The following is a 57,487-nucleotide window of genomic DNA, read 5'->3' on the forward strand; positions in this document are numbered from 1 at the left end:
GTGCCGCTGCCAATTTCCTTCACCTCCAGCTTGGTCTCTTCGAGCGCTTTTGTTAAAAATATGGCGCGTTTATATAACGCCTCTCCAGCGTCAGTAAGCTCCAGCCATTTCCCGCTTCTTACAAAAAGCTGTACCCCGAGCTCTTCCTCCAGCCCTTTCAGCTGTTGGCCAAGCGGAGGCTGTGTCATATGCAGCCTTTCAGCGGCCGCTGTAATTTGTTTCTCTTCTGCGATCGCGATGAAATAACGAAGCTGGCGAATATCCATTCGGTTAATCCTTCCCATTCCAAACGAAAAAAGTATGGAAAACGAATTTTTTAAATATTTTTAGTATAGTGAATGCTATGTTACCATAGTTTTAATTGGATAGGAAAGCGGGGCTGACATGGTGAATACATCTTATTGGTTAACCAATGCAAGGCTGGAGCAAGGGTATGAGTTTGAGGCTGGCCAGATAGCAGGCACTAAGACACGCAGCTGCCATTTGCGGATAGAAGACGGAACCATTGCTGAAATTTTGGAGGATGGAGTGGAGCTAATCAGCCCTCTGCCGAAATATGATGCAAAAGGATTATTGCTGCTGCCCTCGTTTGAAGAAGGTCATATTCATTTAGACAAAACCTATTTTGGCGGCCCATGGAAAGCGGTTAAGCCTGTAGCGAGTATTTTCGAACGGATAGAGGAAGAAAAGGTTTTATTGCCCAAGCTGCTGCCGACGGCTAAGCTGCAAGCGGAGCGTATTTTGTCACTGATTCAACGATTTGGCGCCACGCATGTGCGCAGCCATTGCAATATTGAACCCGTCAGTGGACTCAAGCGATTAGAAGCTACGAAGCAAGCTTTGGAGACGTTTTCTGGTAAAATTTCGGCCGAAATTGTAGCTTTTCCCCAGCATGGCCTGCTTCGCTCTGATTCGGTTGCGCTCGTGAAACAATCGCTGGCTGAAGGCGCTACCCATGTAGGTGGGGTAGATCCGTATACAGTAGATGGCGATATCGAAAAATCGCTGCAAACGATCATTGAATTGGCTGTTTATCATGGTGCGGGCATCGATATTCATTTGCATGATGGACACGAAGCTGGTCGGCAAACTTTGAACCGCCTAGCGGAGCTGGCTGAAGAAGCGGATCTGCACGGAAAAGTAACCGTAAGTCATGCCTTTTGGTTTGCAGGCGCTGAGCCGCAGGAGACAAAAGAAATGGCTGGGCGGATGGCTCAGCTTGGCATGTCCATCGCTTCCACGGTACCGATTGGGAAAATGAATATGCCGCTACCAATGCTGAGCCGTCAAGGCGTAAAGGTGAAGCTGGTAACCGATAGTCTCACGGATCACTGGTCGCCATTTGGGAGCGGGGATTTGCTGGATAAGGCAGGACGATTCGCAGAATTGTATGGTTGCCAAGAGGAAGCCTCCTTGTCCCAGACTCTTGCCTTAATTACAGGCGGAATTACACCGCTCAATGCTCAAGGCGAGCAGGTTTGGCCTAAGGTTGGCGATGCCGCCAGTTTTGTATTGCTTCACGCAAGCTGCTCGGCGGAGGCTATTGCCCGAAAAGCGCAGCGGCAGGCCGTGTGGTATAAAGGAAATTTGGTGAGCGGAGCTATATTATAATTCTCGCAAAACGAGCTAAATAAACTTAACAAGCTAGGAAAAATGCCCGAAGGCTTCTTTATAGGAGCGCATCGGGCATTTTTGGATTACCGATTATGAAACAAAAGGGAGTTAGCAACGCTTAATAATAAAGGCAAGTCGTTACATAAAATTAATCCAGCTCGGCGCGAGTAAATAGATCGCTGATTAAATCATGATCCTCGCAAGCTGCTTTGAAGGCCAATGCAAAACTCACCATGGCTTCCCGATTGCTGGCGTACACGCAGAACATATCTGCCTCTGAGTCGAAGTGGATATGCTCGGCAAGCTCAGGCATTTTTTCCTCCAAAAATACAGCGGCGAGCGAGCTCCAGTCATAGCCGCTGCCTTCAAAACCTTCATCCGCCCTCGTATCAAACAGTTCCTGTTTGTAGGTACCGGCATTTAGAATAACAGACCATGATTTATTATCGTGGTCAATAAAGATAAAAGGCTGCAATTGTGCTGTAATCCCGTCAGACTCTGTATGAAGCACTGCTTTATTGTTAGGAACTGCATAGTCGTTTAACTGCTCAAGCACCTGCTCGATAGCTTCATCCGTCATGGCGAGTGTACGATCCATTACGATGATTTTTCCCAGCTTGATGCGATCATCGAGCCAGTCCGTAATAAAGGCTGGCGCATAGCCGCCTGTGCTAAACTCGCCTTCGCCGAATGCGATCAACTTATCATAGTCGTCAATATATTTTTTCCGTGCAGGATTCGGATAAGTTTTCGTATAGAGCCAAAATTGCAAATCATACATCAAGGTAGACAGCTCGTCAGCCTGAAAGACGAAATACCCTTTCTCCTCGGTAATCTGGGTGCAAATCGACCGGATTTTTCCTTCCAGATTATCCGTTTCCGTCACAGCAGCACAAAGCTCAGTCAATAAAGGGGAAAATGCGCCTTCAGCCACCTTCTTCAGATCCGCTTCCTTCTCCTCAGCAGATCTATCGAACACGTCATCGTGAACGAGCCCTATAATAAATTGTTCAAAGCTGCATGCCAAATAAGTAATGTTAAATTCGTCCTCTTGATCAACGTGAACGACGGCAGGTTCGCCTTCTGGCCCGCAGAAGCGGTAATCCAGCATAATGACGTCATGGCCTGCGGATGGACAGTCGCAAATGACGATCCCAAGGTCTGGATAGCCCCATTCTTCGATCATGAACCGGCTCCCTAAATCTCCGCCAAGCGTGTAGGATTTATTGCGTCCAATGCCCATAATGCCCGTAATCGCGACATGATCCTCTGACCAGGAGGTCGGCTCCTCCGATCGGAAACGGCAATTGACGGGAACCCCGCCGTTTTGGCTGTTCATGAGAGCAATGTAGGAGGCTGGCAGTTTGTAGCCAAGCTCCTGCTCAATGGATGAGATCAGCTCAGTGGTTGGAGGGGGCAGCACATAAGACTTGCGGGCGTAATCGCTGTCCTCCCAAAAGCTTTGTAAATCGAACGAGGCAAAGGGCGCGTCATTCCCGGTGCCGCGATTTTGCCCGACCGCTGTGCTTTCCTCTACATAGCGCTTATGCTGGAGCACCATTTTTTCAGCGAGCGGCTTGGTCCACTCCAAAAACTCCAAGGTTGGTTCCGATTGGGGGTCCAAGCGGCTGGACAGGTCAAAAGCTTGTAAGGCATCCACATAACGCGCTAGAAAATAATAAGCATAGCCTTGGCGAAAATGCCATAAAGGGTCGTTTTTGCCTGGCTCGGCGATTAAGGAAAGCTGCTGTAGTGCCTCACGGTAATGATCTGTATTGTTAAGGGCGCGGGCAAGCTGGATGATGACCTCATAATCTCTGTCGGTTTCAGGGATTTGCTGCAATCGATCAACGATGCTCTCGAATGCTTCTTCGTCATGCCAAAGGTTGATTTGTGCCAGAAGCTGCTGGTCCATAAGTATGCTTCACTCCTCATTATGAAATGCTCATATCTTTTATGATATATTGTTAATTATATCCTAAGACGAAGGCGGCTGGCTAATTCATAAGCGGCTAAGCGGGAATGCAGGATGTAGTTTCAAGATGTAGTATAATGAAGAAGCATGCAAATTGATGAAAAAGTAGGCGATCGAATATGAGCGAGAAGCAAGCCAATATATATATCGGATGGAACTTTGACAACAGCTATGCAAGGTTGCCAGACGGATTGTTTACAGCAACAAACCCAACCCCAGTGCGCTCACCGGAGCTGATTGTATGCAATGAAGCGTTAGCTGCATCACTAGGGTTAAATGCTGAGGGGCTGCAAAATGATGAAGGTGTCGCCATGCTTGCAGGCAACCAAATTCCCGAAGGTGCTTTGCCGCTTGCTGAGGCTTATGCAGGGCATCAATTTGGACATTTTAACCGCTTGGGTGACGGACGGGCTTTGCTGCTGGGCGAACAAATATCACCATCAGGCGAGCGAGTCGACATTCAGTTAAAAGGCGCAGGCCGCACGCCCTATTCTCGCGGTGGAGATGGCCGTGCGGGGGTTGGGCCGATGCTGCGTGAATACATCATTAGCGAAGCCATGCATGGGCTGGGTATTCCCACTACCCGCAGCTTGGCGGTCGTGAAAACGGGCGAGCCTGTTTACCGAGAGGATACGCAGCAGGGTGCTATTTTAACCCGCGTAGCGGCGAGCCATATCCGTGTCGGAACGTTTCAATTTGCTGCGCAATGGGGAACAGCAGAGGAGCTGCGAGCACTGGCGGATTACACCGTGCAAAGACATTTTCCGCATATTGCTGGGGATGACAATTGCTATCTCTCCTTGCTGCAGGAAGTAATTAAGCGTCAGGCATCGCTGATTGCCAAATGGCAGCTCGTCGGTTTTATTCATGGCGTCATGAATACGGACAACATGGCGCTTAGTGGCGAAACGATTGATTATGGCCCATGTGCTTTTATGGATGCTTTTAATCTGGCGACAGTGTTCAGCTCCATCGATAGTCAGGGGCGTTATGCCTATGGAAATCAGCCTTACATCGCGGTCTGGAATTTGGCAAGATTAGCTGAATCGCTATTGTCGCTGCTGCATGATGATGAGGAGCAGGCGCTAAAGCTTGCCGAGCAAGCTTTAGCTGATTTTACAGACCAATACCATCGTCATTGGCTTGCAGGCATGCGTGGAAAGCTGGGTATTTTCAATGAGGAGGAGCAGGACGACGAGCTGATGAAAGACCTGCTCACTTTGATGGAGAAGCATGGCGCGGATTATACGAATACATTTGTGGCGTTAACGTTTAACAAGCCGGATGACTCGGCTCTGTTTAGCAGCCCCGAATATACAGAGTGGCATGAGCGCTGGCAGAATAGGCTGGGCAGGCAGGAGCAGTCGAGCGAAGAAGTGGGGCAGCTGATGCGCAGCAGCAATCCTGCCGTAATTCCCCGCAATCATCGGGTAGAAGAGGCGCTGGAAGCAGCCGTCAAGGGAGACTATACCGTTATGAAGCTGCTTCTTGAGGCGCTTGCCGATCCATATGCACATTCTCCAAAGCAGGCTGAATATGCGACATTGCCTGAGCCTTCAGGCCGTGCTTACCGCACTTATTGCGGAACGTAAATACATGAATATGGACATCCCTCCCATAATCCTGCATAATACACTCAGGGAACGACAGCAGGAAAAAACAAGCTTGTGAATCATTGTCCAAATTCATCTGATAGGCGAGAGGTGGAAACGTTTTGTCGAAAACAGAAGAAATTACTGCTTTTATAGAAGCGCTGGATGTGCCTTGGCAGGTGGAAATATCCAATCAGCTGCGCAGCCTCGTACACGGGGTCATTCCTGACGTTCAGGAGCGGCTGCAATATAAGAAACCTCACTTTTTGAAAAATGGCAAGTATGCGGCGGTCATTTCGCCTTCCAAAAAAGCGGTTTCCTTCACGATTTTCAACACGGCGAGTCTGGATTTGCCAGCGGAGCTGTTTGAAGGGCCTGAGGAACGAAAAACGATAAAAATTCAGGAAAAGGATACCCCTGATTATTCGCAATTAACGAAATATTTGGAGCAGGCGTCGAAAGAGCTTTAAGCCTCTTCCTTTTGCCCGAAACCTATAAAGCTGTCCAAGCACAAGAATGGAACTGAGGGGCTATTGCAGCTCACAGCACAACTTTCTGATTGGTGCGGGGACAGCTTTTTTTATAAAAACAATTCTATTTCAGCGCGAAGCTTGAGAGTAAAGGAGAGGTCGATGAATAGGGAAGACGCTTTACTCTTATTAAAATGCCATGCCTTTGCGTTTGACGATATCGAGCAGGAGAAAATGACGAAAGGGTTTCTCGGCATGCTCCGCCCCTTTAGCGGTCAGCTCGTAGAGGATAATTTTCATGAGGTAATGACAATCCTTGATGTGCTGTCGCCCGAATTAGCGAGTAAATCGGTCAGCAGTGAAATCATGGCCTGTTTATGGAGCATTTGCCATTTGGGCAGAGCCTGGGCGGTAGAGCCGGATGGCATGCTGCGGAGTAACGGCATCATTACGGCAGAGCAAACGAAGGAGATGGAGGAATGGCTGAGCATCATCTCTTATGCGGTAATGATCCTGCTGGAGGACGGCGGAACAGAGGAAGCCTTTTGGGGATATGAAGAATATAAGAGAGAAAGGGGAATGAATGATGGAATGGACGCTTGAAGATGTAGAGCAGACAAGCAAGCTGTATCCAGACAGCTTCTTTATCCCGCCTGCGAAGGAGCGACGGTCGCAAGAAGTAGGTAGGCGGGTCCGATTGCATTTTACACTGGCAAACCCGGGTGAAAATGAGCCGAGAGCCGAACGGATGTGGGTGGAGGTTACAGGCTTTAACCAAGCGACTGAGCAATACACCGGGGTGCTGACGAACCAGCCAGTCTATTTGAAAACCTTGAAGCTAGGAGACAGCCTAATGTTCGAGCCGCAGCATATTGCCAGAACGATCCTGCGGGAAGGCGATGAAAGATGGCTTGCGGATGGCGAAAAAATGGCGCTCGTTTCTAGGAGATGCTTGGAGCAGGGCGATGCCGTGTGCTGGATGTACCGTGAAGCTGGCGACAATGAGCAGGACAGCGGCTGGCGTTTGTTCGCAGGCGATGAGGAAGACAGCTATATTAACGCCGATAATATTTTCAGGGTGCAGGTTTATGAAATGGTAGACCGGGATGCTAGTTTATTAGTGCCTTTTAAGGGGGAGCTTGGCTCGGCGTTTGAAAGGCAGGGGCAGGATGCTGCATGGGAAGAGGTAGTGGAGGAAGAGTAGAATGGCCCACTTCCCTTGCAAACGACAATATATTTCATTATTCTGGATAAATAGCGTAAATTCAGCATGCTAGATTAGTAGAGGAGAGAGCCTAATGTCTGATTTTGATGATCTCGCAGCGCAAAGGCGCAAAAATCTAAAGCTTATTCAATTCAATCAAGAGGATCAATCGCTTGTCGAGTCGGATAAGCCAGCGGAAACGTTCGATGATGTAGGCGGACTAGAGGATGTTAAGAAGAAAATTCGCATGAACTTCATTTTGCCGCTAAAGCAGCCGGAATTGTTTGCCGCCTATGGCAAATCAGCTGGAGGAAGCTTGCTGCTGTTTGGACCTCCAGGCTGTGGCAAAACGTTTCTGGCACGAGCAGTGGCGGGCGAAATTGAAGCAAATTTTATCCATATTGAGCTGCAGGCGATTCTTTCAATGTACACAGGCCAGAGCGAGCATAATTTGCATGACTTTTTTGAAAAAGCGCGCCAGTGCAGGCCTTGTGTCATTTTCATAGATGAGCTTGATGCAATGGGCGGCAGCCGGAACCAAATGCGCCAGCATCACGACCGCATGCTGGTCAACCAACTGCTGCTAGAGCTGGACGGTCTGCAAGCGGAGAACGAGAACGTATTTGTAATTGGCGCAACCAATACGCCATGGTATTTGGATTCCGCTCTCAGACGTCCCGGACGCTTTAATCACCTTGTCTTTGTACCGCCGCCAGAGGAAGCGGAGCGCCAAACGATTTTGGGGCTGAAGCTGAAAGGCAAGCCGATGGATTCGCTGAATTTGGAGCGGATTGCTGCCGAGACGAAATATTTTTCCGGAGCTGATTTGGAGCAGGTCGTTAGCGATGCGGTGGAATCGGCGATGGAGCGCATGCTGGAGACGGGTGAAGTGCAGCCTATTTCTCAAAATGATGTGAAAGCTGCAGTAAAATCCCGCAAAGCGACAACACTGGAATGGTTCTCCACCGCGAAAAACTATGCGACCTTCAGTGATGTAAACCGTGATTACCAGGTTGTGCTAGATTATATGAAGAAGCACGGCATTAAATAGCAGGAAGGAGCAAGGAAAAGCTTTGGCGGAAGACAGAGATTTTGAGCAAAATACTTATGCTGCTGTATATCAGCTGATCGAGTGGAAACGGTATAAGGAAGCTCTGGAGCAAACGGAGCAGCTTTTGCGCCATAACCCGGAAGATACAGATGCATTAGCCCTTATAGCACAGATTTATTTATTAATGGAAGATTACGGGAAAAGCTTGTATTGGTCCGGTGAAGTGTTGAAGCGAGATCCGGACCATACGGATGCTTGGTATGTGCGGGTTGTCACCTATTACGATATGGATGATGTGAATGCCTTTCTTGAGGCTGCTTATGAAGCTTTGCGAATTGAACCATACAGAGCCCATTACTACTATTTGCTTGCTAGTCAAATGAACAAAATGGGAAAATTAAAGCAAGCGAAGGAGTATCTGCTGCAAGCGCTCCAGCTGAATGCGGATTCGCCGCTTTATTTGGCTGTGCTGAGCTATACGGAAGCGCTGCTGGGTCATTTTGAGGAATCGGAGCAGCTGGACAAGCAGGCTATTCAGATCGAGGCGGAAGATCCAGGTGTGCTGCTGCATCTCGCTTGGGCGGCAGGCCACCGCGGCGATTATACGCTGCAGGAAAAGTATATGCAAAGTGCCGTCAGGCTCAATCCAGAGGATAAGCAATATCAGGATGAATATTTGAATGCTTTGCAAAACAGCCATAAGCTGTACCGTATTTTTTTAGCACCAATGAAGGTTATCCGGCGCATGAAACGCTGGCAGATTCTCGTCAGCTGGCTAGTGGCGGTGTTCTTTTTTAAACCGCTCCTAATTCTATTTATTGTGCTGTATATTTTAGCCCATTGGGTGACGAAGGGCATTGTGCATGTACGCGTTTTTGGTTGGCGGCGTCGCGGCTCATGAATGATCTAGCAAATTTGTTAAAGAGACTGATTTTTACTTCGGTTCACTGCTATTCTTTTCGGGGTCAAGCGGACGATCCATTAACCCCTAAAATTATCCATACCTATGCCATAGTCTATGTAACTGCTGGCAAGGGCTTAATGAAAATGAACGGTCATGCTGCTCAAGTCAAGCCAGGCGATTTATTTTTTCTACAGCCTGAAATGATGGTCGAAGGATATTCGGACTCCACCGATCCGATTCAGTATTCATTGATCGTGTTCTCCTGTATGCAGTTGAGCAGGCAGCGAGAAGGCTGGTCAGTGAAGCGGCCTATATTTCCATTGAAGGGGAAGATGGAGGGAGTTGACGATCTTGCTGCGGTTGAAGGGCTAATTCAGCAATTGTTTGAATTAAATCGGCAAGCCAGAGTACAAGAGAGTCATACGATCCACTACAATCTTTCTAAGCTGCTGTTGCTGATGATGGGCACAAGCAAACCAGCGGAGCAGCAGACTGTAGGCATGGAGCAGGTGCTGGCCTATATGAATGAAAATTACACGAAGGATTTGCAGGTCAGCCAATTGGCGGAAATGGCAGGCTTCAGTCCGAATCATTTTACGAAAATTTTTAAACACCAAATGGGCACCACACCTACCGAATATCTTATGAAGCAACGGATTACTAAAGCAAAGCAATTATTAGTTTCCTCGATGAAAGCTAAGCGTGTAGCTGAGCAGGTCGGTTACAAGGATGAGCATTATTTCAGCAGAGTTTTCAAAAAAGCCGAAGGCGTTGCTCCTACCTTATATATTAAAAATAAATGCCATCGCATTGCGGCTTTATATTATGGACTGGATGACCATCTAATCACGCTTGGCTATAAGCCAGTTGCTGCGCTGTCCTATACGGACCGGGTTTCCTCCACCTACACCATTCCGAGGCTGAATGCGTACAGCCAGCAAAGCTCTATGCTCCAAGGCGGTCACACGAATTACGATAAGCTGCTCCGAACAAAGCCGGATCTGATGCTGACAAGTGATCGTCTGGAGCGAGATGAGCTGCTAAATCAGATTGCGCCAACTGCCGTACTAAAGCATTCGAACAAGTATGGACAGACGCTGGAGCAGCTTGCTGGCCTATTAGGCAGAGAGCAGCAGGCCGCAGCATGGATAAGCAGCTATGGCGAGAGAACGGAAAAGCTGAAGGAACGAATGAAGGCCTGCTTGGGAGAACAGAGCGTTTATTTTATAAGGGTGAGCCAGAACTTTTATCGGGTATATGGGCGAAAAAATCAAACGGGCAGCCTTTTTTATGATGATCTGGGTTTAACGCTTCCGGATCGGTTCCCTGCTCACGAATGGGCACTCGATATCCAGCTGAATGAACTGCCATTATTTAATTCACAGCATATTTTTCTGATGGCTGATCCAACTAAAGGCTCGAAGAAGCGCTTGCAGCAGTTGCTTCAATCGGAAGAGTGGCAATCCCTTGATGCGGTACGTCGCCATCATGTATATGATGCTAGTGATTTATTTTTCAAAGCGCTGGGCCCTTCCGGGAGAATGTGGGCGATGAACTATGCAGCATTAAAGCTGGGAATAATAGAATGAAATGATCCAACCTAATCGCATGGAATAATCCATGGTTATTGGAAGGGCCTTTCTTTATGATTAGTGATAATGATTATTATTACTATAAAGAGAGGGTTAACAACAAATGAATAAGCACCGAATGATGTACCTCGTATTATGGGCTATGCTGCTGCTTGCAGTGACGGCTTGCGGTAAAGCAGAAGGTCAAGCGAGCGAGTCTGAACAAACGAATCAATCTGCAAATCAACCTGTGGAAAAAGCGACTCGAACCGTTACCCACCTGAAAGGGGAGGCCATCGTTCCAGCTAAGATCGACAAAATAGTCGTGCTTTCCGCTGCTTATATCGATCATCTGCTGACTATCGGCGAAAAACCAGTTGGCGTAAATGTAGAGACCCGTTATGGTGGAGATTACCTGCCTTATTTGGCAAGCGAGCTGGAAGGTGTACAATTAGTAGGCTCTGCGGATAGTCCCAATTTGGAAGCAATTGTTCAACTTGAGCCGGATGTCATTCTCATAGAGAGCCGGACTGCGGAAAATACGTATGATCAGCTGGCAAAGATCGCGCCAACGCTTGTGCTTGGTACGGAGTGGCTGGAGTATGGCGATGATACGGCCTACTGGACTGCGGATTTATTGAAGGTGGCCGAATTGTACGACAAAGTGGATTTGGCTAAAGAGAAAATTGCCGAGCTTGATGCAAAGACTAAACAAGCCAGTGAGAAAATTAAGGCTATCGACAACCATAACCTTGCTTATTTAAGAGTCAGAGAGAAAAACCTGCAAATTTATGCGGAAAAAGGGCATCCAACAAATACGTTGTTGTACCACGATCTCGGCTTTACGAAAACGTCATTGACGCCTGAGGAGCAGCGCGGCGAGCTATCTTTAGAAGTGATTTCGGGCTTAGACGCCGATTATATCGTGCTTGAGGTTGATCCTAATGGACAGGATAATCTCAAGAGCATCAACGATAGCTCTTTTTGGAATAAGGTTTCTGCGGTGCAAAACAATAAGGTGTATGAAACAGACTCGTTTTGGCTCTTTAAAGGCTGGGGCGTCATTGGACGCGGACAAATCATAGATGAAGTATTGAAGATGATTGAGTAAGAAGATGGAGGATTGTTCTCAGCGGGAACAGGCGGCTAACTTTTTACAAGACCATTTTCGGATATCCATAGGGGAATTGGCGGAAGAAGCTTATCCATTCTCTGCTGCAGAGCTTCTAGACCCTGCTAAATGCTCTCACATTATGAAGCTCCAGTCCAGACAATTGGGAGATCCGGGTGGTATTGTAGTAGGAACCTTGTTTGCCAAACGTTACGCTGTATTTTTTATGGGCATGCTGTCTGCTGTTAGTTTATTTGACTGTCTACTGGAAACATCGGCTGCAAATGTGCGATTTCGAATAATGAATCTAGCAGCGATGGAGTATCAGGCAACGTTGGCCGTGCGTCCATGGCCGCCCGTTTTTGAGCTGGAACAACGCAAAGTAGAGGTTGAAAATTGGACAGATCGTTTGCTTCAGCATACGGAAAAGATTTTGACGGCGGTATCCTCGCATACTGGAGCAAAGGTTAGCGTCATGTGGTCGCTGATTTCGCATTATGTTCAAAAATGTTATGCCCAACTCGAGCACAATACGAGTATTTGGCAAACGGAACAGCGATTGCAGCTTATAAAGGCTGACCGGCATGTTTTGTTCCAAAAAAGGCATGGTAATCCGCTGGATGTTTCATTTAAAGAATTTCAGCATCGCCAATATGGAGGGGCTTCGGTTCTTTTACGGCGATATTGCTGCTTAGCTTACCGGCTGCGGCGGGAGGGACAGCAGGTGCATGGGTATTGCAGTACTTGCCCAAAGATCAGCGCTGAGGAGAGGCTCGATCTATTGAAGGATGGAGCAAATACTTAGCTGATAACGAATAGATTAGGTGTGCTTTTACAGAGGCTCCTGCGGCTTAAGCTGCTGGGAGCGTCTTTTTTTATAGGAACAGTAAGTCTAGAGGCTTTTTATATTGAAAGATGGCTAAGCCAAAGAGACCTGCTCTTGAGGGAGTCGGTTTCTTTGTGCTTTACACTATTCTTTTAAAGAAAAGGCATAAGTACAAACCGTATGATTGAAAAATCCATTAACTAGCATCAGAGGAGCAATTTCGAGGGATTAAAAAATAAAGCATGTTAGCACATTGGCACATTGGCAGAATGATTACTTTATATAGCTTTCGTTAGTAGGTAGCATGACGAGAATATGTAGCTTTCTATTTTATCGTTAGCTATATTTTTATAAGTTCAACCGTCTACGGAAATTAGGGCACGTCATAAAATGATCGATAGCTACTAAAACAGTCAATGAGTCTAAAAAATAAACCAGCTGTTTCCATTAATGCATCGAAAACAGCTGGTTATCTTGGCCTTATTATTCATATTGTCATCGTATAATAAAGTTTTATTTAGAATTACTTGAAGCAGTAGCTCCGATCATCGTGCCTGTATCACCAGGATCTATGGTTTATAAAAAATCTGTTAAAGTTATCCACTTGCTTTTTTTAAAAAAATAAATCTAATTATTTCATTGTAAAGTATTGGTAGCCGTATTTTATTTAGACTGAGCTTGGGCGAATATTGTTGCATGATCGCCAGAGAAATTATCGTTTGAATGGCATTCGCTGTGGCCTGATTAGTCAGTTGCACATCCTCAACACAAAACGCTACAATGAGGAGAAAGGCAGAAGGGAAAGATTGGTATGAAATATCCAGGACATTACGTATCGTATTTAGTTGAGTTTCATGCAACGCGAGATTTTTTCGAATGCCATGAGCTGTTGGAGGAGTATTGGAAGGAACATCCAGAAGATGAGCGGGCGTTAATCTGGGTAGGGCTGATCCAGCTGGCTGTTGGCCAATATCATGAGCGGCGGGGCAATCTCGCAGGCGCAGCAAAAATGTACGAGCAAGCGCTCGGCAAGCTGACCGCCGTAGCTCTGGACAGTCTCGGACTAAATGGCGCTAAGGCAGTTGTGGAACTGGAAGCTGTGCTCGCGAGGGCCAAGCCTCAGGAAGATGTCATTTCGCCTGTCTATCAAGATATGACTCTCGAGATTGTCGATGCTGAACTGCAAGTGTTATGTGAGCAGGAATGCACGGAAAGAGGAATAACCCAGAAGCAGTGGGGGTTGCCAAGCGATATGACAGACGAAGCGCTTATCCATCGTCATACGTTGCGGGATCGCAGCGATGTCATTGCCGCAAGAGCAGAAGCGATTGCCGCGAGAACAAAGAAGCCGTCCACGCACAATCGTTGAATGATTGTGCGCAGGCAGCTATCGGTTCAACTTCCCTTTTGTGCGGGAACGGCTACTTTTTCAAATCAATAGGTTTATTTAGGAAAGGCTTGCGTTTATGGCTGCTTCAGCTTGTCATAGCCGTTGACAATGAGATCAAGTTGGCCTGTTTCCGGCTCTATCGTCATGCCATGAACGGGAACGTTTGGCGGAAGCAGAGGGTGGTTGCGGATAATGCCTACGCTTTTCTCCACGCTTTCTTTCACATTGTCGAATCCAGTCAGCCAGCGCATAAAATTGAGCCCGGAATGCCTCAGCGTTTCAACCGTCTGCTCAGGTACGCCGCGATCCGTCATATGCTGGACGATGACCTCGGGATTAAGCCCGGTCATGCCGCAGCCATGATGCCCGATAACAAACACTTCATCGGCTTGCAGCTCGTAGATGGCGATTAAGACGCTCCTCATAATATTGCCGAACGGTTGGGTGACGATGCCGCCAGCGTTTTTAATAATTTTGGCGTCTCCGTTGCGCAGGTTCATCGCTTTAGGCAGCATTTCGGTGAGTCGCGTATCCATGCAGGTGACGATAACCATTTTTCGATCGGGAAAACGGCTCGTTATGTATTGCTCATAATCTTTGCGCTCAACAAAAGCTGTATTATCGTTCATGATTTGATCAACGTTGTTCATAGGCTCCTCCTATATCTGGTGTTGCAGATTAATCTTAGTTGAATCCTCATAAAACACAGTGTGCATAGGCTGGAGCCGTCAGGCCGTCAGAAATCGCAAATTAAGGGAATAGATTTGTCCGTCGCTTTTCAAACTGAATGTTCCACGATCTGTATCGTAACCGATACGCAGTTGAGGCTCAAAAAAAACTTCATGGCGGGGCTCATACAAAAAGGAGAAGGGCTGACCTTGTGTTAATCGGTCGTCTGAACTAGGTTCCTTTACAAGCTGGAGGGCAGGGACGCCGCTGACAACGCAGCCGCAGCCTTCTGTATCATGCAGCAGCTTAAGCTGATGAACGCCGTCCTCTAAATAAGGAGAAAGCTGCTCAACTGCCGATGGCGAAAAAGTTATAAACATAGGTGATGCCTCTCTTCCATTTCAAATCGCACTTTAATGATGTTTAGATTAAAGTTGATTATACGTACAGTAATCGTTAAGATCAAGTTAAGATCAGATGAAAGATGAAGGAATGTCGTTATTCTTTTGCTGAAATCGCTCATTTTATGGTGAAACAGGCTGATCTTTTATTTATTTGGAAAGGGTGATGAGAAATGACCGTACATAATTCGAAGGCACTTGCTCCGTTTCTGGAAACGGTGAAAAAATTGAAAGCTTACGGTGAGGCGCTAGGCGTGCTGTATTGGGACCTGCGCACCGGCGCTCCGCGCAAAGGCATGGATATGCGTTCGGAGGTCATCGGATCTTTGTCCGGCGACATGTTCAAGCTTTCCACATCGCCTGAATTAGGTGAATGGCTGAGTGAGCTGGAACAGCCGGAAACGTTTGGCAAACTAAGCGAAATAGAGCGCAAGCTTGTAACCGATACGAGGGAAGAATACGACCGCAGCGTCAAAATTCCGCCGAAGCTTTATGAGGAGCATGTCGTTATTTGCTCCCAGGCAGAATCCAAATGGGAAGAAGCGAAGGCAGCTAACGATTATGAGGGCTTCCAGCCTTATTTGGAAAAAGTCATCGATTATACGCAGCAGTTTATCGACTTATGGGGGCCGAAAGAAACCCGCTATGACACGCTGCTTGACCAATATGAGTCGGGCATGACCGTGAAGGAGCTGGATAAAGTGTTCGGCGGCTTGCGCGAGCAGCTGGTTCCACTAGCAGCAGCAATTGCGGCTTCCAAGCATCAACCGGATACGTCCTTCCTGCGTCAAAACTATGATAAGCAAGCTCAAAAAGCGTTCAGCCTGCGGATTTTGAAGCAGATGGGCTACGATTTTGAAGCGGGCAGACTTGATGAAAGCACGCATCCATTCGCAACAGGACTCAACACAGGCGACGTGCGAATTACGACACGTTATTTGGAAGATGATGTGACGAGCGCCTTGTTCGGCACCATTCACGAGGGTGGCCATGCGCTGTATGAGCAAAATATTATGGCTGAGCTGGATGGAACGACGCTAAGCACAGGCACATCGATGGGCATCCATGAGTCGCAATCGCGTTTCTGGGAAAATGTCATTGGCCGCAGCAAGCCGTTCTGGCAGCATAATTTTGCCGCTTTGCAGCAGCAGTTCCCGGGTCAGCTTGATGTGACGCTGGATCAGTTTTATCGGGGAAATAACGTCGTTCAGCCGTCACTCATTCGCATTGAAGCCGATGAACTGACGTATAATCTTCATATTATTATCCGCTATGAAATTGAGAAAATGATATTTAACGAAGGCGCGAAGGCCACGGATCTTCCCGCTATTTGGAATGAAAAATATAAAGAATATCTGGGTATTGAACCACCGACGAATGCAGAAGGCGTCCTGCAGGATGTACACTGGTCCGGCGGCGCATTCGGCTACTTCCCGTCCTATTCTCTGGGCAACATGTATGCAGCGCAATTCGCCGATACACTGGAGCGCGAGCTGCCGAACTTCTGGGAGCTTGTAAGCACAGGGAATCTGCTGCCGATCAAAGAATGGCTCAGCGAGCGCATTTACAAATACGGCAAGCTCAGAACACCTTCCGAGTTGATCCAAAATGTAACCGGCAAGCCGCTGGACCCGCAATATTTGGTGAAATATTTGGAGAAGAAGTATAGCGAGATTTATAAGCTGTAGTAAGGGAATAGTTGTAGCTGGTAAGGAAGGTTTGGTTAGTGGGGGAAGGTAGCTGCGCTATTGTTAGGAAGCGACTTACCTCCACGCGAACCGGAAGCTCCCATGAAAACCCCGGCACGTTCGCACTCCGCTCCCCGTAAGGGGTAATGCGGATTTTGGATTAGCTAAACGGGTGGATAAGGGAGAGGAAAATGAGGTTCGCGAAAATGGGCCTTTTTTTCCTTGCTAGGTAAGGAGTTTTTGAGGGTGCTGTCGCTCCCCGTGCGGGAGCGTGGATTGAAACTTAGATACGCCAAGTATTTTCCACCAAGATTCCTCGTCGCTCCCCGTGCGGGAGCGTGGATTGAAACCTAAAGTCATCGGCCCACTTTTGCATTTTTGCATGTCGCTCCCCGTGCGGGAGCGTGGATTGAAACTTTTATAAGGCGCAAGAGTCCGCCAGCTCGTGGGGTCGCTCCCCGTGCGGGAGCGTGGATTGAAACTTAGCAATCTGTTTAGTAAAGTCGGGAACCACCCGTCGCTCCCCGTGCGGGAGCGTGGATTGAAACGCTACGCAAGTCGTTGAGCAATCGGATGATGCACGTGTCGCTCCCCGTGCGGGAGCGTGGATTGAAACCTGAAGATCGTAATGAGCAGCTGCCAGCTGTCGGCGTCGCTCCCCGTGCGGGAGCGTGGATTGAAACTTGTTTACGAATCAACAGCAGGTCGCCGTCATGGTCGCTCCCCGTGCGGGAGCGTGGATTGAAACAGGTCTTGGAAGCGATCTTCGATGAACTACTGCACGTCGCTCCCCGTGCGGGAGCGTGGATTGAAACCAGATATTGATTGTCGCCATCAGGATCGATAGAGAGTCGCTCCCCGTGCGGGAGCGTGGATTGAAACAAGCGTATCTGGACAGTTATAGGAGAATGCGAAGATGTCGCTCCCCGTGCGGGAGCGTGGATTGAAATGTTTATTAATTTATATAAAATGCAAATTTATTTTATTGCTTCCGATGATGTGTATGCAAACGGAAGCTCTTCCTGCTGCACCTTGCTAAGTACGTATTCGAGACCAATCTCCTCTGACTGTTCAAGGCTTAAGGAAGCACAGCATGCGATTGTTACTTAGAGTACAGTCACAGAGACCACTGTGGCTTAGGATATATATATTTGGAAACTTATTCCTTTTTTGAAGGACTGAGTTTCCGTTATTCTGGATTTCACTCCCATTTTGGGCCTTAAGCGGACAGGAGAGCCGCTATTACCTTCATAATCCTCTCAAAATGACGATGGGCAGCGCATTAGCGGCTCCTGAGTCCGCAGCCTGTGCCAAAACCAGTGATTCGGTACAAATAGCGGCTGCTGCGTCCTCCAAGTCTATTTTTGTCTGTTTGTGCAGGGAGCAAAGCTCCAAAAAGAGCAGCATGAAGCTGCCTTTTGGTAAGTAGGTTCACATTTATGAGTTGTGCCATTCTCGGTAGTAGAGGGAAGACGTTTGAACGCTGGCTTCTTTCGAGATATAGCTCGCTTGCGTTCACATACATGCCCTAGTAGAGCCGTTATTCCGGAGCAGGTGGAATAACGGCTTTTTCATGCCCAAAAAGCCGTTAGCGGCAATCACCGCCGACGATATGCACGCATAGGCTGGAGTACAACACGCAAGCTGTAAATAGCGGGAGGAGAAAGAAAGATGAGGAGAAGATGGACAACGTTGCTGCTAGTTGTCACGCTGGCTGCAACCGCTGCGCTGGCAGGCTGCGGCGGCAAAAGCGAGAAAACAACGCTGAAAGTCGGCGAGGTCACGCGCTCTCTCTTTTATGCGCCACAATATGTAGCACTGGAGAAGGGCTTTTTTGAAGAGGAAGGGCTGAACATTGAACTGACAACAACGGCTGGCGGTGACAAGACGATGACGGCCCTTCTGTCGGGCGTAATCGATGTGGCGCTTGTCGGCTCGGAAACTTCGATTTATGTGTACCAGCAGGGAGCGGAGGACCCGGTCATCAATTTTGCTCAATTGACGCAGACCGATGGGACGTTTCTAGTTGCTCGCGAGCCGGAGCCCACCTTTGATTGGCAGTCATTGAAAGGAAAAACTTTCCTTGGACAGCGGAAGGGTGGAATGCCGCAGATGGCTGGAGAATTTACGCTGAAAAAATTCGGAATTGACCCGCAGAAGGATTTGGAGCTGATCCAAAATGTCGATTTTGCCAATATTTCGGCAGCTTATGCTTCAGGGACAGGCGATTTCGTGCAGCTTTTTGAGCCGACGGCTTCTATTTTTGAGAAAGAGGGCCGTGGCAAGGTTGTGGCTTCCTTTGGTGCGGAGAGCGGGCATTTGCCGTACACCGTTTATATGGCGAAGCAAAGCTTTACAAACAAAAACAAGTCGGCGCTGCAATCTTTCACCAATGCGATTCATCGGGCACAATTATGGGTGGCTGAAAATAGTGCCGAAACCATTGCGGACGTTGTCCTGCCTTATTTTGAAAATGTAGATCGCGGCATTTTGATTAGCTCGATCGATCGTTATAAGCAGCAAGGCTCTTTCGCGACCGACCCGATTATTGACCAGGAGGAATGGAACAATTTGCTGGACGTCATGACCTCGGCCGGCGAACTGAAGGCGCGAACCGAGCATGATGCCATCGTAAACACGGCCTTTGCGGAAGCTGCGATTGAAGCCGTGAAGTAGCGATGGCTGCGAGGAGGAAAAAAAGATGGCGAATAGTGACCCCGCGCTTACGCTGCGGCAAGTGACTCATGTATATGTGAATGACAAGGGCGCCTCGCTTGCTGTGGAGGATATGAACTTGACCGTTCAGCGCGGCGAGTTCGTCAGTCTGGTTGGCCCAAGCGGATGCGGAAAAACGACGGTGCTCAGCATGCTGGCGGGCTTGTTTTTACCGACACGCGGCGAAGTGCTCCTGAACAATCGACAGGTTAAACAACCGTCAACCCTTGTCGGTTATATGCTCCAGCAGGATTATTTGTTTCCATGGCGGACGATTTTGGATAATGCGGCGCTGGGGCTGGAATTGACGGGGAATAAGACGCAGGCTGCGCTTGAAACCGTAGCTGAATTGCTGGCTGAGCTCGGCCTGCCCGGAGCGGGAGCCCGTTATCCGCATGAGCTGTCGGGCGGTATGAGGCAGCGGGTCGCCTTGGCGCGGACGCTGGCAACTGAGCCGGAAGTATTGCTGCTGGATGAGCCTTTTTCTGCGCTGGATTTGCACATTAAGCTTCAATTGGAGGATTTGGTGCAGGTAACGCTGCGAAAGCTTGGGAAAACGGCGCTGCTCGTCACGCATGATCTATCTGAAGCGGTGGCGATGAGTGATCGCGTCATAGTACTGGCAGCAAATCCAGGTCGAATTCGCTACGAGCTGACGATACCCGATTCAATCCGGCAGGCATCACCGATGAAAGCTCGACAGCTGCCGGAATTTCAGCCGCTGTTCGATCAATTATGGGCAGAGCTGGACGCTGCCGAGAAGACCCTCTGGGAAGGGAGCGAGAGCAATGAAGGATGACGGGGGTTCAAATCAGCAAAGGGAGCAACACACAGATAGTAAGCCGGAGCGAGTAGGGCAGGAACAGATACAATTGCCTTCTGATGTAAAAGAGGGTAGAGCAGTATGGCTAGACTGGCTGCACCAGGCTTATATGCGGCGGGCAAAAAGGACGACGGCGTTAGTCGGAGTGACGCAGTTCATTATTTTAGTACTCTTTATTGGGCTGTGGGAGGCCGCGGGACGTAATCGGTGGGTTGATCCGCTGCTGTTCAGCTATCCAACGAAGATGTTCCATCAATTGTGGGGGACGATGTCGGACGGCTCAATCTGGCCGCATATCGGGGTGACCGTATCAGAAACGATTGTCGGATTTGCACTGGGCACACTGCTGGGCACGCTCCTTGCGGCGCTGCTGTGGTGGTTCCCTTTTGTATCGCGGGTTGCGGACCCTTATTTGGTCGTGCTGAACAGCATGCCGAAGGTAGCGCTAGGGCCAATCTTTATCGTTTGTCTTGGTCCTGGCTTTCTCTCCATTGTAGCGGTCACTTTGTCGGTAACGGTTATTATTACAACCTTGAACATCTATAACCAGTTTCGTGAGGTGGATGCGGGCTATATTAAAGTCGTCCGGCTGTTCGGAGCGGGGCGGTCACAGCTTTTTCGCAGCGTGATTTTGCCAGCTTCGTTCCCGGTTATTATTTCGACGCTGAAAGTGAATGTGGGCTTGGCATGGATCGGCGTTATTGTAGGCGAGTTTCTCGTGGCGAAGCTTGGGCTGGGCTACCTAATTATTTATGGCTTCCAAGTGTTCAACTTTACGCTCGTTCTCTCCAGCCTCCTTGTAATTGCTGCGGTTGCGACGGTTATGTACAAAGCCGTTTCGGCGCTGGAGCGCAGGCTGATGGCGGGATGGCGTGAGCAGTAGAGCATATGGCAAAACGTTTTTTATGTCATTTTTTGAGCTAGTTCGTAGATAACAATAGGTACAAATACAGGCTTTGGCATAAAGGCTAGGGCACCTTCATAACTATGAGTATAGTTCGATTTTAGCTGGCGCTTTCGTAATAGGAGCGGGAGCTGCAAGGGTGAAAAAAGATTTTGCGGCGAGCCTCCCGCAAGCTGCTCGTATATAGCGGCCAACTAAAGGCGGGGAAATGGGGAGCGAAGGTCTTGGGGAAACGTGGATTTACGTTTTGCAGCGGGTTTTGTGGGTGTTTTTTAAAACAATCTCTCTTTGTCTGCATTCGTTTTATCAACATTCGCCCACGTCCTGCATACACTTTAAGTGAATGATTGCATGGAGGAGGTTAAATCAATGGCTAATGCAGATAAACAGCTACAGTACAGAGAAATTATTACCAAAGCTGTCTGCGGCAAAGGTCGTAAGTTTTCCACTGTAACCCATACCGTTACGCCGCCTCAACATCCGACTAGTATTTTGGGCGCATGGATTATCAACCATCAATATGAAGCGGTTCGTTCGGGCGATGGGATTGAGGTCATCGGTACTTACGACATTAACATCTGGTACTCGTACAGCAAAAACTCGCAAACCGAGGTTGCGAAGGAATCCGTTCATTATGTAGAAAATGTTCCGCTTTCGTTTGTTGATCCGAAGCATCGCGCTACAACCGTGGAAGTTTCAGCAGACGCGCTTCAGGAGCCGAATTGTATCGAAGCGAATGTTTCATCGAGCGGCTCCGGCGTTGTCATCCGGGTTGAACGCGAATTTTCGGTAGAGCTGGTTGCCGAGACAAAAGTGACGGTTGCTTGTATCCCTGGAGGTTTGGACGGCCTTGATGCCAAGGAATACGAGTTCGGTCTCGGCGATGACGACTACGAAGATCTTGATCCGGATTTGCTCGACGACGAGCTTTAATCTGGCAGCCTGACGGCCATGTGGCTTATGTGGATTGAAACTTCCCGGCACGGAAGCTTACATCTTCTCCACGGTAGCTTAACTCCATTGTGCCTCGGCTTCTGTACGGTATGATATGCGGCGATGTCCGCAAACTTGAGGGCGAAAGCCCTCTTTTTGTTGGAATTAAACATAATCGGGCGTATGCCCTATAAGCCAGGTTTGAGTAGGGTGAGTGGGTTTTAGTAGAAAGGAGCAATGAGATGGCGGCAGTATGGCTGTGGAACAGCAGTACCGGGCGATTGGAGTTGGCGGGCAAAGAGAATGCCGCTGCCGCTGAATCAGCTCCAACTGCAAGCCTGCTTGCAGAGGTCAAGGCTGGGGACGCGGTTATCGTGAGCGGCTGTGTTGCTGAGAAAAAGAAGGGTAGTGAATCTAGGCAGGGAGAGACAGGTCAGCAAGGCGAGAGCGGGCAAGGGCAGAGTAGGTGGGAACAGCAGGGCGTTAAAGAAAAGCGGGGCTTGAGGGAACAGAAGGGAATTACGGAAAAACAGCATATGAGTGAAAAACGTGAAGGCTATGAAAAGCAGGTGCTGCCTGCTTTGCCAAGCGGCATCTGGCTGCTGAATGAGGGGGAGATCGGCTTTGCGGCGATGTCTGCCGCCGAGCAGCAGCAAAGGCTGCGCCGGGCAGGCTTGCTCCGGCGGCAGGAGCTGGGAGATAGCGACCGATTGTATAAGGTCGCTATTGCGCATTTGGAGCCGATCGAGCTGCAGCGCCTCGATCGGTGGGGCAGGCCCGCAGCGGGGCAGCCGCTGCTGCGGGCGGAGCCAGGCGGCCATGCGGCAGCGCCATGGCCGCGGGATGGGGCTCTGCGGCGGGTCATCCGCGCCGCAGTCGCCGCTTTGTATGCACTCGGCCTCGATATGGGCGAGGCCGAGGTTGTGCTGGGCGAAGGCGGGCGTGCCGCCGTCCGCGCAGCGGGGGCTGTGCGCGATGCGAAGCTGCGCGCAGTGGGCTTGGCGCGGATGGCCGCCTGGTATGAGGCGGCAGCAGCGCCTATGCCGGGAACGGCGCCCAAGCTGATGCTGGGCGCCGACCCGGAGTTTGCGCTGGTGCGGCCGGATGGGCGGATCGTGCCGGCTTCGCGCTTTTTTGGCGATGGCGCCCAAGGGGCCGCGGGCAGCGACGCCATGCTCATTGGGCGACGGATCGTCTATCCCGTCGCCGAGCTGCGGCCCGAGCCGGCTGAAAGCCCGGCCGCGCTGACCGCGCATCTCCGTCGGCTGCTGCTGCGCGCCGCCGAACGCATAAGCGACCCCAGCCTCTGCTGGGTCGCCGGAGCCATGCCCGTGCCGGGGCTGCCGCTCGGCGGGCACATCCATCTCAGCGGCACGCCGCTATCCAGCCGACTGCTGCGGCTGCTCGACAGCTACGCGGCGTTTCCGCTCGCTCTCGTCGAAGACCCGGCCGGCCGGGGCAGACGCCCCCGTTACGGCGCCCTTGGCGAATACCGCCAGCAGCCGCATGGCGGCTTCGAATACCGCACGCTGCCGAGCTGGCTCATCTCGCCAGCAGCGGCAAAAGCAGCGCTCGCGCTCGCGCTGCTATGCGCGCGTGAGACTAGAGTCCTCACCGACATACCGGCTCTTGACGAGCGGTATGTCGAAGCCTTCTACTCCGGCGACCGAGCAGAGCTGGCCGGGTGTCTGGACCCGCTTGCCTCAGCGCTGGCGGCGACGCCAAGCTATGCGGCCCTTGCGGCCGATATCGAGCCTTTGCTCGATGCAGCGCGGCGCGGCATAACCTGGGATGAGCGGGCTGACATCCGCCACAAATGGCGCATCCCTATGCCAGCTCCAGCTTCTAACAAGCCGCGAAACAAATAGACGACATAATTTTTATTATTTAATCTTTAATGTTCATTACATGCTTCACCTCAGCTCTATAATGGAAGCAAACGAAGCTGACATGAAATCCAGCCTGTACGGTGCCCACATAACGTAGCGACAAAGCGCTGCCAGCTTATTAGCTCCACAAAATTTCCCCAAACCAACGAAGCGAATTCACTATTTTCAAATTGCCTTCTATTTCCCAAGCTTATCCGACAAAAGAGCTATCCTGCACTTTCACCCCGGCTTGTTTCCCAAGCAAACAGGCCCTTTCCCCCTTGCCTCACTGTTTATTTCTCTTCTTATTTCTCGCTTCATTTCACTCTTTTTTTGCTAATTTCCCCGGTTTATCTCCCTATATGAACATCAGGAAAAATAGACAAGTTGGCGCGGAAAGCCAACGCTTGATATAATAGTAGAAAGTTGCTTCATTAGAATTTCGGAGATTTGGCGAAATTTGCGGCTCTGATGATACGATAAACATAGATTGCGAACGCCCGCGTTCGCTTACCACAATAAAGGAGGGGCAACAGTGGCAAGCTATACCCCGATGATTATGCAATACCTTGCGATTAAAGAAGAAGCGAAGGATGCGTTTCTTTTTTTTCGTCTGGGCGATTTCTATGAAATGTTTTTTGAAGATGCGATTGCGGCCTCGCGAGAGCTTGAAATTACACTAACCGGAAGAGAAGGAGGCGGCACGGAAAAAATTCCAATGTGCGGCGTACCCTATCATTCTGCGCAAAACTATATCGCAAGACTCGTTGAAAAAGGCTTCAAGGTTGCCATTTGCGAGCAGGTCGAGGACCCAGCGGCTGCCAAAGGCGTCGTACGACGTGAAATTGTTCAGGTCATTACCCCGGGAACGGTCATGGAGTCGAAAGCGCTCGCGGATAAAACGAATAACTTTATTTCAGCGATTGCTCTTTTAAACGGGAAAGTATCGATTTCCTCATGCGATTTGTCTACAGGCGAGCTGTACGTCACTTCGTTCCCGCTTCAGATGGAAGCGCTGATCGATGAAATTAACGTTTATCAGCCTGCGGAAATTGTTGGCGACGAGGAATTGCTGGACAAGCTGCAAGCATCAGACGCTTGGAATCGCCCGATATTGCTGACAAAGCGCGAGCCTGTGCCGGAGCAAAAGCTGCTCGACCAGTTCGGAAAGCAGGAGCTTGTACAGCTGAATGAAGCATGCATGCGCGCAGTGAGCCTGCTAATTGGCTATTTGGATGATACGCAAAAGCGCTCGCTCGGTCATGTTCGCGCAATTCGCAGCTATGAGCCGGGTCAATATATGATCCTTGATCATTATACCCGCCGAAACCTGGAGCTGACTGAAACTGTGCGCGACCGCTCAAAGAAGGGCTCGCTGCTTTGGCTGCTGGACCGAAGTCAAACCTCAATGGGTGCAAGGCTGATGCGCCGCTGGATCGACAAGCCGTTGCTGTCGCGCAACGCGATTGAAGCAAGGCTGGATGCGGTGGATACGTTGTACCGCAACTTGATTTTGCGCGATGATATTCGCTCTGAGCTGAATGATATTTATGATTTGGAGCGTCTGGTCGGAAGAGTGGCGTTTGGCAGTGCCAACGGTCGCGATATGAATGCCCTCAAAACGTCGATTCAGCGCGTTCCTCAACTAGTACAGCTATGCAAAGCCTCGGGATCGCAGCGGCTAGAGCAGTTGGTAGACGGATTGGACGATTGCGCCGATTTGGCAGATATGATTGCGACAGTAGTCGTAGACGAGCCGCCAGTCTCGATTCGCGAAGGCGGAATTATTCGTGCAGGCTACGATGATTATTTGGACCAGCTTAAAGAAGCCAGTACCAATGGAAAAAAATGGCTCGCTGAGCTGGAGCGCGCAGAGCGCGAAGCAACTGGCATCCGCTCGCTCAAAATCGGCTACAATAAAATATTCGGTTATTATCTCGAAGTTTCCAAAGCCAATCTCGCGATGCTGCCGGAGGGCCGCTACGAAAGAAAACAGACGCTTTCCAATGCCGAGCGGTTCGTAACGCCGGAGCTGAAGGAAAAGGAACGCCTAATTCTTGAGGCCGAGGAAAAGATGGTCGATATCGAATATGAACGTTTTCTGGAGCTTCGCGAGCATTTAGCAGGGCAGCTTCACCGTCTGCAGCGGCTTGCTGAAGCCATAGCAGAGCTTGATGTGTATCAGGCATTTGCGACGGTCAGCGCAGAGCGCAGATTTACCCGCCCCTCGATTACCGATTCGTTCGATATGGTCATCGAAGAAGGCAGGCATCCCGTTGTGGAGGCCGTTATGGAAAATGGGGCAGCGTTCATTGCAAATGCGACGCAGCTACATAAAGAGCATAACTCGATGCTGCTCATTACCGGACCGAATATGGCGGGCAAAAGCACCTACATGCGCCAAGTGGCCTTGATAGGCATTATGGCGCAAATCGGCTGCTTTGTTCCGGCAAAATCGGCACAAATTCCACTGACCGACCGGATTTTCACGCGGATTGGCGCGGCGGATGATCTGATTGGCGGACAAAGTACGTTCATGGTGGAGATGAAGGATATTCAAATTATGACCGAGAAGGCAACGGAGAACAGCCTTGTCATTATTGACGAGCTTGGGCGCGGTACTTCTACGGGCGAAGGCATGGCCATAGCCCAAGCGGTTATTGAATATGTGCATCATCAGATTCGCTGCAAGGCGCTCGTATCGACCCATTTTCACGAGCTGTCGCATTTGGAGGATTCCTTGCCTCAGCTGACCAATGCATGTATGGCGGTACAGGAAAGCGGCGATCATGTTACCTTTTTGCGCAAGCTGATACCCGGCGCAGCAGGGACGAGCTACGGCATTTATTGCGCAAAGCTTGCTGGCTTGCCGGAGTCCATTATTTCCCGATCCTATGAGCTATTGGAAGTTTCGGATGCATTGGTTGAAAAAAATGCGAGTATCAAGATGAGCACAGCTGCTGTTGTTGAAACAGATAGTCGCACTGCTGAGGAGAAATCCGCTTCTAATAAAAATAAACCAGAGTATTCGTATGCAGCCTTGCAGTCTGGTGATACTTTGTCAAATGCTTCCGACCATGAAAATAGCAGCATTCCATCTGCATTCGATCCTTCGGCCAGCCAAGCATCGAATGCTGGTGTTCGCGAAACTGCGGCGGCCATTCAGCTGTCCATTTGGGATGAGCCAGCTGCCGCGCAGGCTGATTCGGGCCGCCGTAAAGGCAGCCCCAAATCCGAGCAGCTTGCTGATCAGCTGCGCAAGCTCGACCTGTTCAATATGACGCCAATGCAGGCGATGCAGTGGCTAAATGACATGAAACGCAAAATGAACGACTAGAAGCGGCGTGTCCGTGTGGGAAGGAGGAAAACAGATATGGGTAAAATTCTCGTACTGGACGAGCAGCTCGCGAACCAGATTGCCGCAGGCGAAGTGGTAGAAAGACCTGCTTCTGTCATTAAGGAGCTAGTCGAAAATGCTGTCGATGCCGGCAGCTCCACAATCGACATCACAGTGGAAGAGGGCGGCTTGAACCTTATCCGTGTGACAGACAATGGCTCGGGCATTCCCGCTGAAGAAATCGAAACGGCATTCCAGCGCCACGCTACGAGCAAAATTGCAACGAGCAGCGACTTGTTCCGCATCGCAAGCCTAGGCTTCCGCGGCGAGGCGCTGCCAAGTATCGCGGCCGTATCACGGCTGGAATGCTTGTCCTCTACCGGACAGACTGGCTTAGGGCATAAGCTGAGCATTGAAGGCGGGACGATTACGGCCAGTATTCCGGCTGCTACGCCGCAAGGTACGGATATGACGGTGCGCGACTTGTTTTACAATACGCCAGCCCGGTTGAAATATATGAAGGCGGTGCAAACCGAGCTTGGACATATTTCAGATTATATTTACCGCATTGCGCTTGCGCATCCCGGTATTGCTTTTACACTAAAGCACAATGGCAATACGCTGCTGCGAACGCTCGGTACAGGCGACCGTCTGCAGGTTATTGCTGCTATTTACGGCTCGAATACGGCCAAAGCAATGATGGCGATACAAGGCGAAAGCCCGGATTATGAGCTGTTAGGCTATATTTCCAAGCCTGAGCTGACACGTTCGAATCGCAATGGCATAACCGTCATTGTAAATGGGCGGTATATTCGCAGCCATGCCGTTAATCAGGCGATGCTTCAGGCTTACCATACGCTGCTGCCTATCAATCGTTTTCCACTTGCGATTATTGAAATTGGCATGCATCCGAGCTTGCTTGATGTAAACGTACACCCTTCCAAAATGGAGGTTCGCTTCAGCAAGGAGGCAGAGCTGCGGACGCTCGTTGAGTCGGCTATTCAGGCTGCACTTGGCAAAGAACGTCACATTCCTGGTCCGGATTCTATACATAATCAGAAAAGGTCAGGTCCTGTATTCGTTCAGGGCGCCATGTCCTTTCATCGTCCGGAGCCCAAAACACCGCCTGTACCAGAGAAGGAAAACAAAGGGGAGCGGTCGATAGCACAAGCGCCTTATTCCCCATTTGTCCAAGGTGCTTCCAGAGAATTTGTGCCGAAGGATGCGGCTGAACGTTTGTACAAGCCTGCCCAAACTGGAAATAGCTTGGCGCGTGAAGCAAGTGCATCATGGGGGAACCTTGTCTCTGAGGCTGTGCAGCCCCTTGCACGTGCAGCGGCGAATAGTTCTCCTTCGCAAAGCGAAGACGCTCCGCTTCCATCCGAGCCTTCATGGATACGCCAAGACGCAGCTAGCACGGCTAGCTCGCAAACTGTGGCTATCGGAAGCGAGCCCGGCAACGGATTGGAAAGCTCAGGGGCTGCAACTGCTGATTTAAGCAGTGGAGTTGCTGCTACTGTTCATACGGCAGCCTTGCCCGACATTCATTTCGGACAAGGAGGCCAAGTGCCAGCCGCTCCGGAGCAGCCTTCAGCAGCCAATGAAGCGGGTTTTCCCGAGCTGCATTGGATTGGTCAACTGCATGGCACATATATTGTGGCGCAATCCGAGGAAGGACTGTATTTAATTGACCAGCATGCGGCGCATGAACGGATCAATTATGAATATTATTACGCCAAGTTTGGCATGCCCGAGGCTGCTAGCCAGCAGCTGCTAGTGCCGCTTACGCTGGAGTTTACGCCGGGTGAGGCAGAGCAGCTGCGCGGCCTGCTGCCCCTATTTAACGAAGCGGGCGTCGAGCTTGAGCCATTTGGCTCCCAAACGTTTCTTGTGCGCGCGTATCCGCAGTGGCTGCCGGATGGCGAGGAGAAGGATATTATTGAAGAGATGGCCGATTTGCTGCTGGCCGAGCGCAAATCAATCAATATTGCCAAGCTGCGCGAGAAGGCGGCCATTATGTGCTCTTGCAAGGCATCTATTAAAGCGAATGACAGGCTGACAAGGGAAGAGGGAGAAGCGCTGCTTTCCCGGCTTGGTGCATGCCATCAACCGTATACTTGCCCGCATGGACGCCCGATAGTCGTGCATATGTCCACCTATCAGCTCGAAAAAATGTTTAAGCGGGTGATGTCATGATCGTGACAACCGCCGATCGTCCGTCTGAGGCGACGGTCGCCAAGGCGAGAAGAATTGCAGGCGAGCTGTCCGTCCCTTATCGGGCGAGGGGCCGAATGACGCTGCGGCAAATCGGCGCCGAAATGGCCGAGATTCGCCTGTTTGTTGTGACGGATCGCGAAGTCAGGTATTATGAAGGACAGACGGATACGCCGTTATTTTTTCACCCCAGCATGGCATTTGTAAGAGTCAAGAGGCTTCGAAGGGGAGAAACAGATCCGCTGATTACGCTCTCCGGCTGCGAGGAAGGCGATACGATTGTAGATTGTACAGCTGGACTTGCCTCTGATTCGCTCGTATTCGCTTATGCGGCCGGTACGTCTGGACAAGTAACTGCCATTGAAAGCGAGCGGGTGCTATGCGCCCTGGTGCGCGAAGGGCTTGCTATCTACGTATCGGGGCTTGCTGATGTGGATGCGGCGATGCGCAGAATCCGAATGATCAGCATGAACCATCTGGACTACTTGCGGCAACTGCCGGATCGAAGCGTCGACGTCGTGTATTTTGACCCGATGTTCCGGCAGCCGATTCATGAGTCGAGCTCGATTCAGCCGCTGCGCCAATTGGTCAATGACAACGCCTTGTCTATCGAGGCAGTGACCGAAGCACTGCGAGTGGCGCGCAAAACCGTCGTGCTTAAGGAGCACCGCCATAGCGAGGAGTTTGCAAGACTCGGCTTTGAGCGGCGGCATTTACATTCTTCAAAAATTGCTTATGGAGTGATAGAGGTTGCCAGAACAAGAGAATAAGCGGGTAACCGCGCTGGGCAAAAAGCAGCCTTTGCTCGTATTAATTGGCCCTACGGCAGTTGGCAAAACCAATTTAAGCCTGGAGCTGGCCAAAGCTTGGCAGGCGGAAATCATTTCGGGCGATTCGATGCAGGTATATCGCGGCATGGACATTGGAACAGCGAAACTTCCACTGGAAGAGCGAGAGGGTATCCCGCATCATTTAATTGATATTCGCGATCCGGATGACCCCTATTCGGTGGCAGACTTTCAAGCAGGCTGCGGAAGCAGCATTGAAGAGATAGCTGCTAGGGGAAAGCTGCCCTTCATCGTTGGCGGCACGGGACTATATGTGGAAGCCGTTTGCTACGGCTTTGAATTTTCAGAGAGCGGCTCAGATGAGGCCTTTCGCCAGGAGCAGGAGCAGTTCGCTCTTGCGCACGGTGCTGAGGCGCTGCATGCGAAGCTTGCGCTTATTGACCCGAAGTCCGCGGAACGCCTGCATCCGAATGACCAAAGGCGCGTCATCCGCGCGCTTGAAGTATTTCATTTAACAGGAATCAAGCAATCAGAGCAGCTCGAGGGTCAGAAAAAAGAATCCCCCTACGAATTGTGTATCATCGGGCTGACGATGGATCGGGCGGAGCTGTACCGCCGGATTGAACTGAGAATTGACCAGATGCTGGAACAGGGACTGGTCGAGGAAGTGAAGGCGCTGCTGTCGCGTGGCGTTCCTCCTCATGCTGTAGCTATGCAAGGACTCGGCTATAAGGAAATAGCGTCATTTTTACGGGGAGAATGTACGCTTGAGGCTGCGGTAACTTTGCTGAAACGGGACACGAGACGCTTTGCCAAGCGCCAATTGTCATGGTTTCGTCACATGAAAGATATCGAATGGATCGATATGGGGGAAAATTTTCACAACAATTTGCATCGGATTCATGGTATAATAGCAGGAAAGTTTCAAGTCCATCTTGAATATACTTCTAATCAATCTTTTGTAGACGGAGGTAACGTCCAATGAACAAATCCATCAACATTCAAGATACGTTCTTGAACCAATTGCGTAAAGATAACATTCCCGTTACAGTCTTCCTGATGAACGGGTTCCAAATCCGGGGCGTTATTAAAGCGTTTGACAACTTCACCATTATTATTGACAGCGAAGGCCGTCAACAAATGGTGTACAAGCATGCCATTTCGACGTTTACTCCGCAGCGAAATGTATCTCTCATGCAGGACAACAGCAGCTCTGACTCGTAAGGCGCACGTTATTAGTGAAACTTTCTAATAGCGATCTGCGTTTAACTAGATAGCGGAAGGAAAGGGCAGCCCGCTTTAACAGGGGTTGTCCTTTTCATTCCAGGGGTATAAATAAGAAGACAGACAGCTTCTAAGAAGAAGCGCAGGAGGGGAGTCACAATGGCTGATCGCAGGCAAAGAACACAACCTGAGAAGAAAACGGGTCCTAAGAAGAAAAGAAGAATGTCGGGGAAAACCTGGTTTTTCCTGTTATTTTTCACTGTAGTTATAGCTATCGTGTGCGGGATCATCGGGTATTCGCTTATTATTTTGAATGGTGAGCGGCTGCTGAAGGAAAGAGCCGATATGATGGTTATGGGCGAAGCATCTATTGTTTATGATGCGAATGGAGATGAAATTTCTCGATTGTCCACACCGGAAGAAAATCGTGAAATTGCCGAATATGATGAAATTCCGAAAGAAATGATGAACGCCGTAGTGGCGACGGAGGATCAGCGTTTTTACGAGCATGCCGGCATCGACTTTTTTGCAATTGGCCGGGCACTCGTCAAGGACGTTATCGCTCGCAGCGCGGTCGAGGGCGGAAGTACGATTACCCAGCAGCTAGCTAAAAATATGTTTTTATCCTCGGATAAAACGTTGTTCCGGAAAGCGACGGAAGCTTCGATTGCTGTCGCATTGGAAAACAACAATACGAAGGAAGAAATATTGACGCTTTATTTAAACCGGATTTACTTCGGCAAAGGCATTTACGGCGTCAAGGGAGCTGCAAAATATTATTTCAACACCGAGCTGAAAGACTTGAAGCTGTGGCAAATGGCGACGCTCGCCGGCATGCCGAAAGCGCCAAGCCGCTACAACCCGGTTAATGATGCGGAAGGCTCCAAGGTGCGCCGTGGAGTTGTGCTTCAGCTGATGTACGATCAGGGCTACATTACGAAGGACGAAATGGATGAGGCGAAGGCCGTTGATTATGTGACTCCGCCTACCGTAGAGCAAAGCAAGGACGAGCCTTATAAAGCGTTCGTTGACTACGCAGTAGAAGAAGCATTGAGAGTTATGCCGGATATGACCGAAACGGATCTGCGTATTGGCGGTTACCGGATCTATACGACGCTCAACCCAACAGCGCAAAGCGTCGTTGAGAAAGAATTTGCCGACGACTCCAACTTCGAGGAAAGCGTCGACGATAAGAAGGTTCAAGGCGCAATGGTTATTATCGACCATCGGGACGGGGCTATCCAAGCCATCGCAGGCGGCCGCGATTATGAACGCAAAGGCTTGAATCGCGTCGAATTGCCGCGTCAGCCGGGATCGGCGTTCAAGCCGATTACTTCTTACGGCCCGGCGCTGGAAACCGGTCAATATTTCCCGTGGACGGTTTTGAAAAATGATAAAACGTGCTTCGGCAACTATTGTCCTAAAGATTCAAGAGGTGCAACGCCGATTACGATGCAGGAAGCGGTTAAGCATTCCCGCAACTTGCCTGCCGTATGGACGCTGAATGAAATTGGCGTTAGCAACGGCGTGAAATTTGCGAAAAAGCTTGGTTTTGAACTGAGCGACCAGGATCGCAATCTTGCGATTGCGCTTGGCGGATTGACGGAAGGTGTTACACCGCTGCAAATGGCGACAGCTTACAGTACTTTTGCCAATAGTGGACAAACCGTTGATTCCCATACCATTAGAGAAATTACGACGAGCAGCAATACGGCTGTCTATACGTACAACGCTCCGTCAACTGAGCAGGTTATGAATGTGGATACCGCTTGGTATATGACTGAAATGCTGCAGACCGTTGTCCAATCCGGAGGTACGGGAACAGGTGCGGCAATAGACCGCCCGGTTGCCGGCAAGACGGGCACGACCCAGCACGGTATTCCCGGCTTTAACTCCAGCGCAAACCGTGATGCTTGGTTTGTAGGCTATACACCGGAGTGGACAGCCGCTGTATGGATGGGTTACGATCGAACAGATGAGCAGCATGTGCTCAAGAAGAGCAGTGCCCAGTCGGCTGCCATGTTCTCCAAGGTTATGAAGCAGGCGATGGCAGACATGCCGAAGTCCAGCTTTAAGAAGCCACAGGGCGTGAAAGAGCCGGTTAAAGATGTCGGTGCAGTAACGAATTTTAACGCTGTGTTTGTTCCAGAGCAAATGAAAGTTGCTTTGTCATGGCAAGGGGCAGCAAGCAGCAACATTTCGTATAAGGTTTATCGCAAAGCGATGGATCAAGCGGATTTCAGCTTGTTTGTTGATGCTGCTGGAACAACCGTTGATGATATGTCCGTTGCACCAGGCATGACGTACGACTATTATGTCATAGCAATCGATGCGGAAAACAATCTGACAAGCAAGCAGTCTGAGACGATAACCGTACAAATTCCCGAGACGGTCATTGATGTTCCAGACGTTCCGATGGATTCCCTTGATCCTGATGAAGGGGGGATTGAACTGCCATCCTTTAGTCCTGACAGCGGTATGACGCCAACCCCGACGCCTAGCATGGAGACACCTCCAATTGAAACCGTCGACCCAGGGACAGTTAGTCCCGAGCCTACGGATAACATGGCTAGCCCTCCAGTTGAGGAGGGTGGGCAAAATGGCGGCAATGTAGATGGAGGGGATAATCCGGCGAACGCGACGCCGGACCCCGCCCAAGGGGATGGAACGACTAACGAAGCCGGGTAGCAAGCGGCAATACGTAAGGAGCTGGTTACAGGAATGAGCAGGAAACAGTGGTCGGTATGCAGTGCTTTTGTAATGGCACTTCTCATAATGACATTGCTTGCCGGCTGTGGAGCGAAAGGAAGCTTGACCGGTAAAGGAACGGCGGCGGAATCAGGCAATGCCGAGAAGGTGATGCGCTGGGAGCGCATGCCGGAGATGGAACTGGATCTCAATAAATCGTATTCCGCCGTTTTTACAACGAATAAAGGGAATTTTACTGTGAAGCTGTATGCGAACGAAGCGCCTATTACGGTAAATAACTTTGTTTTTCTGGCTCGCCATGGCTTTTATGACGGTTTGACGTTTCATCGCATTATTGAGTCGTTTATGATTCAGGGTGGCGATCCGCAAGGCAATGGTGTTGGGACACCGGGTTATTCGATTCCCGACGAGCTGGATACGGAAATTAAGTATGAGTCTGGTATCGTTGCAATGGCGAATGCTGGAAAGCCGAATACCGGCGGCAGCCAATTTTTCATTTGCACAGGCTCTGGCTCCGAGAATTTGAATCAGAACCCGAACTATTCCATTTTCGGCAAAGTTGTAAGCGGTATGGACACGGTGCTTGAAATTGCGAAGACGCCAGTTGAAAATAATGAGCCGCTTGAAGAAATCATTATTCAAAATGTAATCATCCAGGAAAAATAGCTTTGCCATCGCCGTCCCGTTACTGGGGCGGCGATTTTGCAGTGTAAGAAGGCTAAGCTTGGTTTATTTTTCAAGTCGGGTGGAGATGAGCGGCTGGTTATGGTAAGCTTTTTACAAAGCTATCCTTTACCATCGAAAGCCGTTACTTTAGGGCTTATCTCAACGGAAAGGTACGTTCCGTATGAAACGAAAATTTTCTGACCGTGCGAACTGGCGTCGCATTTTGCGCAAGAGCTACTCTTGCATCACGCTGGACAATGATGAGTTCCGAGGCTTGGTAACTTTTTACCGCATTCACGAATTGCGTGAGCCGCTTTGGAAAGAGTACAACGGACGCCGGCTTTGTCTGGCTGATCGAGGTTATTTGTGGATGCAGCATTTTCCTCGTGGCGAGCATTTCGTCGTGACGACGATGTTTGATGACAAGGGCCGTGTTGTGCAGTGGTACATTGACATTTGCAAGACACAGGGACTGACGGATCAACAGGTTCCCTGGTTTGATGATCTGTTTCTTGATGTGGTCGTGCTGCCAAGCGGTGAAGTGTTTCTGCTCGATGAGGATGAGCTTGAGGATGCGCTGCGTCAAGGCGATGTAACAGGCAAGGAGGCTGCTATGGCACGCAAGACAGCCGGCAGGCTGCTGTCCAATATACGCAATGGGCGTTTCCGTTATTTTACGCTTAGCTTGAAGCATCGCAAAAGTTTGGCGGAGAAGACAGGAGAGTTAAGCGAGTCATGAAGCAAATGCTAAGGACAAGGAGCAGCCGGCGCAAGCGGCGGACGAATAAGCGTCCGGGGCTGCTCCTGTTTCGTATGTTGGCCTGGTGCTTCGTTGCAGGGGTGTTCTGGTGTGGTTATGTGTTATGGGTTATTAACAGTTATAATGCTCCTAAAGAGCGCGAGAAAGCGGATGTCGGTATCGTGCTCGGCGCCGCGCTTTGGGACAATGTGCCAAGTCCGGCGCTTAAAGAGCGTCTGAACCTAGCGTATAAGCTGTATGAGCAAGGCAAGGTGGACAAGCTCATTATGAGCGGCGGTCTTGATGCAGGGGGCGCAGTTGTGACAGAAGCGGCGGGAATGAAGACGTATCTGGTCAATAAAGGCATTCCAGAGGACAAGGTGCTGCTGGAGGACAAATCGACGAGCACGTATGAAAATCTGCTGTTCAGCAAAACCATTATGGAGCGCGAAGGTTTTGCGAGCGCTTTAATTATTACCCATCAATTCCATGCGCCTAGGGCACTGGAAATTGCGCAATTTTTGAACTATGCGTCAGTTGAAGCTGAGGGTACACCATCACAGGTATTGAAGCCGTGGAACGCTGAAGGGCGCGAGGTTCTGGCCTATACGAAATGGAAGCTTGACGCCCTGATGCTCTGGCTGGGCTGATCCTATGACAGGTATAGTTATAAAATCTGTTAATAGGACCGTTTATGCCTGAATACACTTGTAAAGCGGAACAATGCCCAAGCAGCGAGACTGCTGCATGGGAGCGGTTCCTGCTTGAATGCGGCGCTTATGCAAATGCGCTCATTCCTAATGACAAGTGCGAAGGATAGGTGATGCGTCAGATGAGCGGACATGTCAAATCGGGCACAAATAGCGGACCCAGGCCTTCAAGGCAAATTAACGTTATTCTCAGAAGCCATGAGACGTATGCAGTCGCAGCTTCTGCGCCCCTCACTGAAAGCGAGTCTTTGTCAGCGGTGAAGCCTTTGCCTGCGAGCGACCATTTTGCTGAAATTCAGAAAGAGCTTGAGCCAATGGTCGGGATGGAAAATGTGAAAACGCTGATTTATGAAATTTATGCCCTTCTCTATATAAGCCGCATGAGGTCGGAAGCTGGTCTTTTTGGCGGCTCGCATGTGTATCATATGATTTTCAAAGGCAATCCCGGTACCGGAAAAACAACGATTGCGCGCATCGTCGCCAAGCTGTTTCAAAAAATGGGCGTGCTGTCGAAAGGCCATCTGATTGAGGTAGAGCGTGCTGATCTTGTAGGCGAATACATTGGCCATACGGCTCAGAAAACGCGCGATTTGGTACGCAAGGCCATGGGCGGCGTGTTGTTTGTCGATGAGGCTTACAGTCTAGCCAGAGGCGGGGAAAAGGATTTTGGCAAAGAAGCGATTGATACGCTTGTGAAGTGCATGGAAGACCGGCGCAATGATTTTGTACTGATTCTTGCCGGCTACCCGGCCGAGATCGAGCATTTTTTACTGACGAATCCCGGCTTGCCTTCGCGGTTCCCGATTCAGATTGATTTTCCTGACTATTCGGTGGACCAATTGATTCAAATTTCCGAGCTGATGTCCAAGGATCGTGATTATCATTTGGCGCAGCAGTCCATATTTAAGTTAAGGCAGCATTTAATGACGGAGAAACAAAATGACATTTTTTCCTTCAGCAATGCAAGGTACGTTAGAAATATTTTGGAAAAGGCGATTCGCCATCAGGCGGTGCGGCTGCTGAATCATTATGCTAGCGGTGTACCGCCAAAGCAAGAGCTGTTGACCATCAGGCCGGAGGACTTCAAATGGGAGCCGAAAGCTTGATGGAGCCACAATGAACGATTGAGAGGGTAAACATATGCGAGAAAAGACGCACGATACACAGACTGACATTCAGGACCGCGCTATATTGGTCACTTTGGTTACGCAACAAATTAAACGTGGTTCCAGTGACCCGGAGCATTCGCTACAGGAACTGGTGAAGCTTGCTGAAACGGCAGGCGTTGAAGTGCTTACAACATTAACGCAAAACCGTGAAAAACCCGATACAAAATGGTTTATCGGCAAAGGCAAGGCGGAGGAGCTTCGTCTGGTGGCCGATGAAATGGGTGCGACGACTGCTATTTTCGATCAAGAGCTTTCCGGAGCGCAGGTGCGCAATCTCGAAGAGATGCTGGATGTGAAAATTGTTGATCGGACGCAGCTTATTTTGGATATTTTCGCCCAGCGTGCGGGAACGCGCGAAGGGAATATACAAGTTGAGCTGGCACAGCTCAGTTATTTGCTGCCACGCTTGTCAGGACACGGTAAAAACTTGTCGCGTCTTGGCGGCGGCATCGGTACGCGCGGTCCCGGCGAGTCTAAGCTGGAGACAGATCGGCGCCATATTCGGGGGCGTATCTCTGATCTTAAAGCTCAATTGGATGAAGTTGTTCGCCATCGGCATTTATACCGCGAGCGCAGAAAAAAATCCGGCATCATTCAAGTGGCGCTAGTCGGCTATACGAATGCGGGCAAGTCGACGCTGCTGCGTCAGTTGACGGATGCCGATGTATATGTGGAGAATCAGCTATTCGCTACACTAGACCCAACTTCGCGCACGCTGGAGCTCCCTAACGGCCGAGAAGTGATTTTGACCGATACGGTAGGCTTTATTCAAAATCTGCCCCATGATCTCGTTGCCGCTTTCCGCGCAACGCTTGAGGAAGTGAATGAGGCGGATTTAGTGCTGCATGTTGTAGACAGCAGTTCGCCGATGCGCGATGAGCAAATGGCCGTTGTAGACCGCATTCTGAACGATCTGGGGGCCGCGGGCAAACCGACGCTGACGATTTATAATAAAATCGATCTTTGTTCGCCTGAGGAAGCCTACACGCTTCGTTCTGGTGGAGATTCACTAATCATTAATGCGTACAAGGAAGCCGACTTGAAGCTGCTTTGCGATACGATTCAGGAAAAGCTGATGGGAGATACTATTGTTTTTGCGCTGCCAGCCGCCAGAGGCGATTTAATCGCGCTTGCTTATCGTACAGGGGAAGTAATTGAGCAAGAAGTGGATGGCGAAGAGGGAGAACTGCTCCGTCTGACGATACAACTAAGCAAACAGGATTATGAAGTGAATGGGCACCGCCTGCATCCTTATATCGTATAAGGATGCCTCGGAGCCGATCGACAAAAGGGAGAGACTACAGCAGCAATGAACGGAAATAGCGGATTTGAAAATGGACGGAGCGGCAAGGAAGAAGACTTGGTATGGAAACGGCTTGAGGAGCTTGCTGAGGAAGCTGAGGAGCTTGCAGGCGATCGAATGAAGGCGGTTGACCGCATTGCGGAACGCAATCAGTGGAAGGTCATTCAGGCTTTTCAGAAGCATCGGGTCAGCGACTATCATTTTAGCGGCTCCACTGGCTATGGCTATAATGATCGTGGGCGTGAAGTGCTTGATTTGGTATATGCAGATATTTTCGGTGCGGAGGCGGCGCTCGTTCGCCCGCATTTTGTATCTGGGACACATACGATTAGCTGTGCCTTATTCGGGGTATTAAGACCAGGAGACGAGCTTTTATACGTTACAGGCAAGCCTTATGATACGCTGCATAAAGTCATTGGCAAGCGGGGCGATGGAAAAGGCTCCTTGCAGGATTTTGGCATCCAATACAATGAGGTGGCGCTGCTGGATGACGGCGGCCTTGACTGGGCAGGAATTGAAGCAGCCATTACAGCACAAACTAAAGTAATTGGCATCCAGCGCTCTCGCGGCTACAGCTGGCGTGCTTCTTTTACTGTGCAGCAAATTGGTGAAATAACGAGCCGTGTCAAGCAGATCAAGCCTGATGTGCTGGTGTTCGTAGACAATTGCTATGGTGAATTTACCGAGCTTTTGGAGCCGACCCAGGTTGGAGTTGATATAATGGCAGGTTCATTGATCAAAAATCCTGGCGGCGGCCTTGCCTCGACCGGCGGCTATATTGCTGGAACAGCGGCAGCGGTTGAAGCGGCAGCTTATCGCTTGACCGCTCCAGGAATTGGTGGCGAGGTAGGCGCTATGCTTGGGACGCTGCGCTCGATTTACCAAGGGCTGTTTCTGGCCCCTCATTTAGTGGGACAAGCGGTTAAAGGCAGCGTGCTTGCTTCTGCATTATTCACGCAGCTTGGATTTGATACGCAGCCTCACTGGGATACGCCGCGTACGGATTTAATTCAAGCAGTCAAATTTGGCAGCGCAGAGCATCTGATTGCTTTTGTACAGGGCATTCAGCAGGCAGCGGCAGTTGACTCCCATGTTACACCAGAGCCTTGGGACATGCCTGGTTATGAACATCCTGTCATAATGGCGGCAGGAACGTTTATTCAAGGCGGCAGCCTCGAGTTATCTGCAGATGCGCCTATTCGCGAGCCTTATATCGCTTACATGCAGGGTGGGCTTACGTTTGCCCACGCGAAATTCGGTATTTTGACGGCACTGAAGCGTCTCGTTGAAAATGGATTAATTGTAATTAAACCTCACATAACTTGACACTTCCTTGGTAGGACGTTAAAATAGATGTAAATGAGCGACTGGAAGGTTGATGTGATATGGCTGACGAGATACGTAGAAATATGGCCTTATTTCCAATAGGCATTGTAATGAAGCTAACTGATTTGACCGCCCGCCAAATCCGCTATTACGAGCAGCATGAGCTGATCGTACCGGCGAGAACGGCTGGCAACCAACGGCTTTTTTCCTTTAATGATGTGGAACGGTTGTTGGAAATTAAATCGTTGATTGAGAAGGGTGTCAATATTGCCGGAATTAAGCAGGTTATGAATCCGGTTTCCAAAGAATCCGATGATGCGACTATCGTTAGCGAGCAGTCGGAGGTTACACGCAAGGAACTGTCTGATGCCCAGCTTCACCGCATGCTCAAGCAGCAGCTATTGGAGAAACGGCCTGGTCAGGCCTCGCTTATACAGGGTCAGCTGTCGCGTTTCTTGCACAAGCGCTAGGGTGCAATCGTACGATTATAATCAAGCAAACAAGGGAGATGACTTTTAGTGAGCTATACTAAAGAGGATATCAAGAGAATTGCCGAGGAACAGAACGTAAGATTCATTCGCCTTCAATTTACAGATTTGCTGGGAACGATTAAAAACGTTGAGATTCCAATGAGCCAATTGGATAAAGCGCTTGATAATAAAATGATGTTTGACGGTTCTTCCATCGAAGGTTATGTACGTATTGAAGAATCTGACATGTACCTTTACCCGGATTTAGATACATGGGTCGTATTCCCATGGGTTGCACAAGATCGTGTAGCTCGTCTCATCTGTGATATTTATATGCCTGACGGCACACCGTTCGCAGGAGACCCGCGCGGTATTCTGAAACGTGCGCTGAAGGAAGCGGAAGAAATGGGTTATACGGCGATGAACGTCGGTCCTGAACCGGAATTTTTCCTTTTCAAAACCGATGAGCGTGGCGAGCCTACAATGGAACTGAATGACCAAGGCGGTTACTTTGACCTTGCACCTATGGACTTGGGCGAAAACTGTCGTCGCGAAATCGTGTTGACGCTGGAGGAAATGGGTTTTGAAATCGAAGCATCTCACCATGAGGTTGCTCCAGGACAGCATGAAATTGACTTTAAATACGCAGACGCGATTAAAGCGGCTGACCAAATTCAAACGTTCAAGCTCGTTGTTAAAACGATTGCGAGAGAGCATGGCCTGCATGCTACATTTATGCCTAAGCCATTGTTCGGCGTTAACGGATCGGGTATGCACTGCCACCAATCGTTGTTCCAAGGCAGCACTAACGTATTTTATGACGAGAGCGACAAGCTGGGCCTTAGCGCAACCGCTCGTTATTATATGGCAGGTATTTTGGAGCATGCTCGCGCAATGGCTGCGATCACGAACCCAACAATCAACTCGTACAAGCGTCTTGTGCCAGGATATGAAGCGCCTTGCTATGTGGCATGGTCCGCAAGCAACCGCTCGCCAATGATTCGTATTCCAGCATCAAGAGGACTGAGCACGCGCGTTGAAGTGCGTAACCCAGACCCTGCTGCTAATCCATATTTGGCACTTGCTGTTATGCTGAAAGCTGGCCTTGATGGAATCAAGAACAAAACAGCTCTTCCAGCTCCAACAGACCGCAACATCTACATTATGACTGAAGAAGAGCGCATCGAATCCGGCGTGCCTAGCTTGCCAGTTGATCTTAAAGAAGCGTTGGATGAGCTGCTCCGCAGCGATGTCATCTGCAGCGCGCTCGGCGAGCACGCTCTGGCTCACTTCTATGAGCTGAAAGAAATTGAGTGGGATATGTACAAAACGCAAGTCCATCAGTGGGAAAGAGATCAATATTTGACATTGTTCTAAAATTAAAAGGATAGTATTTACAAAAGCCCTGTCAGCCATTAGGCTGGCAGGGCTTTTGAGTTTTGTTGGTTTAAGTTGAATTATTATGAGTATAGTAGCGACAGTATATCATCTTTCATAATAATCGTATTTACTAGGGCCAATTGGTTTTTCCAGAATTGCCTCAAGAAAATCCTCACTTACATTATGAGATATTTCTCCAAACGAGTTAGGAATAATATTAGAACGATAGTATTCAAGGTCTGGATGTTCTACAAGATCCATTTCAAAACCCATTGCACTATTTAAATCATTTGTGTAAAACTCAGCAATACCATCAATCTTTGGTATGTAACCGACTTGAGAAAATCCTAATAAATAATAGTTATAGTCTGCATAACTTCCAGTACCATGTAATTCTGTATAAACCGTATCTTGAAGCGTTAAAAATAGATTAATATCATATGGCTGTGGCATATAATTATTTATGCTAGTAGTGTCATTTAAGTAACTTAGTCCACTGATTTCTCTCATAATAGGTGGAAGCTTAATCTTATTGTTTTTGTTTTTCAATACGATAGTATATCCGATAACTATATTGTTCTCATCTGTAATCAAACTAACAATAGACTTATCTAAGTCATGATGATAAATACTTATTTTTGATTCTTTATTTATCTCTGCTTCGTGGTAAGTTATTATTTCTTTGTAATCTGAGCTGCCTAATGCATCTGAAAAAAGTTGGTAGTTTTTGTTTACACCAAGTAGATTATTTACTAGAGCTTCTTTGCTTGGTTCAAATGCTTTACTTATTAATTGATAACCTTCGCTAAGCATTAAGATAACTCCAATAGAGCTTGTTATTACAATGAAAATTTTAAAATATACATTAGATACTATTTTGTTTTTCCATCTTTCAAACCATACATCCATATGTTTCTTCCCCTTAAAATTACAATGATAGTTTTCTTCGTTGACTATGGCTCGCTGTTCGCTGTAGGAGTAGACTCTGTAGTTGCATCAGCGGCGCTGGAAGCTATTGTAGCGATGTGCATGCCGTTGTAATTGCGCATCCAGAGAGCAATAGGGAGATCGTAAACGGGATGATAATAGAGACCCCATGCGTTATTCTCCTCCTAGCGCTTTATACGCTGCCTTCACATCATCCAGTTTATCTTGCTCAACAAGCTTCGCTAATTCCACGTATTTCTGTTTGTCTTCTCCTGTCAATTTTTTGCTATACATTTTCAATACTCCAACAGCCGATTCCAGTCTTTCAGACGATATAGTTTCTTGTTCAGTCAATTCAATATAGCTAAAAGCTTCATTCAGTAAGGTTTTTTTAAAACTAGCTTGCCAATCTTCCGCTGTCGGTTCTTTTGAACCCGATTTGCTGGGAGCGGTTTCGATCAACTTAAACTCAACTTCACCCTTTTTCAGAGCCATCTGTACTTCGCCTTTGCTGGTAAAAGCCATCTTTCCAGTAGCTATGCGGGTTGGTTCACTACCTGGTGCATCCACATATACAAATACAGATTCAACAACCTGTGACTTTGCAGCAGCAAGAATAGCGGTGTTTCGGACAAGCTTTTGTAACTCTCGTTCATCTTTGCTCGACGTACTCATTGTCACGTACCATATGCCTGATTTATCCAAACGCTCTTCAGTAATTTTAAATTCAGGCAGCTTTGCTTCTTTATATGTTGGTTCTGGCGCAGTTGTTGGGGCAGGCTCAACGCTTGCTGCAGCTTCCGTGGTCGTAGCTTCATTTCCTCTACCACCATTAACAGCACCGGCTACAATAATGACGACAATCGCCCAGAACCACCATTTCTTATGAATCGACTTTTTCTCTCTCATATCCATTTTCCCCCTTGGAATATATGACATCATTCTACTGCAAAATTCGCATCTTGGCGATATGTGGAATAGGAGGGAAGTATGGAATGGAAGAGCCCGGAGGGGTTCTATATCTTCAAACTTACTGAATTTGTTAATTTTTTGTCATTCATCCGTTCTTTTGCTCAGATATAATTTTTATAGGTAGTTGAAAGGGGAGAGTAGGATTGAAAAAAGAGCTAGGTGTAGTGATGTTATTGGGTGCCGTTTTGCTTACAGGATGTGGATCAGAGTCTGCGACGGTTACTCAGGAGACGGGCGAGTCTACAAGTAAACAAGTAACCACACAGCCGGAACAAAATACTGATGAAAAAGTAAAACTTTATGCAACGACCGATGGGATAAAACTAGATATTAACGGTAATGAAAAAGACTTTGATTGGAAATTCCCCGGTGATACGGGAACAAACCCGCAGGTAACCTATACGGATCTTACGGGTGACGGGAAGGAAGAAGCCGTAATTATTATTCAGACTGGAAAAGGGACAGGATTAAATAACTATGATATTCATGTAGTTAATGCCGAGGACTTCTCCGAAATTAAAGTCCAGAATTATGAGGACATTGTCGCCGACCAAATTGATTCGCATGTTGTAAAAAATGGTGATGGTACATTAGGCATTACAGTTAAAACACAAGGGAAAGAATATAAATTCAACTATGATTTTGATCCAGCACCAGATTATAAGCAAGAGGATCTGGCTTTTGGCGGTGTATTTATTTATACATTGGAGAATCAAAAAATAAAATTGAACCTCTCGGGATCTGTTGGTATATCTACCACATATGTGTGTGATTTCAATATTACATATAAATTCGACAGCGCCAAAAATGAATTCGTTGCGGATCAAATTGAAGTGATACCTATTGAAAAATAAAATGATTAAGTTCATCATGAAAGGAAATCCTGAGTGGAGGAGGGATGAACGATGTGCGGACGCTATACGATAACTTCCAATATCGAAGAGGTAGTTGAAGTTTTTTCAGTGGGGAAAACGAATTATAAATATTTGAAGCGTTACAATGTAGCTCCAACACAATTGGTTCCGGGAATATTTAATAAAGATGGTCAGCGTATTATGGAAGGATTTAAATGGGGGCTTATACCGTTCTGGAGCAAAGACGCTAAGATGGCATATAAAACAATAAATGCCCGTTCAGAAGGCATAGAAAAGAAGCCTGCTTTTCGGCACTTATTGAAACGCAACAGAATTTTGATACCTAGTGATGGATTTTACGAGTGGCGTCAAGAAGAGGGAGGTAAACAACCATTTCGCTTTCAATTGACTTCAAAAGGAGTATTCGCTTTTGCAGGCCTATATGATACTTGGCAAAATCCAGATGGTGAAGTAGTGCAGAGCTGCACAATTATTACGACTACACCAAATCAACTGGTTGCCGATGTCCATAACCGCATGCCAGTAATATTAACTGGTTCAGCTGCTCACAATTGGATCGATCAAGATATAGAAGCAACTGAAGATGTTTTAAGCTTCCTTAATCCTTATCCAGCTGAGTTAATGATGAAATACCCTGTTTCCAGGCATGTCGGAAATGTCAGAAATGTTCATGATTCATTAATAGATGAGATAACACTTAACTCTAAATAGTAATCGCCTTTGACGATGGTGGGCTATTACAATTTGCTCCGACAACTGATTAAATTCAACAGATGAAGATGAAATCGGATTTTTCGAGTGGGGAACTCTGTACATGGATCGAATCGCCCGTGGAAACGATACACTGCTGTATGTTTAGTCATCTTAATAGGTGCTGCCGTTGTTCGTATTCTTTAGAAGAAGCATTCCAAAGCATTGACCATAAATCAAAAAAACAGCGGGCTAAGACTTGAAAAGTAAAGTCTTAACCTGCCGCTGTTGTCAACAAACTAAAGACTCCGTTAGCTTCGCAAACTTCACGTGTCCACGGTGATGGGGTTCCGCAATTTATAAATTCCAGTTATTAAAATTCGATTCCTTAGAGGAATGGATTCCTTCTTAATTCAGATACCGACATGACTCGCCCTTTATTCTCCGTTTCATTCGTCATTGATTGAATTTCTGATGAAGTGGAGGAACGTTCATCTTCCTCTTGCAGTACAATCTTGAATGTCCCTTTACCGGGAAGTAAGACTTGGCATAAAGAATTCTCTTTGTTCATGTTTGACAACTGTTCAATTAACTCTTCTGTCTTTTGAACTTCTATCATATGAATCACCTCTCCGTGTAAGATCATGACCAAGTTTGAATGCCTACATTATCCGTTCTCAAATGGGCTCTACGTATATACCCCAATTGCGAATGGGCGAGCTCCAACCGGAACGGTAGCAATCACTGTATTAGTGTCTCCATCAATCACTGAAACGGTATTATCATCCTGATTTGACACATAAATACGATTGGTTAATGGATTGACCCCTACTCCATTTGGATTAGTTCCGACCGGAATGGTAGCAATCACTGTATTGGTTAGTCCATCAATCACAGAAACATTATTAGTATCTCGATTTGCTACGTAGATGGCATTCGTAAACGTATTAACGCCTACTTCGGCTGGAGTAGTCCCAACCGGAACAGTAGCAATCACTGTATTGGTTAATCCATTAATTACAGAGACAGTGTTACTGGTGAAATTTGAAACATAAATACGGTTAGTATCTGGATTGACCCCAATTCTGAATGGATTAACTTGCACTGGAATAGTAGTAATCACAGTATTGGTTTCTCCATCAATTACAGAAACGGTATCCGAATTAAAATTAGCTGCATAAATCAGATTAGTTGATGGATTGGCACCTATCCCCGTTAATAAATTGAGACCCGGAATAATAATGGTATCTATAACCGTATTGGTCAATCCGCTAATTACCGTAACATCTTCAGTTAAGTCCAATGAATTAAAATTTGCCGTATAAATAGCATTAGTAGCTATATTGACCCCTACATCTCCTGCTTCATCCCCAGCTGGTATAGTAGCAATCACAGTGTTACTTTCTCCATCAATAACGGATACGTTGTCGCTGGCTCTGTTTGCTACATAAATACGTCCCGTTAATCGATCGACATCAACTCCCGCTGGATTAACCCCAACTGGAATGGTAGCGATCACAGCATTGGTTGCGCCATCAATCACAGAGACATCGTTACTGTTGAAATTGGCTACATAAATGCGATTGATTGATTGCGATCCTGCTGGTCCTGCTGGTCCTTCTTCTCCTTGAGGCCCTGTAAGTCCTGTAGGTCCTGTAGGCCCTGTAGGTCCTGTAGGTCCTATTTGACCCGTTTCACCCTTTGGTCCTGCTAGTCCAGCAGCGCCAATTACTCCCGCAAGTCCTGCCAGTCCTTGGGGTCCAAGTGCTCCTGCCAGTCCTTGAGGTCCAAGTGCGCCAATTGCACCTACAAGTAATTCTGCTACTCCTTGGGGGCCAAGTGCGCCCGCAATTCCTTGGGGTCCAATTGCCCCAATTGCTCCTGCCAGTCCTGCCAGTCCTTGGGGTCCAAGTGCTCCTACAAGTCCTTCAGGTCCGGCTTCTGCAATTGCTCCTGCCAGTCCTTGAAGTAATTGCTGTCCTTCTAGCGGGGGACACACCCGTACTGCTTTTTTTATAATTTTTTTTTTAATAACTTGAAGACGACGTTTCTTTTTTTTTTCTTTTGGATGGCACACAATTACTGTTTTCTTTTTACACCGTTTTTTTCTAACCGGACAACTCAACAACGGCACCTCCCTAATAAGTGTATATGAGTCGTTTATTTCAGGCAGGGACTAATAGCCGACTATTGGCTAGACTATAAACTATTTTTAGTATATTGGGCTTTATGGTTGAGTAGTGTTATACCACAATCTCTACTGCCCATTAGTATAATCATCTACACATTAAACTTTTCCAACTGCCTTTATATAGCTAGGAGCACAACGTCCCCGTACCAATAATTGTACTGCAGAAGTATTGAGGGCGGCCTCAATTTGACATTTGGAATTTTATTGAAAAAAAATTGTATTTCCCCCTCTATGCGATCTGCATAATAACAAGGTGTGCGGAATCTGGCCTTGTTCCTCCAGCTAATGGAGTGATCGTGAGTGCCGTGGAATTGCCAGCAGGATTTCGAACTGTGAGTATTGAATTAATGACCGTTGTTTGCACAAGTGCCATTCCTACTATTTGAGAAGTTCCTGTTGCACGCCCGACCACCGTATAGGCCAGATCAGCGCCATTTAGTGTTAAAATCAGTTGACCCGCTTCGTTTACATTTACCTGAAACAAAACCTGATATGTGCCAATTGCAGACAAGTTAAATGAGCTCGCATTTATACGGGTAATTGCAGTCCCACTAACTGGACCATCTTGCGGAAAACTTACATCCGTGTTGGGAGCAACAGTTGCTGCATTATTAGGAGGCATCAAGGCAAAAAAATCTGCAAAGCCTAATACGCCACCAGAAGGTCCCGTTGCTCCTGCTGGACCCACTGCTCCCGTTGCTCCTGCTGGACCCACTGCTCCTGCAGGACCTGCTGGTCCTGCCAGTCCAGCTGCGCCAATCGCTCCTGCCAGTCCTGCCAGTCCTTGGGGTCCAAGTGCTCCTGCAAGTCCTTGAGGTCCAAGTGCGCCAATCGCTCCTACAATCCCTGCTGCTCCTTGGGTTCCAAGTGCTCCTGCAAGTCCTTGAGGTCCAAGTGCGCCAATCGCTCCTACAATCCCTGCTGCTCCTTGGGGTCCAAGTGCTCCTGCAAGTCCTTCGGGTCCAAGTGCGCCAATTGCTCCTACAAGCCCTGCTAAACCTTGGGGTCCGAGTGCTCCTGCAAGTCCTTGAGGCCCAACTTCTGCAATTGCAGCCGCAAGTCCTTGAAGTAATTGCTGTCCTTCAGGCGGTGGACAATTTTTACAAACAATCTTTTTAATTACTCGCTGACGTCGTTTCATTTTTTTCTCTTTTGGATGGCACACCACTATGGTTTTCTTTTTACACCGTTTTTTTATATCAGGACAACTCAATAACTACACCTCCATATAAAGATGGTTCAGTGTACGTGAGTCGTTTTTTTAGGTATGGACTAATGACCTTCAATTGGATAGACTAGAAACTATTTCCTTAAATTTAGGCTTATGGTAGGGTAGTTTTATACCACAAAATCCAACACTCTTTCATTTATGATTACATAATTTAATATTAAGACAACTCAACCTTCCTTCGTCAACCCAAATCACATTTGGGTCTTTTTTTTATACCTTCAGTACCCAGCCTCAGGGAAGTGCTGAAGAAAAGCAAAACATAGCTTTCAAGCGATTAAGGATAATCCACCTCATGCACGCTTTGAACGCTGGGCTGAAGAAGAAACGGAGAGCCTGACCGCAGCACCAAGCTGGAAACGTAACCAACCTTAAGCTTGATACCTACCACGTCCGCGACAATACGGACCTCTTTGCGTTTTTTATACCAGTGTGTATGCTGCTTTGCTTCAACATAAGGACTATCTAGTCGCTTTGAAATTATTCCTTCCCATTCACGTTCCTTTACCCAGTCTCAAAGTGCCGGACCGTCATAAACCAGATCGGTCACAAAAACACGGGGATTTCGCTCAGGAAATTTTTCCTTAAGTCGGGCAAAGCGCTCCTTAAAGGGTAAGGAGCGGATATCCTCTCCTTTGTCGTAAAGCATGTCGAACATTACGAACATAAGGGAGTCGTCAAATTTCTTGCGATTTACACCAATTAAGACGCGCTGAAAGTTTGGGCGAGTCCCGTCAAAATACATAATTTCACCGTCCAGCACGCAAGCGCCAATTCGCAATGGCCTGAGTAAATCAACTATCTCTGGGAAGCGGTCATTTCGGTCCTGTAGGGATGTCAGGCGATGTGATAGGGGCCATGGTCACGTCGGGAAGTTGCATCATGATGCAGTCCTTTAGCCTTGGCTGCCCGTTTTTTCTTTGTTGCGGGCGACTTAGGAGGCGTAGAATGCTTTGTCGCATTCCAAAATCTGAATCGTCTTAGCAGAGTCCGGCTTGATTGCTTCAAGTCTTCCTCTTTGACAATTACAAATTTCCCAGCTTCGTATTCAAAACCCTTCAAGATTTCGTTAGGGCCAATCTCTTTATTACAATGTCGGCATGTTTTGCGTAATTTTTCGGCATACCACAATCCTTGTGTAAGCTGCGAAATGATATATCATTTACTAGAAAGAAATTCATTTATCATGAAAATCCGTATTGCATTCAGCATGTCCCCATGTAATGATGAGTTTAAAAGATATAGCGGTAGTAGACGTACCCAAGCCACTCACACCATAGAAGATACTAGGGCCGTAAAGGGAGACGATAAAATTTGTTGGAATTCATTTTATTTATGCTTTTCTCCATTGTTGAGGGTTTCGGCATTCTTTACTTAATGCTCAAGATTTACCGATACGATGCAGCAAGCTTTTATCCAGCACTACTTGTTGTAACGTTAATGAGTTTGCAAAGCTTTTTTTTGAGGGAAGAACTTTCGCTCGAAAGTATCGTGCCAGTTATCAATATTTTTGTGTTCGTAATATTTCTATCGGTCGTTATCAAGATACCTTTTTTTGCAGCATTAATTATTACTGGTTTGGGGTATTTTATTTTCGCCTCTATCCAAGGTGCTATTGTTAATACCATACCTTTTTTCTCATTAGCAGAGATTAAAGTGCATCCATATATAGGGTACTTGCTACAGGTCATCACAGCCGGGGTTAACCTTTCTATTGCCTGGGGACTAAACCGTATGCGAATTGGCTTTATGGAGAGCATCTCAGAAAAGATGCGTTTTCCTCATGAACAGAGAGTGGTCGGAGGTTTTATCATTGTGATCTTGCTCGGATTCGGTTTTATACTCCACCAGCGGAGCGAGTTGTTAAATATTATTTACTATTTCCTAGCAGCATTATTTTTCTTTGTATATTCGTACCTCAAGGAGGTTAAGCCCCATGGTGGAAACTATTTCGAGAAGACTAGCAATAAGCATTAAATCAGTCGTTCCGGAGCATCCAGCATCGGAAGCTCGCTTGCAATACGCTTTGTCGTTTATCTTAAACGCTTTATTTATAATTACAGGTGCGCTGCTCATATCATTTTTCACTGGGCGGACAAGCGGCGTTGTAGCAGCGTTGATATCATTTGCGATACTTAGGCAGGTATCCGGAGGCGTACACCTAAAATCGGGCACTATGTGTGTCATAGTATCCGTAGGAGTGGCGACGGCATTGTCTTTCACGCCTAACTTTCCGGGAAAAATGTTGGTGATAATCAATCTCTTAAATCTATTGATTGTATTGATGTTTTCACCAACAGACATAGAAAAACAGTCTCGTATTCCAAAGCGTTATTACCCACTACTTAAGCTTTTATCTGCCTTAATTGTATGTAGCAATCTATTGATAGAATCGTCTATAATTGCATTAACTCTGCTTGTGCAGTGTTTGACTTTAATTCTGGCAAAGGTGGTGAGTACCCATGCTAAAAAATCTAGTATATAAATTGGCTTCATTATTGGACGGCGCGGCTGTTTTTTCAGTAAGAACAGCAAGCTTCCTCTATGTCAATCAGCCAGAAACCCCAGAAGAATTGTTGAAATAGTGGTGAACATCCATGCACTTATACACGATCGATACGTTGACCGTCTCCAAGGACGAGTTAGGCACATTAGGTCTAGTTTCTGTTAAGGTACAGGACATTATAATTATTAAATCCTTATCGGAAAAGAAGCGCATAATCATACACACTCTGACGGATGTTTACTATACTATGGGTACTCTTGTATACTGGGAAACGGCGCTTAACAGCAGCGGGTACAATTTCCTTGTGCTCGATCGTTCAGAAATGATTAATCAAGATAAGGTAATATTGCTGAATCCTAAAACAGGAGATGCTTACTTTGAAAGGATTGTTAATAAACAATCTAAAAAATGCGGCGTAGCATACCATAGAGTCAAAGATTTTGTCGAATTTATGCTGAAGTACAATCCGGAAATTCAACTAATGTAGCCCTTCCTACAGGAAAAGGGCTATTTTTGTGCGGTAAATTAACGTTCTTAATTTGTCAAGACTAATTCGACATAGTGCGACATAATTCACGATCGCCAATTTATATTTACTTCTTCCAGTAAGTCCCTGATAATACAGGTATAAGCCTATTACATCAGGGGGATGCAGGTCATGGAGATAGCAGAATTTGAAAAAAACGCCGCATTAAAGTTTGCTGAGTTCAAAAAGAAATGGTCTGGTAGAGGAGCAATACGAACAACTTTTCGGCTTGATACAGATTCAGCAGTCCTTGTCTTTGAACAGGATTTCACGAATTTGGAATATGATTTATTAGACTTTACAAAGTCTGAAAATCGAATGGACAAATATTTAAAAAGGATTGTGAATGTAATGACAGGGGACTTTAATCCTTTTCTCAATACGTTACATGAAGGTCTGCAAATTACGGCGATGAAGACGACTGTAGAGGGATGGGCATTCAGGTATCAGATCACCACAATGGTGTTTAATAAAAATTTGCGACAACTCGTGCTGTCTGATGATATAGACAAGAGTAAAATCTCAAAAAGCACTAAATAAAAAAGTTGGTGACTGTATGGTAAGAAGCCGGACCGGGCCGACACAATGACGCTGATAAGAAGCGTACTTTGTGTCGGCTTTCTTGCTAGATGGAGGGTTAGCGAAAGGGGGGGATGGATAAAAGAGAATCGTCTTTCTTTCTTGAGTATCTGTTGGATAAACTGACGATCCACTTCCAGTGCCCGTGCAAATTCGGCTTGTGTCATCTTCATGCGCTTTAAGTGTTCGGGCAGCCGGCTATCTCCCAATTCAATGGATGCCACAGGATTCGTCTCCTTTCGTTTGCCTATGGATCAAATTATAAATATAGTTTTAAGGAGATTCTACTAGTCGTTACTTTATATAGAAGATTCTTGATGAAACTACACACAGGAGAGAATATTAATGAAGGAATATGAAATGAGCATAAGCTTTAATTTAAATGAAGAACATTTAGAATTATTGATAAGGGCATCCCTTATTTAAAAAAAGATCGTGCCACCTGTAATGGTGAATGTGGTAACTCCAAATGTAATATCTAAGCTAATTATAGATTAATGGATTATTGAGTCGAGTGAATAATATGAGTCATAATAGAGGGTACTTGAGCTATTTGCTTAAGTACCCTTCTAATATTTGATTATTATTTGTCCCCAAATCCGAGTAGTTTAGGCTGGCGAAGTAGTCCGGAATCAGTAAATTCCAGAGCTGTAACACGAGCTGGGAAGGGGACTGAAAGCCACACAACATCAGATTTTACCATGCCATGAGTTAGCTCTTTAAAAGGGCACTCACCAGGATGATCTACCATAAACTGATGAAGTACTTGCTTGGATGCTTGATCCAAGCCCGAAACGTGCCCGATGTAACGATTTTCATATCGCAGGACAAGGCTTGAAACAAGTCCATCCCGCAGTTTTATGCCGACGACGTCAGCGACTATCCGTACTTCTTTGCGTTTTTTAAACCAATATTGATGTTTTTTCCCCTCCATGTAAGGGCTATCTAATCTTTTCGAGATAATTCCTTCCCATTCACGTTCATTGAGCCAATTCCAAAGTGCTTGTCCATCGGAATGCAAATCGGTTACAAAGAGTCGAGGCGTTTTCTCTGGAAATGAGGCTTTCAGTTTCTCAAAACGTTCTTTATAAGGGAGTTTGCGAATGTCCTCGCCATTCGAATTGATCATATCAAACATTACAAATATAAGGCCATCATCGGGGGTGCGTTTTCGCACCCCTAACTTGGCCCTTTGAAAATTTGGACGCACTCCATCGAAATAGGCGATTTCTCCATCCAAGATACAAGGGCCAACGCGGATCGGCTCTAATAATGCCACTATTTCCGGGAAAGTATGATTACGCGGCTCCAGCCTTCGTCCGAATAGTTCAACCCTCCCTAAACCATCTAAGCGGACCAAAGTGCGCACGCCGTCCCATTTAATTTGATAACCCCATTCGGGTCCTTGGGGAATATTGGAAGAGGTTATTGGAGCCATAGGGACAGAAGGGAGCTGCATGGTCATGATACGTTACCCTTTGCTTTGGCTGTTCTCTTTTTCTTGGTTGAGGGAGCACTTGGAGGCATGGCGGCGGATTTTGTAGCATCCAAGCTTGCTTGTAGCGCGGCCATAAGATCAATGACATTGGTCCTTCCTTCAGCTGTTGGTGCAGATACAATATCAACACTCTGTCCTGCTATTTTTTGTTGAATCAATTCAGTTAATGCGATACGGTAATCGTCCGTATATTTGGCAGGATCAAACGGTTCGCTGAGCTGTTCTACCAGCATCTTAGCCATATCGAGCTCTTTATCATTAATCGTTGTTTGCACAGGTATGTTAGGAACCTGGGATATGGCCCTAATCTCGTCTGGAAAAAACATCGTTTCCAAACATAAGCAATTTCCCACTACTCTGACAGCTGCTAGGCTGCTTTTACTGCGAATAGATATTTTGGCTATGCCGATTTTTCCAGTTTGTTTTATGGCTTCAAGCAACAAGCTATATGCGCCAGCACCTGCCATGTCAGGGGAGAGGTAATAGGCTTTTTGATAATAGACCGGGTCAATTTCGGCCAAGTCTACAAAATCAAGAATCTGAATAGTTTTGGCGGAATCAGGCTTGATAGCTTCAAGCTCTTCTTCTTTGACAATTACATACTTACCTTTTTCATACTCAAATCCCTTAACGATCTCTTCCGGACTAATCTCCTTATTGCAATGACGGCATGTCTTAGCGTAATTAATCGGCATGCCGCACTCTTTATGGAGACTGCGAAATGATATATCCTTGTCTTCCGTTGCAGAGTGCATTTTGATCGGCACGTGCACCAACCCGAAACTAATAGCGCCTTTCCAGATGGTATGCATAATAATTCACTCCTTATTGTTTTATTTTTAGAGTGTACATTTACTGGAAGGATATTCATTTAGCATGAAAATCCGTATTGCATTCAGCATGTCCCCATGTAATGATGAGATTAAAAGATAAAGCGGTAGCAGACGTACCGAAGCCACTCACACCATAGAAGATATAGGGCCGTAAAGGAAGAAGATGAAATTGTATTTAAAATAAATGCTCCTGTACGGGGTGATTTATGTTTCTTATCTAAGTTAATTTATAGTTAAACTAGACCACGAAATGAAATGTCCATATCCTCAGTTGTTGAGTGTATCTTAACAGGTACATGGACCAAGCATAAGATATAGGACGTATTATTCATTTAGCATAAAATTTGATATTGCCAACAGAGTTGACGTCATGCAATGATAAAACTATAATTTTACTTTTCTAAAATTTCATTCAAAGACGGTGGTATTTCCGGATGGATACGATTGGTTATTTAGCCTTTAGCATGCTAGATGCTGTTGCAACGGTTACTCTTATGTTTAAATTTTATCGACAGCCCTTGTTCGCGCATAAAATATCATTGATTTTAATTTGCGCTTGGGTTTCATGCTTATCTTACATAATTCGAGTGGTGCTTGACTTGGGTCCGATGGTTGATATACCTATCCAGTTTGTTGTATATACATTGCTATTTAGATATGCACTGAGTATTAAGGTTTTGTATTCGGGCATGATGGTCGCCGTAGGATTCGCGGCATATGTAAGTTTGCAGTTCCCAGTGTATTTCCTTGCTACGGCCATCGGCATAAATGATGCTGTTGCAGGAATGTCTGGCGGTGTAGCTGTATATACCATTCAGTTGCTAACCGATATTACAGCCTTATTGCTGGGGACATTTTTGAAGAGACGTAACTATGGGTTTTCTTTTATCCAGATTCCTCCTCACGAATTTAGTATTCGAGAGAAGATGTTTACAGGAATAAACAAAATTATTATTATATCTGCCTTGTCAACAGCTATTATCATAACTGCGACCATATATATGACAATTCACTTTAATGCTGCAATCTATGTATACCCTTTAGTTTTAATCACTTTCAGCATTCTTTACTTTTTATCAAGGAGGCGTGATCGGGAAGATGATAGAATATATCTGCAGAAAAATGGCCAATTCAATAAAAAGGGCTGATCCTCAGAGCGACGTATCTGTCAATGTGATGTCCTACCAACTCGGAATCTGGGTAAATCCAACAGTCATAATATCCGTTTCATTAGGCATTGGATGGGCGACAGGCGCTTTCTTATTGACGCTGTTAGGCATGCTTGCCTTTTGTACCTTGCGGCATTATACAGGTGGATTTCATTTTAGCTCTCTAACCGTTTGTGCTGCTGTCTCCATTACGCTAATAAGCATCATCCCACATGTTGTATTAAGCGATTCCCACTTAGTAGTATTGAACTTATTAAACGCGAGCTTATTATTGATTTTTCTGGGAGGGAACGGCGTTCCTTTGCTGCTCGTATTATCAAATATATTTTTTCAATCAGATGTAATCGCGCTTGCATTTTTGGCCCAAATGCTTTTGGTTATTATCGATCAGATTGGAGGTGTTAGAGATGATGCAGAAACTAGCTCGTAAAATTGCGGTGAAGCTGCTAAAAGGTGCTAAACGTTCAGCAGAAGGCAAAAGCTTTAAAACATTCATCGGAGCGCAACCTATCCCGAAAGAACTTCGTAAGTAGATGGTCCGCTAATGAATATGACAACTGAAATTCTTGGACAACGGGTGTATGGCAATGTGATAGACGGGGAGCAATTTGATACATTCAAATTGGGTGAAGTTTTTTTCGTAGATGTTTTCCAGCCTAAGAAAAACTATTCTGTCCCGAGATTTTATACAGCCAAAGGTGTATTTACGGTAATACTGACACTGGAAGGCTGTAAGCAAATATTTTTACCATTAGGCTTTGTCCTATTGGATAGCATTAATCTTGTTAATATCAATTATATTCAAGCTGTAACCGTCGAAAGCTATGCAATCACAGCGCATTTCCCCGGGGGCTATGAAACAAGTGTGGCGAAAGGGAAACTTTATTTGGTAGAACACCTAATACAAAAGAGCTGATCCCATCACGGGATCAGTTCTTTTGTATAAAACATATATCCTCGTAAATGTACAGCAAATTTAGGAGGTTAATAGAACATTTTATTCCATAACTGAGTATTTCGAAGGCTGTTATACAGCGAATGAAGCTAAAGGAAAATTATCTTTAGAGGAACACCTGCTTAAACAGAGCCAATCCAGAAGTGGGTAGAATCATTTTAATACACATTTTCATTATTATGTCAATATAAATCGATACTAGTATAGAATGCGCAAAACGTTTCGACAAAAAACGACAAAATGGTATGGGATCCTGTGATATATTAAAAATGTAAAACAGAGGGAAACAAATATCATTATAGAGACAGAAAGATATTAAAGCAGGAATGATCGAGTTCCAGGCAGCGGGGAGATAAAGCCGCATTCATTTTCGTCTCACAGTCCAGCGAATTGAAACTAGTTTCACTGCGCCATACTGTTGATTACGGGATGTTGAGCTCTTCCTCGCTGGGTTCGATCAGATCCATGACATCAAATGAATGATGAAACAATAGCATACATACCGGTAACCGATTGTAAATTTGGAGAGGGCTGACACGAGTATTACTGATGTAGATATCAGTAGTGCTTTGTGTCAGCCTTTTTATATGGTGGTAGTTATTGTGAAAATCGACACAACTGACCGTGAGGAAACAAAGTTAAGTGAAGTGAGTAGACTCGAGCGTTTTTATATTTTTATTATTAGACAGATTGTCAAGCCAAGTGCGACACTTCAACCTGAAAAGCTTCGTGTGCGGTTTTCCATCCTAGACACTTTCGAGGACGGTTATTAATAAAGAACAACGCGCACGCTA

The 57,487-nt window shown here is 47.3% G+C and carries 54 protein-coding genes, 1 pseudogene and 1 CRISPR repeat array (1 of these 56 running past the window's edge); of the genes and pseudogenes, 42 read left to right on the forward strand and 13 right to left on the reverse strand.

The window, feature by feature from the left end; genetic code table 11:
- On the reverse strand, positions 1 to 266 hold the 5' end (the start) of the coding sequence (locus AC6B99_RS29780; RefSeq protein ID WP_496664891.1) for a LysR family transcriptional regulator. It extends 625 nt beyond the left edge of the window; 266 of the gene's 891 nt are visible here — the first part of the coding sequence; the start codon lies at positions 264 to 266; the stop codon falls past the left edge of the window.
- Between the two features lie 118 nt (positions 267 to 384).
- On the opposite strand from AC6B99_RS29780, the gene AC6B99_RS29785 reads away from it, so the two are divergent.
- Positions 385 to 1,611, forward strand: a complete 1,227-nt coding sequence (locus AC6B99_RS29785; RefSeq protein ID WP_496664892.1) for an amidohydrolase — start codon at positions 385 to 387, stop codon at positions 1,609 to 1,611.
- A gap of 151 nt (positions 1,612 to 1,762) precedes the next feature.
- Here AC6B99_RS29785 and AC6B99_RS29790 read toward each other — a convergent pair whose 3' ends face one another.
- Positions 1,763 to 3,529, reverse strand: coding sequence for an Imm51 family immunity protein (locus tag AC6B99_RS29790; RefSeq protein ID WP_496664893.1), 1,767 nt, complete (start codon positions 3,527 to 3,529; stop codon positions 1,763 to 1,765).
- A gap of 179 nt (positions 3,530 to 3,708) precedes the next feature.
- Between AC6B99_RS29790 and AC6B99_RS29795 the strand changes: the two genes are divergently transcribed.
- The 10 genes from AC6B99_RS29795 to AC6B99_RS29840 all read left to right on the forward strand — a co-directional run bounded on the left by AC6B99_RS29795 (position 3,709) and on the right by AC6B99_RS29840 (position 13,687).
- On the forward strand, positions 3,709 to 5,181 hold the full coding sequence (locus AC6B99_RS29795; protein ID WP_496664894.1) for a protein adenylyltransferase SelO: 1,473 nt from the start codon (positions 3,709 to 3,711) through the stop codon (positions 5,179 to 5,181).
- Positions 5,182 to 5,303: 122 nt separating this feature from the next.
- Positions 5,304 to 5,651 carry a DUF1801 domain-containing protein gene (locus tag AC6B99_RS29800; protein ID WP_056028129.1) on the forward strand — a complete coding sequence of 116 codons (348 nt, stop codon included), beginning with the start codon at positions 5,304 to 5,306 and terminating at the stop codon, positions 5,649 to 5,651.
- A gap of 162 nt (positions 5,652 to 5,813) precedes the next feature.
- Positions 5,814 to 6,254: a hypothetical protein gene (locus tag AC6B99_RS29805; protein WP_056028126.1), complete on the forward strand. Its 441-nt coding sequence runs from the start codon at positions 5,814 to 5,816 to the stop codon at positions 6,252 to 6,254.
- Complete coding sequence (locus tag AC6B99_RS29810; RefSeq protein ID WP_056028123.1) at positions 6,235 to 6,855, forward strand: immunity protein Imm33 domain-containing protein; 621 nt, start codon at positions 6,235 to 6,237, stop codon at positions 6,853 to 6,855. Before AC6B99_RS29805 ends, AC6B99_RS29810 begins: the two co-directional genes overlap by 20 nt.
- Before the next feature lie 94 nt (positions 6,856 to 6,949).
- Entirely contained in the window at positions 6,950 to 7,906 is a 957-nt protein-coding gene (locus AC6B99_RS29815; RefSeq protein ID WP_056028118.1) for an ATP-binding protein, read from the forward strand.
- Between the two features lie 22 nt (positions 7,907 to 7,928).
- Positions 7,929 to 8,807, forward strand: a complete 879-nt coding sequence (locus tag AC6B99_RS29820) for a tetratricopeptide repeat protein (protein ID WP_496664895.1) — start codon at positions 7,929 to 7,931, stop codon at positions 8,805 to 8,807.
- Positions 8,804 to 10,399, forward strand: a complete 1,596-nt coding sequence (locus tag AC6B99_RS29825) for an AraC family transcriptional regulator (protein WP_056028112.1) — start codon at positions 8,804 to 8,806, stop codon at positions 10,397 to 10,399. Before AC6B99_RS29820 ends, AC6B99_RS29825 begins: the two co-directional genes overlap by 4 nt.
- 106 nt (positions 10,400 to 10,505) lie before the next feature.
- Positions 10,506 to 11,492: an ABC transporter substrate-binding protein gene (locus tag AC6B99_RS29830; protein WP_496664896.1), complete on the forward strand. Its 987-nt coding sequence runs from the start codon at positions 10,506 to 10,508 to the stop codon at positions 11,490 to 11,492.
- Positions 11,493 to 11,496: 4 nt separating this feature from the next.
- Positions 11,497 to 12,297: a hypothetical protein gene (locus AC6B99_RS29835; RefSeq protein WP_056028108.1), complete on the forward strand. Its 801-nt coding sequence runs from the start codon at positions 11,497 to 11,499 to the stop codon at positions 12,295 to 12,297.
- Between the two features lie 832 nt (positions 12,298 to 13,129).
- Positions 13,130 to 13,687, forward strand: a complete 558-nt coding sequence (locus AC6B99_RS29840; protein WP_056028101.1) for a DUF309 domain-containing protein — start codon at positions 13,130 to 13,132, stop codon at positions 13,685 to 13,687.
- A gap of 95 nt (positions 13,688 to 13,782) precedes the next feature.
- On the opposite strand, the gene AC6B99_RS29845 is transcribed toward AC6B99_RS29840, so the two are convergent.
- Both AC6B99_RS29845 and AC6B99_RS29850 read right to left on the reverse strand, forming a co-directional pair.
- On the reverse strand, positions 13,783 to 14,358 hold the full coding sequence (locus AC6B99_RS29845) for a beta-class carbonic anhydrase (RefSeq protein WP_056028098.1): 576 nt from the start codon (positions 14,356 to 14,358) through the stop codon (positions 13,783 to 13,785).
- A 78-nt stretch (positions 14,359 to 14,436) separates the two neighbouring features.
- Entirely contained in the window at positions 14,437 to 14,757 is a 321-nt protein-coding gene (locus AC6B99_RS29850) for an iron-sulfur cluster biosynthesis family protein (RefSeq protein WP_056028095.1), read from the reverse strand.
- A 194-nt stretch (positions 14,758 to 14,951) separates the two neighbouring features.
- Between AC6B99_RS29850 and AC6B99_RS29855 the strand changes: the two genes are divergently transcribed.
- The 20 genes from AC6B99_RS29855 to glnA all read left to right on the forward strand — a co-directional run bounded on the left by AC6B99_RS29855 (position 14,952) and on the right by glnA (position 41,741).
- On the forward strand, positions 14,952 to 16,466 hold the full coding sequence (locus tag AC6B99_RS29855) for a carboxypeptidase M32 (RefSeq protein WP_496664897.1): 1,515 nt from the start codon (positions 14,952 to 14,954) through the stop codon (positions 16,464 to 16,466).
- Positions 16,467 to 16,717: 251 nt separating this feature from the next.
- Positions 16,718 to 17,416: direct repeats of the CRISPR family, unit length 32 nt; unit sequence GTCGCTCCCCGTGCGGGAGCGTGGATTGAAAC.
- Between the two features lie 721 nt (positions 17,417 to 18,137).
- Positions 18,138 to 19,142: an ABC transporter substrate-binding protein gene (locus tag AC6B99_RS29860; protein WP_056028089.1), complete on the forward strand. Its 1,005-nt coding sequence runs from the start codon at positions 18,138 to 18,140 to the stop codon at positions 19,140 to 19,142.
- A gap of 25 nt (positions 19,143 to 19,167) precedes the next feature.
- Entirely contained in the window at positions 19,168 to 19,980 is an 813-nt protein-coding gene (locus AC6B99_RS29865) for an ABC transporter ATP-binding protein (protein WP_056028086.1), read from the forward strand.
- A 133-nt stretch (positions 19,981 to 20,113) separates the two neighbouring features.
- The gene (locus AC6B99_RS29870; RefSeq protein ID WP_099521772.1) at positions 20,114 to 20,887 is read left to right on the forward strand and encodes an ABC transporter permease; all 774 of its coding nucleotides are present in this window, start codon (positions 20,114 to 20,116) and stop codon (positions 20,885 to 20,887) included.
- A gap of 390 nt (positions 20,888 to 21,277) precedes the next feature.
- Complete coding sequence (locus AC6B99_RS29875) at positions 21,278 to 21,841, forward strand: outer spore coat protein CotE (protein ID WP_056028083.1); 564 nt, start codon at positions 21,278 to 21,280, stop codon at positions 21,839 to 21,841.
- Positions 21,842 to 22,083: 242 nt separating this feature from the next.
- Complete coding sequence (locus AC6B99_RS29880; RefSeq protein ID WP_496664898.1) at positions 22,084 to 23,709, forward strand: putative amidoligase domain-containing protein; 1,626 nt, start codon at positions 22,084 to 22,086, stop codon at positions 23,707 to 23,709.
- Positions 23,710 to 24,244: 535 nt separating this feature from the next.
- Positions 24,245 to 27,046: a DNA mismatch repair protein MutS gene (gene mutS / locus AC6B99_RS29885; RefSeq protein ID WP_496664899.1), complete on the forward strand. Its 2,802-nt coding sequence runs from the start codon at positions 24,245 to 24,247 to the stop codon at positions 27,044 to 27,046.
- Positions 27,047 to 27,082: 36 nt separating this feature from the next.
- On the forward strand, positions 27,083 to 29,242 hold the full coding sequence (mutL, locus tag AC6B99_RS29890; protein ID WP_496664900.1) for a DNA mismatch repair endonuclease MutL: 2,160 nt from the start codon (positions 27,083 to 27,085) through the stop codon (positions 29,240 to 29,242).
- Positions 29,239 to 30,030, forward strand: a complete 792-nt coding sequence (locus AC6B99_RS29895) for a class I SAM-dependent methyltransferase (RefSeq protein ID WP_496664901.1) — start codon at positions 29,239 to 29,241, stop codon at positions 30,028 to 30,030. Before mutL ends, AC6B99_RS29895 begins: the two co-directional genes overlap by 4 nt.
- Complete coding sequence (gene miaA / locus AC6B99_RS29900) at positions 30,011 to 31,033, forward strand: tRNA (adenosine(37)-N6)-dimethylallyltransferase MiaA (protein ID WP_430161165.1); 1,023 nt, start codon at positions 30,011 to 30,013, stop codon at positions 31,031 to 31,033. The genes AC6B99_RS29895 and miaA overlap by 20 nt, the downstream gene beginning before the upstream one ends.
- A complete protein-coding gene (gene hfq, locus AC6B99_RS29905; protein ID WP_056028072.1) occupies positions 31,030 to 31,272 on the forward strand; it encodes an RNA chaperone Hfq in 243 nt (80 codons plus the stop codon). The genes miaA and hfq overlap by 4 nt, the downstream gene beginning before the upstream one ends.
- Before the next feature lie 159 nt (positions 31,273 to 31,431).
- Positions 31,432 to 33,960 carry a PBP1A family penicillin-binding protein gene (locus AC6B99_RS29910; RefSeq protein ID WP_494859860.1) on the forward strand — a complete coding sequence of 843 codons (2,529 nt, stop codon included), beginning with the start codon at positions 31,432 to 31,434 and terminating at the stop codon, positions 33,958 to 33,960.
- 33 nt (positions 33,961 to 33,993) lie between these two features.
- Entirely contained in the window at positions 33,994 to 34,647 is a 654-nt protein-coding gene (locus AC6B99_RS29915; protein WP_056028066.1) for a peptidylprolyl isomerase, read from the forward strand.
- Between the two features lie 181 nt (positions 34,648 to 34,828).
- Positions 34,829 to 35,386 (forward strand): ribonuclease FAU-1 family protein, encoded by a 558-nt coding sequence (locus AC6B99_RS29920; protein ID WP_056028063.1) that lies wholly within the window; start codon positions 34,829 to 34,831, stop codon positions 35,384 to 35,386.
- Complete coding sequence (locus AC6B99_RS29925) at positions 35,383 to 36,036, forward strand: YdcF family protein (protein ID WP_496664902.1); 654 nt, start codon at positions 35,383 to 35,385, stop codon at positions 36,034 to 36,036. Before AC6B99_RS29920 ends, AC6B99_RS29925 begins: the two co-directional genes overlap by 4 nt.
- Positions 36,037 to 36,218: 182 nt before the next feature.
- On the forward strand, positions 36,219 to 37,202 hold the full coding sequence (locus AC6B99_RS29930) for an AAA family ATPase (protein WP_099520164.1): 984 nt from the start codon (positions 36,219 to 36,221) through the stop codon (positions 37,200 to 37,202).
- Positions 37,203 to 37,236: 34 nt separating this feature from the next.
- Positions 37,237 to 38,529 carry a GTPase HflX gene (gene hflX, locus AC6B99_RS29935; RefSeq protein ID WP_496664903.1) on the forward strand — a complete coding sequence of 431 codons (1,293 nt, stop codon included), beginning with the start codon at positions 37,237 to 37,239 and terminating at the stop codon, positions 38,527 to 38,529.
- 45 nt (positions 38,530 to 38,574) lie between these two features.
- Positions 38,575 to 39,894 carry a methionine gamma-lyase family protein gene (locus AC6B99_RS29940; protein WP_496664904.1) on the forward strand — a complete coding sequence of 440 codons (1,320 nt, stop codon included), beginning with the start codon at positions 38,575 to 38,577 and terminating at the stop codon, positions 39,892 to 39,894.
- A 59-nt stretch (positions 39,895 to 39,953) separates the two neighbouring features.
- Positions 39,954 to 40,364, forward strand: a complete 411-nt coding sequence (locus AC6B99_RS29945) for a MerR family transcriptional regulator (RefSeq protein WP_046232536.1) — start codon at positions 39,954 to 39,956, stop codon at positions 40,362 to 40,364.
- 48 nt (positions 40,365 to 40,412) lie between these two features.
- Complete coding sequence (gene glnA / locus AC6B99_RS29950; RefSeq protein WP_056028047.1) at positions 40,413 to 41,741, forward strand: type I glutamate--ammonia ligase; 1,329 nt, start codon at positions 40,413 to 40,415, stop codon at positions 41,739 to 41,741.
- 108 nt (positions 41,742 to 41,849) lie between these two features.
- On the opposite strand, the gene AC6B99_RS29955 is transcribed toward glnA, so the two are convergent.
- Positions 41,850 to 42,653, reverse strand: a complete 804-nt coding sequence (locus AC6B99_RS29955; RefSeq protein WP_496664905.1) for a hypothetical protein — start codon at positions 42,651 to 42,653, stop codon at positions 41,850 to 41,852.
- 192 nt (positions 42,654 to 42,845) lie between these two features.
- Positions 42,846 to 43,580 carry a hypothetical protein gene (locus tag AC6B99_RS29960; protein WP_056040808.1) on the reverse strand — a complete coding sequence of 245 codons (735 nt, stop codon included), beginning with the start codon at positions 43,578 to 43,580 and terminating at the stop codon, positions 42,846 to 42,848.
- 206 nt (positions 43,581 to 43,786) lie between these two features.
- On the opposite strand from AC6B99_RS29960, the gene AC6B99_RS29965 reads away from it, so the two are divergent.
- Both AC6B99_RS29965 and AC6B99_RS29970 read left to right on the forward strand, forming a co-directional pair.
- Positions 43,787 to 44,497 (forward strand): hypothetical protein, encoded by a 711-nt coding sequence (locus AC6B99_RS29965; RefSeq protein WP_056040806.1) that lies wholly within the window; start codon positions 43,787 to 43,789, stop codon positions 44,495 to 44,497.
- Between the two features lie 51 nt (positions 44,498 to 44,548).
- The gene (locus AC6B99_RS29970) at positions 44,549 to 45,229 is read left to right on the forward strand and encodes an SOS response-associated peptidase (protein WP_056040804.1); all 681 of its coding nucleotides are present in this window, start codon (positions 44,549 to 44,551) and stop codon (positions 45,227 to 45,229) included.
- Positions 45,230 to 45,596: 367 nt separating this feature from the next.
- Here the strand turns inward: AC6B99_RS29970 and AC6B99_RS29975 are convergent, their stop codons facing one another.
- The 4 genes from AC6B99_RS29975 to AC6B99_RS29990 form a co-directional block, all read right to left on the reverse strand.
- Positions 45,597 to 45,827, reverse strand: coding sequence for a hypothetical protein (locus AC6B99_RS29975; RefSeq protein ID WP_056040802.1), 231 nt, complete (start codon positions 45,825 to 45,827; stop codon positions 45,597 to 45,599).
- A 69-nt stretch (positions 45,828 to 45,896) separates the two neighbouring features.
- On the reverse strand, positions 45,897 to 47,333 hold the full coding sequence (locus tag AC6B99_RS29980; RefSeq protein ID WP_200931672.1) for a YVTN family beta-propeller repeat-containing protein: 1,437 nt from the start codon (positions 47,331 to 47,333) through the stop codon (positions 45,897 to 45,899).
- A gap of 295 nt (positions 47,334 to 47,628) precedes the next feature.
- Positions 47,629 to 48,540, reverse strand: a complete 912-nt coding sequence (locus AC6B99_RS29985) for a collagen-like protein (protein WP_494879114.1) — start codon at positions 48,538 to 48,540, stop codon at positions 47,629 to 47,631.
- A gap of 601 nt (positions 48,541 to 49,141) precedes the next feature.
- Positions 49,142 to 49,468, reverse strand: coding sequence for an ATP-dependent DNA ligase (locus tag AC6B99_RS29990; RefSeq protein ID WP_081419032.1), 327 nt, complete (start codon positions 49,466 to 49,468; stop codon positions 49,142 to 49,144).
- Between the two features lie 473 nt (positions 49,469 to 49,941).
- Here AC6B99_RS29990 and AC6B99_RS29995 point away from each other — a divergent pair, with 473 nt between their 5' ends.
- From AC6B99_RS29995 to AC6B99_RS30015, 5 genes are all read left to right on the forward strand, one after another.
- The gene (locus tag AC6B99_RS29995; protein WP_056040796.1) at positions 49,942 to 50,604 is read left to right on the forward strand and encodes a hypothetical protein; all 663 of its coding nucleotides are present in this window, start codon (positions 49,942 to 49,944) and stop codon (positions 50,602 to 50,604) included.
- On the forward strand, positions 50,564 to 51,112 hold the full coding sequence (locus tag AC6B99_RS30000; protein WP_056040794.1) for an accessory gene regulator ArgB-like protein: 549 nt from the start codon (positions 50,564 to 50,566) through the stop codon (positions 51,110 to 51,112). The genes AC6B99_RS29995 and AC6B99_RS30000 overlap by 41 nt, the downstream gene beginning before the upstream one ends.
- The gene (locus tag AC6B99_RS30005; RefSeq protein WP_081419031.1) at positions 51,090 to 51,212 is read left to right on the forward strand and encodes a cyclic lactone autoinducer peptide; all 123 of its coding nucleotides are present in this window, start codon (positions 51,090 to 51,092) and stop codon (positions 51,210 to 51,212) included. The genes AC6B99_RS30000 and AC6B99_RS30005 overlap by 23 nt, the downstream gene beginning before the upstream one ends.
- A gap of 12 nt (positions 51,213 to 51,224) precedes the next feature.
- Positions 51,225 to 51,620 carry a LytTR family transcriptional regulator DNA-binding domain-containing protein gene (locus AC6B99_RS30010; RefSeq protein ID WP_056040792.1) on the forward strand — a complete coding sequence of 132 codons (396 nt, stop codon included), beginning with the start codon at positions 51,225 to 51,227 and terminating at the stop codon, positions 51,618 to 51,620.
- A 171-nt stretch (positions 51,621 to 51,791) separates the two neighbouring features.
- Positions 51,792 to 52,199 (forward strand): hypothetical protein, encoded by a 408-nt coding sequence (locus AC6B99_RS30015; protein WP_056040790.1) that lies wholly within the window; start codon positions 51,792 to 51,794, stop codon positions 52,197 to 52,199.
- Positions 52,200 to 52,821: 622 nt separating this feature from the next.
- Here the strand turns inward: AC6B99_RS30015 and AC6B99_RS30020 are convergent.
- Both AC6B99_RS30020 and ku read right to left on the reverse strand, forming a co-directional pair.
- Complete coding sequence (locus tag AC6B99_RS30020; RefSeq protein ID WP_494860060.1) at positions 52,822 to 53,703, reverse strand: ATP-dependent DNA ligase; 882 nt, start codon at positions 53,701 to 53,703, stop codon at positions 52,822 to 52,824.
- Positions 53,700 to 54,548: a non-homologous end joining protein Ku gene (ku, locus tag AC6B99_RS30025; protein ID WP_496664906.1), complete on the reverse strand. Its 849-nt coding sequence runs from the start codon at positions 54,546 to 54,548 to the stop codon at positions 53,700 to 53,702. Before ku ends, AC6B99_RS30020 begins: the two co-directional genes overlap by 4 nt.
- 455 nt (positions 54,549 to 55,003) lie before the next feature.
- On the opposite strand from ku, the gene AC6B99_RS30030 reads away from it, so the two are divergent.
- The 4 genes from AC6B99_RS30030 to AC6B99_RS30045 are packed head-to-tail and all read left to right on the forward strand — an operon-like array spanning position 55,004 to position 56,654.
- Entirely contained in the window at positions 55,004 to 55,717 is a 714-nt protein-coding gene (locus AC6B99_RS30030; protein ID WP_494860064.1) for a hypothetical protein, read from the forward strand.
- The gene (locus AC6B99_RS30035) at positions 55,668 to 56,168 is read left to right on the forward strand and encodes an accessory gene regulator B family protein (protein ID WP_494860066.1); all 501 of its coding nucleotides are present in this window, start codon (positions 55,668 to 55,670) and stop codon (positions 56,166 to 56,168) included. Before AC6B99_RS30030 ends, AC6B99_RS30035 begins: the two co-directional genes overlap by 50 nt.
- Positions 56,146 to 56,271, forward strand: a complete 126-nt coding sequence (locus AC6B99_RS30040) for a hypothetical protein (protein WP_494860068.1) — start codon at positions 56,146 to 56,148, stop codon at positions 56,269 to 56,271. Before AC6B99_RS30035 ends, AC6B99_RS30040 begins: the two co-directional genes overlap by 23 nt.
- An 11-nt stretch (positions 56,272 to 56,282) precedes the next feature.
- Positions 56,283 to 56,654 carry a dipeptidyl aminopeptidase gene (locus AC6B99_RS30045; RefSeq protein ID WP_494860070.1) on the forward strand — a complete coding sequence of 124 codons (372 nt, stop codon included), beginning with the start codon at positions 56,283 to 56,285 and terminating at the stop codon, positions 56,652 to 56,654.
- 732 nt (positions 56,655 to 57,386) lie between these two features.
- Here AC6B99_RS30045 and AC6B99_RS30050 read toward each other — a convergent pair.
- Positions 57,387 to 57,487: pseudogene (locus tag AC6B99_RS30050) on the reverse strand (IS30 family transposase); the annotation flags it as partial.

The sequence above is a fragment of the Paenibacillus liaoningensis genome (assembly GCF_059609455.1).

Excerpts from the sequence above, each read along its gene's own strand:
- AC6B99_RS29785 (WP_496664892.1), top strand. The coding sequence starts at position 385 with ATGGTGAATACATCTTATTGGTTAACCAATGCAAGGCTGGAGCAAGGG.
- AC6B99_RS29790 (WP_496664893.1), bottom strand. The coding sequence starts at position 3,529 with ATGGACCAGCAGCTTCTGGCACAAATCAACCTTTGGCATGACGAAGAA.
- AC6B99_RS29795 (WP_496664894.1), top strand. The coding sequence starts at position 3,709 with ATGAGCGAGAAGCAAGCCAATATATATATCGGATGGAACTTTGACAAC.
- AC6B99_RS29805 (WP_056028126.1), top strand. The coding sequence starts at position 5,814 with ATGAATAGGGAAGACGCTTTACTCTTATTAAAATGCCATGCCTTTGCG.
- AC6B99_RS29810 (WP_056028123.1), top strand. The coding sequence starts at position 6,235 with ATGATGGAATGGACGCTTGAAGATGTAGAGCAGACAAGCAAGCTGTAT.
- AC6B99_RS29815 (WP_056028118.1), top strand. The coding sequence starts at position 6,950 with ATGTCTGATTTTGATGATCTCGCAGCGCAAAGGCGCAAAAATCTAAAG.
- AC6B99_RS29825 (WP_056028112.1), top strand. The coding sequence starts at position 8,804 with ATGAATGATCTAGCAAATTTGTTAAAGAGACTGATTTTTACTTCGGTT.
- AC6B99_RS29830 (WP_496664896.1), top strand. The coding sequence starts at position 10,506 with ATGAATAAGCACCGAATGATGTACCTCGTATTATGGGCTATGCTGCTG.
- AC6B99_RS29835 (WP_056028108.1), top strand. The coding sequence starts at position 11,497 with ATGGAGGATTGTTCTCAGCGGGAACAGGCGGCTAACTTTTTACAAGAC.
- AC6B99_RS29840 (WP_056028101.1), top strand. The coding sequence starts at position 13,130 with ATGAAATATCCAGGACATTACGTATCGTATTTAGTTGAGTTTCATGCA.
- AC6B99_RS29845 (WP_056028098.1), bottom strand. The coding sequence starts at position 14,358 with ATGAACAACGTTGATCAAATCATGAACGATAATACAGCTTTTGTTGAG.
- AC6B99_RS29850 (WP_056028095.1), bottom strand. The coding sequence starts at position 14,757 with ATGTTTATAACTTTTTCGCCATCGGCAGTTGAGCAGCTTTCTCCTTAT.
- AC6B99_RS29855 (WP_496664897.1), top strand. The coding sequence starts at position 14,952 with ATGACCGTACATAATTCGAAGGCACTTGCTCCGTTTCTGGAAACGGTG.
- AC6B99_RS29860 (WP_056028089.1), top strand. The coding sequence starts at position 18,138 with ATGAGGAGAAGATGGACAACGTTGCTGCTAGTTGTCACGCTGGCTGCA.
- AC6B99_RS29865 (WP_056028086.1), top strand. The coding sequence starts at position 19,168 with ATGGCGAATAGTGACCCCGCGCTTACGCTGCGGCAAGTGACTCATGTA.
- AC6B99_RS29870 (WP_099521772.1), top strand. The coding sequence starts at position 20,114 with ATGCGGCGGGCAAAAAGGACGACGGCGTTAGTCGGAGTGACGCAGTTC.
- AC6B99_RS29875 (WP_056028083.1), top strand. The coding sequence starts at position 21,278 with ATGGCTAATGCAGATAAACAGCTACAGTACAGAGAAATTATTACCAAA.
- AC6B99_RS29880 (WP_496664898.1), top strand. The coding sequence starts at position 22,084 with ATGGCGGCAGTATGGCTGTGGAACAGCAGTACCGGGCGATTGGAGTTG.
- mutL (WP_496664900.1), top strand. The coding sequence starts at position 27,083 with ATGGGTAAAATTCTCGTACTGGACGAGCAGCTCGCGAACCAGATTGCC.
- AC6B99_RS29895 (WP_496664901.1), top strand. The coding sequence starts at position 29,239 with ATGATCGTGACAACCGCCGATCGTCCGTCTGAGGCGACGGTCGCCAAG.
- hfq (WP_056028072.1), top strand. The coding sequence starts at position 31,030 with ATGAACAAATCCATCAACATTCAAGATACGTTCTTGAACCAATTGCGT.
- AC6B99_RS29910 (WP_494859860.1), top strand. The coding sequence starts at position 31,432 with ATGGCTGATCGCAGGCAAAGAACACAACCTGAGAAGAAAACGGGTCCT.
- AC6B99_RS29915 (WP_056028066.1), top strand. The coding sequence starts at position 33,994 with ATGAGCAGGAAACAGTGGTCGGTATGCAGTGCTTTTGTAATGGCACTT.
- AC6B99_RS29920 (WP_056028063.1), top strand. The coding sequence starts at position 34,829 with ATGAAACGAAAATTTTCTGACCGTGCGAACTGGCGTCGCATTTTGCGC.
- AC6B99_RS29925 (WP_496664902.1), top strand. The coding sequence starts at position 35,383 with ATGAAGCAAATGCTAAGGACAAGGAGCAGCCGGCGCAAGCGGCGGACG.
- AC6B99_RS29930 (WP_099520164.1), top strand. The coding sequence starts at position 36,219 with ATGAGCGGACATGTCAAATCGGGCACAAATAGCGGACCCAGGCCTTCA.
- hflX (WP_496664903.1), top strand. The coding sequence starts at position 37,237 with ATGCGAGAAAAGACGCACGATACACAGACTGACATTCAGGACCGCGCT.
- AC6B99_RS29940 (WP_496664904.1), top strand. The coding sequence starts at position 38,575 with ATGAACGGAAATAGCGGATTTGAAAATGGACGGAGCGGCAAGGAAGAA.
- AC6B99_RS29945 (WP_046232536.1), top strand. The coding sequence starts at position 39,954 with ATGGCTGACGAGATACGTAGAAATATGGCCTTATTTCCAATAGGCATT.
- AC6B99_RS29955 (WP_496664905.1), bottom strand. The coding sequence starts at position 42,653 with ATGGATGTATGGTTTGAAAGATGGAAAAACAAAATAGTATCTAATGTA.
- AC6B99_RS29960 (WP_056040808.1), bottom strand. The coding sequence starts at position 43,580 with ATGAGAGAGAAAAAGTCGATTCATAAGAAATGGTGGTTCTGGGCGATT.
- AC6B99_RS29970 (WP_056040804.1), top strand. The coding sequence starts at position 44,549 with ATGTGCGGACGCTATACGATAACTTCCAATATCGAAGAGGTAGTTGAA.
- AC6B99_RS29975 (WP_056040802.1), bottom strand. The coding sequence starts at position 45,827 with ATGATAGAAGTTCAAAAGACAGAAGAGTTAATTGAACAGTTGTCAAAC.
- AC6B99_RS29985 (WP_494879114.1), bottom strand. The coding sequence starts at position 48,540 with ATGAAACGACGTCAGCGAGTAATTAAAAAGATTGTTTGTAAAAATTGT.
- AC6B99_RS30000 (WP_056040794.1), top strand. The coding sequence starts at position 50,564 with ATGGTGGAAACTATTTCGAGAAGACTAGCAATAAGCATTAAATCAGTC.
- AC6B99_RS30005 (WP_081419031.1), top strand. The coding sequence starts at position 51,090 with ATGCTAAAAAATCTAGTATATAAATTGGCTTCATTATTGGACGGCGCG.
- AC6B99_RS30010 (WP_056040792.1), top strand. The coding sequence starts at position 51,225 with ATGCACTTATACACGATCGATACGTTGACCGTCTCCAAGGACGAGTTA.
- AC6B99_RS30015 (WP_056040790.1), top strand. The coding sequence starts at position 51,792 with ATGGAGATAGCAGAATTTGAAAAAAACGCCGCATTAAAGTTTGCTGAG.
- AC6B99_RS30020 (WP_494860060.1), bottom strand. The coding sequence starts at position 53,703 with ATGACCATGCAGCTCCCTTCTGTCCCTATGGCTCCAATAACCTCTTCC.
- ku (WP_496664906.1), bottom strand. The coding sequence starts at position 54,548 with ATGCATACCATCTGGAAAGGCGCTATTAGTTTCGGGTTGGTGCACGTG.
- AC6B99_RS30030 (WP_494860064.1), top strand. The coding sequence starts at position 55,004 with ATGGATACGATTGGTTATTTAGCCTTTAGCATGCTAGATGCTGTTGCA.
- AC6B99_RS30035 (WP_494860066.1), top strand. The coding sequence starts at position 55,668 with ATGATAGAATATATCTGCAGAAAAATGGCCAATTCAATAAAAAGGGCT.
- AC6B99_RS30040 (WP_494860068.1), top strand. The coding sequence starts at position 56,146 with ATGATGCAGAAACTAGCTCGTAAAATTGCGGTGAAGCTGCTAAAAGGT.
- AC6B99_RS30045 (WP_494860070.1), top strand. The coding sequence starts at position 56,283 with ATGAATATGACAACTGAAATTCTTGGACAACGGGTGTATGGCAATGTG.